The 57,671-nt window shown below is 53.5% G+C and carries 50 protein-coding genes, 1 tRNA gene and 1 pseudogene (2 of these 52 cut by a window edge); 16 read left to right on the top strand and 36 right to left on the bottom strand.

All coding sequences use genetic code 11. From position 1 onward, the window contains the following. The 7 genes from ACJJI4_RS22425 to ACJJI4_RS22395 all read right to left on the bottom strand — a co-directional run. Positions 1-19, bottom strand: the start of a protein-coding gene (locus ACJJI4_RS22425; protein ID WP_444926517.1) for a hydroxymethylglutaryl-CoA lyase. 881 nt of this gene lie to the left of the window's left edge; only the first 19 of its 900 coding nucleotides appear in the window; the start codon lies at positions 17-19; the stop codon falls past the left edge of the window. Next, on the bottom strand, positions 19-2,019 hold the full coding sequence (locus tag ACJJI4_RS22420; RefSeq protein WP_444926516.1) for an acetyl/propionyl/methylcrotonyl-CoA carboxylase subunit alpha: 2,001 nt from the start codon (positions 2,017-2,019) through the stop codon (positions 19-21). Before ACJJI4_RS22420 ends, ACJJI4_RS22425 begins: the two co-directional genes overlap by 1 nt. A gap of 5 nt (positions 2,020-2,024) precedes the next feature. After that, positions 2,025-2,822, bottom strand: a complete 798-nt coding sequence (locus ACJJI4_RS22415) for an enoyl-CoA hydratase/isomerase family protein (RefSeq protein WP_282934596.1) — start codon at positions 2,820-2,822, stop codon at positions 2,025-2,027. Between the two features lie 72 nt (positions 2,823-2,894). Beyond that, positions 2,895-4,502, bottom strand: a complete 1,608-nt coding sequence (locus ACJJI4_RS22410) for a carboxyl transferase domain-containing protein (RefSeq protein WP_444918863.1) — start codon at positions 4,500-4,502, stop codon at positions 2,895-2,897. Positions 4,503-4,620: 118 nt separating this feature from the next. Beyond that, positions 4,621-5,790 (bottom strand): isovaleryl-CoA dehydrogenase, encoded by a 1,170-nt coding sequence (locus ACJJI4_RS22405; RefSeq protein ID WP_444926515.1) that lies wholly within the window; start codon positions 5,788-5,790, stop codon positions 4,621-4,623. A 110-nt stretch (positions 5,791-5,900) separates the two neighbouring features. Next, a complete protein-coding gene (locus tag ACJJI4_RS22400) occupies positions 5,901-6,317 on the bottom strand; it encodes a MerR family transcriptional regulator (RefSeq protein WP_444911985.1) in 417 nt (138 codons plus the stop codon). Between the two features lie 98 nt (positions 6,318-6,415). Continuing rightward, positions 6,416-7,528 (bottom strand): hypothetical protein, encoded by a 1,113-nt coding sequence (locus tag ACJJI4_RS22395; RefSeq protein WP_444926514.1) that lies wholly within the window; start codon positions 7,526-7,528, stop codon positions 6,416-6,418. Between the two features lie 310 nt (positions 7,529-7,838). Here ACJJI4_RS22395 and serB point away from each other — a divergent pair, with 310 nt between their 5' ends. Continuing rightward, positions 7,839-8,948, top strand: a complete 1,110-nt coding sequence (serB, locus tag ACJJI4_RS22390) for a phosphoserine phosphatase SerB (RefSeq protein ID WP_444926513.1) — start codon at positions 7,839-7,841, stop codon at positions 8,946-8,948. 427 nt (positions 8,949-9,375) lie between these two features. Here the strand turns inward: serB and ACJJI4_RS22385 are convergent, their stop codons facing one another. Next, positions 9,376-11,319 (bottom strand): M1 family metallopeptidase, encoded by a 1,944-nt coding sequence (locus ACJJI4_RS22385; RefSeq protein ID WP_444926512.1) that lies wholly within the window; start codon positions 11,317-11,319, stop codon positions 9,376-9,378. Positions 11,320-11,630: 311 nt separating this feature from the next. On the opposite strand from ACJJI4_RS22385, the gene ACJJI4_RS22380 reads away from it, so the two are divergent. Continuing rightward, positions 11,631-13,292: an alkaline phosphatase D family protein gene (locus ACJJI4_RS22380; protein WP_444926511.1), complete on the top strand. Its 1,662-nt coding sequence runs from the start codon at positions 11,631-11,633 to the stop codon at positions 13,290-13,292. 69 nt (positions 13,293-13,361) lie between these two features. Here ACJJI4_RS22380 and ACJJI4_RS22375 read toward each other — a convergent pair whose 3' ends face one another. Continuing rightward, entirely contained in the window at positions 13,362-15,449 is a 2,088-nt protein-coding gene (locus tag ACJJI4_RS22375) for a GGDEF/EAL domain-containing response regulator (RefSeq protein WP_444926510.1), read from the bottom strand. Positions 15,450-15,823: 374 nt separating this feature from the next. Beyond that, entirely contained in the window at positions 15,824-16,864 is a 1,041-nt protein-coding gene (epmB, locus tag ACJJI4_RS22370; protein WP_444926509.1) for an EF-P beta-lysylation protein EpmB, read from the bottom strand. 749 nt (positions 16,865-17,613) lie between these two features. Here epmB and ACJJI4_RS22365 point away from each other — a divergent pair. The 4 genes from ACJJI4_RS22365 to epmA all read left to right on the top strand — a co-directional run bounded on the left by ACJJI4_RS22365 (position 17,614) and on the right by epmA (position 21,213). Next, complete coding sequence (locus ACJJI4_RS22365; RefSeq protein ID WP_444926508.1) at positions 17,614-18,324, top strand: iron-containing redox enzyme family protein; 711 nt, start codon at positions 17,614-17,616, stop codon at positions 18,322-18,324. A 202-nt stretch (positions 18,325-18,526) separates the two neighbouring features. After that, positions 18,527-19,321, top strand: coding sequence for an aldolase (locus ACJJI4_RS22360; RefSeq protein WP_444911975.1), 795 nt, complete (start codon positions 18,527-18,529; stop codon positions 19,319-19,321). Positions 19,322-19,633: 312 nt separating this feature from the next. Further along, positions 19,634-20,206 carry an elongation factor P gene (efp, locus tag ACJJI4_RS22355; protein WP_108731510.1) on the top strand — a complete coding sequence of 191 codons (573 nt, stop codon included), beginning with the start codon at positions 19,634-19,636 and terminating at the stop codon, positions 20,204-20,206. 53 nt (positions 20,207-20,259) lie between these two features. Beyond that, positions 20,260-21,213: an EF-P lysine aminoacylase EpmA gene (gene epmA, locus ACJJI4_RS22350; RefSeq protein WP_444926507.1), complete on the top strand. Its 954-nt coding sequence runs from the start codon at positions 20,260-20,262 to the stop codon at positions 21,211-21,213. On the opposite strand, the gene ACJJI4_RS22345 is transcribed toward epmA, so the two are convergent. From ACJJI4_RS22345 to ACJJI4_RS22275, 15 genes and pseudogenes are all read right to left on the bottom strand, one after another. Next, entirely contained in the window at positions 21,200-22,012 is an 813-nt protein-coding gene (locus ACJJI4_RS22345; protein ID WP_444926506.1) for a GNAT family N-acetyltransferase, read from the bottom strand. The two genes, epmA and ACJJI4_RS22345, sit on opposite strands and share 14 nt — an antisense overlap. A gap of 92 nt (positions 22,013-22,104) precedes the next feature. Next, positions 22,105-22,932, bottom strand: coding sequence for a serine O-acetyltransferase (gene cysE / locus ACJJI4_RS22340; RefSeq protein ID WP_413664156.1), 828 nt, complete (start codon positions 22,930-22,932; stop codon positions 22,105-22,107). A gap of 1 nt (position 22,933) precedes the next feature. Then, positions 22,934-23,920: an SrkA family protein kinase gene (locus ACJJI4_RS22335; RefSeq protein WP_444892629.1), complete on the bottom strand. Its 987-nt coding sequence runs from the start codon at positions 23,918-23,920 to the stop codon at positions 22,934-22,936. A 159-nt stretch (positions 23,921-24,079) separates the two neighbouring features. Continuing rightward, positions 24,080-24,550 (bottom strand): ankyrin repeat domain-containing protein, encoded by a 471-nt coding sequence (locus ACJJI4_RS22330; RefSeq protein WP_413664155.1) that lies wholly within the window; start codon positions 24,548-24,550, stop codon positions 24,080-24,082. Positions 24,551-24,606: 56 nt separating this feature from the next. After that, positions 24,607-26,106, bottom strand: coding sequence for a catalase (locus ACJJI4_RS22325; protein ID WP_413664154.1), 1,500 nt, complete (start codon positions 26,104-26,106; stop codon positions 24,607-24,609). Positions 26,107-26,271: 165 nt separating this feature from the next. Beyond that, the gene (locus ACJJI4_RS22320; protein ID WP_444926505.1) at positions 26,272-26,658 is read right to left on the bottom strand and encodes a DUF6632 domain-containing protein; all 387 of its coding nucleotides are present in this window, start codon (positions 26,656-26,658) and stop codon (positions 26,272-26,274) included. A 25-nt stretch (positions 26,659-26,683) separates the two neighbouring features. After that, complete coding sequence (locus ACJJI4_RS22315; protein ID WP_444926504.1) at positions 26,684-27,061, bottom strand: VOC family protein; 378 nt, start codon at positions 27,059-27,061, stop codon at positions 26,684-26,686. A gap of 146 nt (positions 27,062-27,207) precedes the next feature. Further along, a complete protein-coding gene (locus ACJJI4_RS22310; protein WP_282930221.1) occupies positions 27,208-27,624 on the bottom strand; it encodes a hypothetical protein in 417 nt (138 codons plus the stop codon). Between the two features lie 197 nt (positions 27,625-27,821). Further along, positions 27,822-29,759 carry an acetate--CoA ligase gene (gene acs, locus ACJJI4_RS22305; protein ID WP_413664151.1) on the bottom strand — a complete coding sequence of 646 codons (1,938 nt, stop codon included), beginning with the start codon at positions 29,757-29,759 and terminating at the stop codon, positions 27,822-27,824. Between the two features lie 214 nt (positions 29,760-29,973). Then, the gene (locus ACJJI4_RS22300; RefSeq protein WP_413664150.1) at positions 29,974-30,339 is read right to left on the bottom strand and encodes a cupin domain-containing protein; all 366 of its coding nucleotides are present in this window, start codon (positions 30,337-30,339) and stop codon (positions 29,974-29,976) included. Positions 30,340-30,379: 40 nt separating this feature from the next. Continuing rightward, positions 30,380-30,610 carry a 2-thiouracil desulfurase family protein gene (locus ACJJI4_RS22295; RefSeq protein WP_444926503.1) on the bottom strand — a complete coding sequence of 77 codons (231 nt, stop codon included), beginning with the start codon at positions 30,608-30,610 and terminating at the stop codon, positions 30,380-30,382. 56 nt (positions 30,611-30,666) lie between these two features. Further along, the gene (locus tag ACJJI4_RS22290) at positions 30,667-32,475 is read right to left on the bottom strand and encodes an Ig-like domain-containing protein (protein ID WP_444926502.1); all 1,809 of its coding nucleotides are present in this window, start codon (positions 32,473-32,475) and stop codon (positions 30,667-30,669) included. Positions 32,476-32,690: 215 nt separating this feature from the next. Next, positions 32,691-32,816: pseudogene (locus tag ACJJI4_RS22285) on the bottom strand (aspartate 1-decarboxylase); the annotation flags it as partial. Between the two features lie 389 nt (positions 32,817-33,205). Further along, positions 33,206-35,035: an Ig-like domain-containing protein gene (locus ACJJI4_RS22280; RefSeq protein ID WP_444926501.1), complete on the bottom strand. Its 1,830-nt coding sequence runs from the start codon at positions 35,033-35,035 to the stop codon at positions 33,206-33,208. Positions 35,036-35,301: 266 nt separating this feature from the next. Continuing rightward, a complete protein-coding gene (locus tag ACJJI4_RS22275; protein WP_444926500.1) occupies positions 35,302-35,796 on the bottom strand; it encodes a 2-thiouracil desulfurase family protein in 495 nt (164 codons plus the stop codon). Between the two features lie 178 nt (positions 35,797-35,974). Between ACJJI4_RS22275 and ACJJI4_RS22270 the strand changes: the two genes are divergently transcribed. Continuing rightward, on the top strand, positions 35,975-36,892 hold the full coding sequence (locus tag ACJJI4_RS22270; RefSeq protein WP_444926499.1) for a polysaccharide deacetylase family protein: 918 nt from the start codon (positions 35,975-35,977) through the stop codon (positions 36,890-36,892). A 44-nt stretch (positions 36,893-36,936) separates the two neighbouring features. Here ACJJI4_RS22270 and panD read toward each other — a convergent pair whose 3' ends face one another. Both panD and panC read right to left on the bottom strand, forming a co-directional pair. Then, positions 36,937-37,323 (bottom strand): aspartate 1-decarboxylase, encoded by a 387-nt coding sequence (panD, locus tag ACJJI4_RS22265; protein WP_413664143.1) that lies wholly within the window; start codon positions 37,321-37,323, stop codon positions 36,937-36,939. Positions 37,324-37,336: 13 nt separating this feature from the next. Further along, positions 37,337-38,185 carry a pantoate--beta-alanine ligase gene (gene panC / locus ACJJI4_RS22260; protein ID WP_444895400.1) on the bottom strand — a complete coding sequence of 283 codons (849 nt, stop codon included), beginning with the start codon at positions 38,183-38,185 and terminating at the stop codon, positions 37,337-37,339. 293 nt (positions 38,186-38,478) lie between these two features. On the opposite strand from panC, the gene ACJJI4_RS22255 reads away from it, so the two are divergent. The 6 genes from ACJJI4_RS22255 to ACJJI4_RS22230 all read left to right on the top strand — a co-directional run bounded on the left by ACJJI4_RS22255 (position 38,479) and on the right by ACJJI4_RS22230 (position 45,598). Continuing rightward, the gene (locus tag ACJJI4_RS22255; protein ID WP_413664141.1) at positions 38,479-39,177 is read left to right on the top strand and encodes a DUF6515 family protein; all 699 of its coding nucleotides are present in this window, start codon (positions 38,479-38,481) and stop codon (positions 39,175-39,177) included. Between the two features lie 232 nt (positions 39,178-39,409). Beyond that, positions 39,410-41,332: a biosynthetic arginine decarboxylase gene (gene speA, locus ACJJI4_RS22250; protein WP_444926498.1), complete on the top strand. Its 1,923-nt coding sequence runs from the start codon at positions 39,410-39,412 to the stop codon at positions 41,330-41,332. Positions 41,333-41,404: 72 nt separating this feature from the next. After that, entirely contained in the window at positions 41,405-42,598 is a 1,194-nt protein-coding gene (locus tag ACJJI4_RS22245; RefSeq protein WP_444906588.1) for a saccharopine dehydrogenase family protein, read from the top strand. Positions 42,599-42,667: 69 nt separating this feature from the next. Further along, complete coding sequence (gene nspC / locus ACJJI4_RS22240; protein ID WP_444926497.1) at positions 42,668-43,861, top strand: carboxynorspermidine decarboxylase; 1,194 nt, start codon at positions 42,668-42,670, stop codon at positions 43,859-43,861. A 63-nt stretch (positions 43,862-43,924) separates the two neighbouring features. Next, complete coding sequence (gene speB, locus ACJJI4_RS22235; protein WP_413664138.1) at positions 43,925-44,797, top strand: agmatinase; 873 nt, start codon at positions 43,925-43,927, stop codon at positions 44,795-44,797. A gap of 111 nt (positions 44,798-44,908) precedes the next feature. After that, the gene (locus ACJJI4_RS22230; RefSeq protein WP_444914941.1) at positions 44,909-45,598 is read left to right on the top strand and encodes a DUF6515 family protein; all 690 of its coding nucleotides are present in this window, start codon (positions 44,909-44,911) and stop codon (positions 45,596-45,598) included. Here the strand turns inward: ACJJI4_RS22230 and ACJJI4_RS22225 are convergent. From ACJJI4_RS22225 to rpsF, 6 genes are all read right to left on the bottom strand, one after another. Then, positions 45,588-46,679, bottom strand: a complete 1,092-nt coding sequence (locus tag ACJJI4_RS22225; RefSeq protein WP_444926496.1) for a winged helix-turn-helix domain-containing protein — start codon at positions 46,677-46,679, stop codon at positions 45,588-45,590. The genes ACJJI4_RS22230 and ACJJI4_RS22225 overlap by 11 nt on opposite strands. 54 nt (positions 46,680-46,733) lie before the next feature. Continuing rightward, positions 46,734-48,176, bottom strand: a complete 1,443-nt coding sequence (dnaB, locus tag ACJJI4_RS22220) for a replicative DNA helicase (RefSeq protein ID WP_444926495.1) — start codon at positions 48,174-48,176, stop codon at positions 46,734-46,736. Positions 48,177-48,285: 109 nt separating this feature from the next. Further along, positions 48,286-48,732 (bottom strand): 50S ribosomal protein L9, encoded by a 447-nt coding sequence (gene rplI, locus ACJJI4_RS22215; RefSeq protein ID WP_282930238.1) that lies wholly within the window; start codon positions 48,730-48,732, stop codon positions 48,286-48,288. Positions 48,733-48,768: 36 nt separating this feature from the next. Next, on the bottom strand, positions 48,769-49,611 hold the full coding sequence (locus tag ACJJI4_RS22210; protein ID WP_413664135.1) for a YybS family protein: 843 nt from the start codon (positions 49,609-49,611) through the stop codon (positions 48,769-48,771). Between the two features lie 43 nt (positions 49,612-49,654). Then, positions 49,655-49,885 carry a 30S ribosomal protein S18 gene (gene rpsR / locus ACJJI4_RS22205; protein ID WP_108731487.1) on the bottom strand — a complete coding sequence of 77 codons (231 nt, stop codon included), beginning with the start codon at positions 49,883-49,885 and terminating at the stop codon, positions 49,655-49,657. A 12-nt stretch (positions 49,886-49,897) separates the two neighbouring features. Further along, the gene (gene rpsF / locus ACJJI4_RS22200) at positions 49,898-50,341 is read right to left on the bottom strand and encodes a 30S ribosomal protein S6 (protein WP_282930240.1); all 444 of its coding nucleotides are present in this window, start codon (positions 50,339-50,341) and stop codon (positions 49,898-49,900) included. A 353-nt stretch (positions 50,342-50,694) separates the two neighbouring features. Here rpsF and ACJJI4_RS22195 point away from each other — a divergent pair, with 353 nt between their 5' ends. Together ACJJI4_RS22195 and ACJJI4_RS22190 are read left to right on the top strand one after the other, a co-directional pair. Continuing rightward, entirely contained in the window at positions 50,695-51,522 is an 828-nt protein-coding gene (locus ACJJI4_RS22195) for an alpha/beta fold hydrolase (protein WP_444926494.1), read from the top strand. A gap of 223 nt (positions 51,523-51,745) precedes the next feature. Beyond that, entirely contained in the window at positions 51,746-52,543 is a 798-nt protein-coding gene (locus ACJJI4_RS22190) for an isocitrate lyase/PEP mutase family protein (RefSeq protein ID WP_444926493.1), read from the top strand. A gap of 649 nt (positions 52,544-53,192) precedes the next feature. Here the strand turns inward: ACJJI4_RS22190 and rlmB are convergent. Together rlmB and rnr are read right to left on the bottom strand one after the other, a co-directional pair. Continuing rightward, the gene (gene rlmB, locus ACJJI4_RS22185) at positions 53,193-53,948 is read right to left on the bottom strand and encodes a 23S rRNA (guanosine(2251)-2'-O)-methyltransferase RlmB (protein ID WP_413664132.1); all 756 of its coding nucleotides are present in this window, start codon (positions 53,946-53,948) and stop codon (positions 53,193-53,195) included. A 12-nt stretch (positions 53,949-53,960) separates the two neighbouring features. Further along, entirely contained in the window at positions 53,961-56,699 is a 2,739-nt protein-coding gene (gene rnr / locus ACJJI4_RS22180) for a ribonuclease R (protein ID WP_444926492.1), read from the bottom strand. 243 nt (positions 56,700-56,942) lie between these two features. Between rnr and ACJJI4_RS22175 the strand changes: the two genes are divergently transcribed. Continuing rightward, positions 56,943-57,029: transfer RNA gene (locus tag ACJJI4_RS22175), tRNA-Leu, on the top strand. A 170-nt stretch (positions 57,030-57,199) separates the two neighbouring features. On the opposite strand, the gene ACJJI4_RS22170 is transcribed toward ACJJI4_RS22175, so the two are convergent. Continuing rightward, positions 57,200-57,671 carry the 3' portion of a filamentous hemagglutinin N-terminal domain-containing protein gene (locus tag ACJJI4_RS22170; protein ID WP_444926491.1) on the bottom strand. Its footprint extends 20,762 nt past the window's final position, so 472 of the gene's 21,234 nt are visible here — the last part of the coding sequence; the start codon falls outside the window, past its right edge; its stop codon occupies positions 57,200-57,202.

Below are 57,671 nucleotides of genomic sequence, written 5' to 3'. Positions count from 1 at the left end.
CCTGTTTGGGCAAAGTCATTATTGCTCCTCCCCGGCAAAATCCACCAGCAGACTACCGCCATCCACTAATTCACCTTCGGCACAGAAGAACTGCTGCACGGTGCCGGCGGCTGGAGCCCGCAGGGTGTGTTCCATTTTCATGGCTTCCATTACCAGTAGCGGCTGGTCTTTTTCCACCGTAGAGCCGGGCTCAACCAGCAGCGAAATTATGGTGCCGTTCATGGGGGCATCGAGGCCGTGGGCCTGGTCATTGCTCTCACCGATATCCGGTGGCAACAGCTTGAATTCCACCTGGGTGCCATCGATAAATACAGCACCGCCATCGCGGGTATCCACGGCGGAGAAACTCATGCGGCGGCCATCCACCAACATCAAGTCACGTCCCGGCAGCAGGCGAATCTCACCGCTGTTTTGTTCCTCAGGCAAGGCATCGCAAGTCCAGCGCAGGCTATCACCCTCCGCAACAATGCGAATTTGAGCGTGCTGGCCACGGTAGTCCACCGTCTGGGTGCGACTGCCAGCCAGAGCATTGCGCCAGTTATCACCATTGTGCCAAGGAGAGAAAGGATCCCGCTGCGGTGCGCTATTGCGAAGATCGCGCTCTTCACGCTGCTGCAAATAACCGGCAATAGCAGCACATTTCAGCCGCGTCAGTGTCTGCTCCTGGTGCAGTACTTCCGCCTCGTAGTCCTCGATAAAGTGCGTCGAAATACAACCGCTGGCAAATGCCTGGTGATTGATCACTCGGCGCAGGAATTCGATATTGTGGCGCACACCAGCAATCTGGTAATCACGCAGTGCGCGATCCAATTTGGCCAGGGCTTCTTTGCGGGTGCGGCCGTGGCAGATTAATTTGGCGATCATCGGATCGTAATGCACGCTGATTTCATCGCCGGTCTGCACACCGGTATCCACTCGCACACCCTCGCCTTCCGCCGGGGGCTGGTGGCGCACCAACACGCCCGTTGCCGGCAGGAAATCATTGTCCGGGTCTTCGGCGTAGATCCGCACTTCCATGGCGTGGCCGTTGATCTGCAGCTCATCCTGGCTCATGGGCAGGGTATCGCCAGCGGCAACTGACAGCTGCCAGGCCACCAGGTCCTGGTCGGTGATCATTTCCGTCACCGGGTGCTCCACCTGCAGGCGGGTATTCATTTCCATAAAGTAGAAGGCACCGCTGGCATCCAGCAGGAACTCCACCGTGCCGGCCCCCACGTAACCAATCGCGTGGGCCGCGCGCAGGGCCGCTTCACCCATGCGGGCGCGCAGCTCCGGAGTCATGCCCGGTGCGGGAGCTTCTTCCACTACTTTTTGGTGGCGGCGCTGCACCGAGCAATCCCGTTCAAACAGGTAGACGCCATTGCCCTGCTGATCACAGAACACCTGGATTTCCACGTGGCGGGGACTCACCACATAGCGCTCTAGCAACATAATGTCGTCGCCAAAGGCATTCATGGCCTCACGCTTGGCAGCGGCCAGAGCTTCGTGGAATTCATCGGCACTGTCGACACGGCGCATGCCCTTACCACCGCCGCCGGCAGCAGCTTTCAGCAATACCGGGTAACCGATGCGATTGGCATGGCCTTCCAACAGCTCTTCATTTTGATTGGTGCCATGGTAACCGGGCACCAGGGGCACATTGGCCTCTTCCATAATACGCTTGGCTGCGGACTTGGAGCCCATCGCCTCAATCGCGCCGGTGGGTGGGCCGACAAAAATAATGCCGTTGCTATCGCAGGCGCGGCAAAACTCCGCGTTTTCCGACAGGAAGCCATAACCCGGATGGATGGCATCGGCACCAGTCTGCTTGGCAGCACCCAATACTTTGTCGATATCCAGATACGAATCCCTGGCCGGGGCCGGACCCAGGTGCACCGCTTCGTCCGCCATCTGCACATGCAGAGCGTCAGCATCCGCATCGGAATAAACGGCGACAGTGGCCACCCCCAGGCGGCGCGCGGTCTTGATAATGCGACAGGCAATTTCGCCGCGATTAGCTATTAACAGTTTGCGAATCATAAAAATTACCCTTCGCTACCATTCATCCAACTGGGTGCACGCTTTTCCAAAAACGCACTCAACCCTTCCTGTCCTTCCGGCGACACACGCACGGCAGCGATCAGCGCGCTGGTCTGGCCCTGCAATTCATCGTTGATAACCCGGTTGGACATGGACATAGCCAGTTGCTTGGCCATGGCGACTGCCTTGGGGCCATTGTCGGCAATGGCATTCACTAATTTCTGCACATGCAGGTCCAGATCAGCCTCGGCACAGACTTCGGATACCAAACCGATCTGTTCCGCGCGTTCAGCGGGGAAACGTTCCGCTGTGACAAAGTAACGACGCGCATGGCGAGTGCCAATAGCATTGATGACATAGGGACTGATGGTGGCGGGCAGCAAACCGATTTTGACTTCGGATAAACAGAAGCTGGCGCGCTCAGAGGCCACGGCCATATCGCAGCAGCTCACCAGGCCCACGGCCCCGCCAAAAGCGGCGCCCTGTACTCGCGCAATGGTGGGCGCAGGAAAAGTGTCGAGCTTGTACAGCATGGCGGCGAGCGCAGCTGCGTCGCGGCGGTTTTCCTCTTCTGAATAAGTCGCCATGCGCTTCATCCAGTTGAGGTCGGCTCCGGCAGAAAAGCTCTTGCCATTGGAGGCCAGTACCAACACACGTACAGCGGGGTTTTGCGCCAGGGTGTCAAAGGTGGTGGCCAGCTCGTGGATCAGTTCATCATCAAAAGCGTTGTGGATTTCCGGCCGGTTCAGGGTGACCGTGGCCACGCCCTCGCTATCCACTTCGCACAGCAATTTATCGCTCATTGTAATTCCTCGATTGGGGCGTCTATCAAAAGCGGCACCGGAACATTTCGCTGGCGCCGCAACCACGGTTCCTTACATGCGGAACACGCCGAACTTGGTCTCTTCCGGTTCCTTGTGGCTGGCCGCCGCCAGGCACAGACCGAGCACGCGGCGGGTATCCGCCGGATCGATAACGCCGTCATCCCACAAGCGCGCGGAGGCGTAGTATGGGTGCCCCTGGTGTTCGTAGTTATCCACAATCGGCTGCTTAAACTGGCGCTCTTCCTCTTCGCTCCAGGATTCACCCCGGGCGGCCATCTGGTCGCGCTTCACCTGGGCCAATACGCCAGCAGCTTGTTCACCCCCCATAACCGAAATGCGCGCATTGGGCCACATAAACAGGAAGTTGGGATCGTAGGCGCGGCCACACATACCGTAGTTACCGGCGCCGAAAGAGCCGCCGATAAGGATGGTAATTTTGGGCACCTTGGCGGTAGCGACAGCGGTCACCATCTTGGCGCCGTGTTTGGCGATACCGCCCGCCTCGTACTGTTTGCCCACCATAAAGCCGGTGATATTTTGCAGGAACACCAGCGGGATCTTGCGCTGCGCGCACAACTCAATAAAGTGCGCGCCCTTCTGCGCACTCTCCGCAAACAGGATGCCGTTGTTGGCAACAATTCCCACCGGGTAGCCCTGGATACGGGCGAAACCGGTTACCAGGGTGGTGCCGTACAACGCTTTAAATTCATCGAACTCAGATCCGTCCACAACCCGCGCGATAATCTCGCGCACGTCAAACGGTTGGCGCGAATCTTTGGGCACTACGCCGTAAATGTCTTCCGGTGGATAAATCGGCTCCACTGGCTTTTGGATATCCAGGCCGGGATTTTTGATGCGGTTCAGGCGCGCTACAGAGCGGCGCGCTAACTGCAGGGCGTGTACATCATTATTGGCGTAGTGATCGGAAACCCCGGAAGTGCGACAGTGCACCTCGGCACCGCCAAGTTCCTCCGCGGAAACTTCTTCACCGGTGGCCGCTTTCACCAGGGGCGGGCCCGCCAGGAAGATGGTGGCCTGCTCTTTCACCATAATGGATTCGTCTGCCATGGCCGGCACATAGGCTCCACCGGCGGTGCAGCTACCCATAACCACCGCGATCTGCGGAATATTCTGTGCAGAGAGATTGGCTTGGTTAAAGAAGATGCGACCGAAGTGCTCACGGTCAGGGAAAACGTCGTCCTGGCGCGGCAAATTAGCACCACCGGAATCCACCAGGTAAATGCACGGCAGATTGTTCTGCTCGGCGATGGTCTGCGCGCGCAGGTGTTTTTTTACTGTGAGGGGATAATAGGTTCCGCCTTTTACAGTGGCATCGTTAGCTACTATCACACAGGGCTGACCGGAGACGGTGCCGATGCCGGTAATAATACCCGCAGCCGGAACATCCTCACCGTAAACCTCGTGAGCGGCCAGCTGGGAAAATTCCATAAAAGGGCTACCCGGATCGAGCAGCGCATCGATACGGTCCCGTGGCAATAATTTTCCTCGCGCCAGGTGTTTTTCCCTTGCGCGCTCGCCGCCGCCCTGGGCGATGGCTTCCACTTTCTCGCGCAGGTCTGCCACCAGCGCCTGCATCTGCTCGCGGTTTTCGCCAAAGGCGGTATCGCGCGTGTTTATTTTGCTCTGCAACTGATTCATAAAGTCCGATTCACTTTCCCGGAGAAAAGACCTCCACAGGGCGCAGCTTATTGCCGCAGTGCCCGGCTGGAGACAGCTGCCGCCGGCAGGCGCCGGCGGCGAGAAGAAATGCCCAGCCTTAGCGGGTCTCTTTAAACAGCTCGCGACCAATCAGCATACGGCGCACTTCAGAAGTGCCCGCGCCGATTTCGTAGAGCTTGGCATCGCGCAGCAGACGACCAGTGGCGTACTCGTTGATGTAGCCATTGCCGCCCAGTGTCTGGATAGCCTGCAGGGCCGTCTGTGTTGCGCGCTCCGCAGTAAACAGGATTACAGCGGCGGCGTCCTTGCGCGAGTCCTCACCGCGATCACAAGCCCGGGCCACAGCGTACAGGTAAGAGCGGCTGGCATTCAGGTCAGCGTACATATCGGCGATCTTGCCCTGCATCAGCTGGAACTCACCGATGGCCTTGCCGAACTGCTTGCGCTCGTGAATATAGGGAACCACCACATCCAGGCAGGCCTGCATAATTCCGACAGGGCCTCCAGAGAGAATCGTGCGCTCGTAGTCGAGACCGCTCATCAATACGCGTACACCGCCGTTCAATTCACCGAGGATATTTTCTTCCGGCACTTCACAGTCTTCGAACACCAGCTCACAGGTGTTGGAACCGCGCATGCCCAGCTTGTCGAGCTTTTGTGCCTGGGAGAAGCCGGCAAAGCCGCGCTCAACGATAAATGCAGTGATACCACCGGAGCTGATGCCCGGCTCAGTGCGGGCGTAGATCACGTAGGTATCGGCATCGGGACCGTTGGTGATCCACATTTTATTGCCGTTCAAAATAAAGCGATCACCGCGCTTCTCGGCGCGCAGTTGCAGACTTACCACGTCGGAACCGGAGTTGGGTTCACTCATGGCCAAGGCGCCTACATGTTCACCGGAACACAGCTTGGGCAGGTACTTGAGCTTCTGCTCGCGGGTACCATTTTTACGGATCTGGTTTACGCACAGGTTGGAGTGGGCACCGTAGGACAAGCCCACAGAAGCAGAGGCGCGGGAAATCTCTTCCATGGCCACAGCGTGTGCCAGGTAACCCATATTGGAACCGCCGAACTCCTCTTCCACGGTCATGCCCAGCAGACCCAGCTCGCCAAACTTTTTCCACATGTCCGCTGGAAACAGGTTGTCTTCATCGATCTGCGCCGCGCGCGGGGCCAGCTCCGCCTGGCAGAACTTGTAAACCATGTCACGGAGCATATCGATGTCTTCACCGAGACCGAAATTCAGGGTTGGGTAGGAGGTGTTCATAACGGCTCCACTGATATTTAAAAATGTCTTTAATTCAAATAACCGCCTTGGCGGCTGTTCAATACCACATGAGGCAACTGCGCCACTCTTGGCACAGTGCCGAAATCTGTTTAGGAAACGCTGCTGTCATCGCTTTGCGCCAGGGACTCACGGGCCCTGGATTCAGCTTCATCCAACTCTTCCATCAGGCTTTCGATATCCCGCAGTTGCTGTTGTAACTGCAGACGCTTTTGCGCGATGCGCTCCAATAGACGGTGCAACTGCTCCACATTGCCGTGGGCCGGGTCGTACATATCGATAATTTCGCGGCTCTCATCCAGGGAGAATCCCAGCCGCTTTCCGCGCAGGATCAGCTTCAGGCGCACACGCTCTTCGGGACTATAGACGCGAGTCTGGCCGCGACGCTCCGGATTGAGCAGGCCCTTGTCCTCATAGAAGCGGATGGCGCGAGTAGTGATATCGAACTCCCGCGCCAGCTCGGAAATGCTGTAACTATGGGGCTCCATTTGGCTTGCTTCTGCTTTCATAACGACTTCCTCAAGATGCCATCAAGCCTAGCAAGAGTTTACGTTAACGTAAACGTAAAGCACGCGCCAAAAAAGAACCCTGAGGCACTTCCAGTCACTTAGCCTACAGGGGTCCTGTGGGGAGTAGCCTCAGCGCCGAGCAGCTGTTGTAGCTGATTGTTGAGAAGTTTTTGATAGGAAGGGGTTAGGCCAGTCACCTCCAGTGCCCAACCGGCACCGTGGTGCTCAATTCGCCCCACCAGGGAACTGTCCTCAAGAAGCTCCGGGTGCAAAAACAAGCCGCGGGACTGGTTGAGTAGCTGATCGGCACAGAAATCCGGACTCTGTGGCTGGGATGGGACTACCGCCAAAGCCAGCTTCAAACCGGTAGCACGGCTAACGCTCTGCATCTCCCGCAACAATAAACCACAGCAGACTGCGCGGAAGGCCGCATCGGTGCCAGAGAAATCCAGGCCGATCTGTGGCCCGGCGCAACTCAGGGGGGTGGCACCGTATATGCGCTGCAGCAAACGCATGCGTCCATCTAGCTCCCGCTGCAAACCCTCCAGGGCGCTGCGACTTAACTGGTTGCCCAACTGCGCCCAGTTGAGGGGGCGAAGATAAAGCCCAACGCTGGGCTCGGTAACTTCAGCTACAGCTTGAGCAGACTCAGTGACTTGTGCGGGCAATTTGCGCTCCCGGGACAAGCTACCGGTAAGCAGGGCCGCAGCTGCACTAAATGGCAGGGCAAAAACGAGGGTCAGCAACAAGCTGGCCCAAGGGAAGGTAACGGAATTACCGGGCTCAAACGCTACGGTAATATTGCCGGCAATACTATCGTGCAGGACCACTGGCTCGGTGATCGTCTCCCCCTCTTTCAGGTCCCCCACTTCGGCCAGGGAATTCGATTCCACATCCTCAATTAAAATGCCGGAAACCATTGGAAGCTCCAGCAGCTGGCGAGCGATCAGCTGCAAACTGATACGATCCCCGGCCACAATACTCTCCAGGCTCTGCCCCGCGAGAATAGTCGCTGCCGCCTTCGCAGTAACTCTGTCTCGCTCTATCTGGCCGGTGCGCTGCTGACCATAAAAATGCCCCAGTGCCGCCGCACAAAATATTGCCAGTGTTAGCCAGATAACCAGTGCCAATAAACGCTGGCGGGCGCGTTTGGACAACTGTGCTAATTGAGCCGGTATTTTGCGAAGAATAGATACAATGGAAACTGACATAAACGGCGGCAGACATCTTGCGTATTGTTTTTTTACTGTTGCCCCAGCTGTTTTGGAGCAGCGAGCATTTTAACGGTAGGCACCAAAATTGTGCATACCCAATTAATTCCTGAGCGATTGGTAAAGCAGGCGGCGAAATAGTTCAACTCAACTCGCACAATTCGAAAAGAAATTTTACTCCCCATTCGAAATGAGCCCATTAAAATCCCTGCTGACCGGCAATCAATGAAATTAAAGCCCGGCAATTTTAGCGAAGAATCTCATAAGAGCTATAATGCGCCGGACATTTAATTCAATCGGGACAGAGCTTATGGGTGATCAAATAAATTCACAGGAATTCCACCTCTCCCTGAAACAGATTTCCCAGGCTCCAGGAAGTGGCACCCTGCGCTACCTGAGCTATCGAGATCAAGTCGCCAAGCTCGGCCTGGAGTATTCCAGTGCAGCCCCTTTTCCCGGTGAGGCTACGGACTTTACCCCGTCCCCCGAAGAACCGGGTGCACTTGAAGCCATTTGGTGTGTCACCCTGCTAAGCCCCTCTGTCTCCCTGGCCCAACTCCAATACCTTCTGCGATTTTTTGATGAACAACAGTGGAGCCTATTCGCCGCTGATACTTTGGCACAAAGACGCGATCGCACCGTTATCCGCTTCCAAATTGATGGCGATCTAGATTTTGACAGCGCGCGCCTGGCCTGCCTTGGAGTGGCCGATGAGTTGGGAGTAGACCTAACAATCCAGGCTTCTGTTACCCAGAGAGTGCCAAAGCTGGCGGGCTTTGATATGGATTCAACCCTGATTGATGCTGAAGTCATTGACGAGCTGGCAAAAATTACTGGTATCGGTGATCAGGTTGCCGCCATCACCCAATCTGCCATGGCCGGGGACATAGATTTCTGCGAGAGCTTTAAACGGCGTATGGCCCTGCTAAAAGGTTTTTCCGAGCAGCGTTTGGCAGAAATTGCCCGGGAATTGCCGTTAAAAGAAGGGGCCTATGAGTTACTGGCAGCCTTGCACGCACTGGGCTGCAAAACGGCACTGCTTTCCGGCGGCTTTACCTACTTCGCGAAATTCCTGCAGCGAGAGCGCCTGCCCCTGGATTACATCCATGCCAATGAACTGACATTTGCCGAAGGGGCCCTCACCGGCGAAGTAGTGGAACCCATTATTGATGGCGATCGCAAACGCAAGTTACTGCAGGAAATTGCCGGAAGCTTAGATTTGGCACTGGAAAGTGTGGTCGCTATGGGTGACGGCGCCAACGATATTCCCATGTTGAATTTAGGGGAAATGGGTATCGCCATTCACCCCAAGCCCAAGGTGAGGCTACAGGCCCCCCAGGCCATCAATCTGTTTGGCCTGGACGCCGCCCTCTACTTATTTGGTCTCAATGACCAACAAATTGCCAAGCTCGGGGTATAACCCGGCTTAGCTCTTAAAGCATCGCGTGAGGGAAAGGGAAACTCGGCCGCTTGTTGTGATCCGTGCAAGCACTGGGCCCGGGTTTCTGCCCACAACTGGCAAGAAAAAGCCCCAGGACGACTATTAGTAAAGCCCGTTTATACATAGGTGCCTCCCTTCCTGAGTAAAATCTCTGGGCAGCAGAGTACGCAAAGGCAATCCATTTGAACAGCCGTTTAATGATTTTTATGCCAGAAATCTGGCGTATTAATCACGCTATCGTACCAGTTCACTTAGCTATAAAAACAAACTGAAAGAATGCCCATAAAAAATATTTTGTGAAGCAAACTTTAGCATTAGCCAAAGTGGAAGGGAAAAAGAAAGGGGAGAGTTGCCGCAACTCTCATATTGACCTATGGGAATTGCGACAACTGGGAAAAGAGAGCGATTAACTCTCTTTTTTACCGTAAATAACCAGGCTATTTACTTTTACCGTCAGCGGGTGATAACCCACCTTGGCGCGCTCAAAAATGCGTGCAGCCACGTCTTTTTTACCCGTCTCAACCATATTGCGATATAGCGGGCGCAGGAACTTGTTGCGGCCGATACTGGTGAGGAAATTCTCAAGGCGCTCGAAGGCCGGCTCGTAGTCGTTGCGCACTGCGATCATCAGCCAGCTGAAAGCCACCTCGTTATTGCGGGATTCGGTCAGGCCAAAGGCGCCGTCCAATTCCTTCAACTGCGCTTCCGTCAGTTTCTCCGGCATACCATCGAGGAAGTACTTCCACTGGTGGAAAGTCCAGCCTTTGGTATCAATATCCTTCGCCACCAGTTTGCCGTCCAGCCACTGTTGACGTACTGGATCCAATTTAGTGAAGGCATCGGACTTCGGATGCGGCGCACCTTCGGGAATACCCGGATCGAAGATCCACTGAAGGATACGATCGCGGTCCAGCTTGTCGGCGTGCTCAACCAACAGGGTTTTGTCGAGATACTTGACGAAGTCCTCGGTGGTGATGCTCTGGAAGGAGAAGTGGTTGAAGTACTCCATCAGGAAGCGGTCAAACGCTTCGCGACCTACTTTCTGCTCCAGCTCATACAGGAATAGGGAGCCTTTCTCGTAGGGAATATTGGAGAAGACTTCATCGGGGTCACGTCCGCGTAGGTCGATCGCCATAATCTCATCGCGGGGCTCTTTATCAGCCAGATCCGCTTGCAGGTCGTCATAGCCCAGGGCCATTTCCATCTGGTAGCGCTCATCACCGTAGACGAACTGCATAATGCGGTTAGTCAGGTAGGTAGTGAAACCTTCATTCAGCCAAAGGTCGCGCCAGCTGGCATTGGTCACCAGGTTGCCGGACCAGGAGTGGGCCAGTTCGTGGGCAATCAGGGCTACCAGGCTCTTATCGCCGGCGATCACCGTCGGAGTGATAAAGCTAAGGCGCGGGTTTTCCATACCACCGAAGGGGAAGCTGGGAGGCAGAATTAGCAGGTCATAACGATCCCAGTGGTAGGGGCCATAAGCCTTTTCAGTCACTTCCAGCATGGATTCGGTATCGGCAAACTCCGCCGCTGCAGATTCCAGCATGGAGGGCTCAGCGTAGACACCTGTGCGCTCGCCCATGGGCTTGAACTTCAGGTCACCAACCGCCAGGGCAATCAGGTAGGAGGGAATGCGCTGGGGCATTTCAAACTCGTAGACGCCATCTTTGGCCGCCTGCGGGTCATTGTTCGCACTCATGACTGCGCGCAGTTCTTTCGGAGTGCGTACAGTGGCGTTGTAAGTGATGCGAACTTTCGGGGAGTCCTGCAGTGGAATAAAGCTGCGCGCGTGAATCGCCTGGGCCTGGGTAAACAGGAACGGATGCTTTTTACCCGCAGTCTGCTGGGGCTCCAGCCACTGAACGCCGGAGGCGCCCGGCGCTGTACGGTAGCGGATAGTAATGCTATCGGCATCTTCCGGCAGCTCAATGTTCAGCGGAGTACCCAGGTGACTGTCTTTCTCGCCCATGGAGAATTTTACTGGCGCGCCATTAGCGGATACAGAAACCACTTCCAGTTCGCGGGTATCCAGTACCATCGGCAGGTTCTTGTCGTTGAGACGCTTGAAGTCCAACTTGGCTTCACCTTCAAGAACCTTGCGGGAGAAGTCGACAGTCAGGTCCAGATCCAGGTGTTGCACCTGGTAATCATTGCTGTTGGCAAAAGAGTGGTAATCCACTCCGGACTGGGGCGCTTTTTCAACACCCGGCTTCTTCTCGATCACAGCGGACGCCTTCATCGGCGCGCTCGCACTGTCTACTTCGGCCTTGGAAGGCTCCGACTTGGAACAGCCACCGGCAACGGCAAGGCCGCCAACGATCAGACTGGTACACAGTAAACGGGGCAACATGGGTCTACTCCCTGAGTTCAGCTTTTCAATTTGCGCCACAGGATACCTGACAGAGCGCAGATGAGAAACGACAGGGGACTCTGCACCCGCCGTAAGGGGGCTCACTGATCACCCGCTCGAGCCACGGGTACCGACGGTCATGCCGCGTTTTGCCAATAAACCAGATTAATGTCTCAGTTTCGTCGCCTTAGGACGAATTTCATGACTAATAGCAGCGAGGGAAGAAAAATACTGACCGGGAATTAATACATCGTTCACTTTCCAGATTCAGACTGCGGCTCTTTTATAACAAGCACTATAAGGAGAACCCCATGTCTCTGTCCCGGAGGCGGTTTCTACAATTTTCCGGCGCAAGCCTGGCGGCCCTGCCCCTACTGAAAGCCTACGGTTCCGGCCAGGAGCCCTTCCAGCACGGCGTAGCCAGCGGTGACCCCCTGGCAGATCGCGTAATTCTCTGGACCCGTATCACTCCGTCTGCAGATCCAGAATTCCAGTCCATGGTGCCCTACACCTGGCAGGTCGCTCTGGACCCGGAAATGGCCATGGTGGTCAATAGCGGCAGCGGTATTACCGGGCCTAATGTGGACTACACCATCAAAGTGGATGCCAGCGGTCTGCAACCCGGCACCAGTTACTACTACCGCTTCTACTCTAACGGTATCGACTCGCCCATAGGCCGCACTCGCACACTGCCCATCGGCCATGTGGATAAGCTGCGCTTCGCGGTGACCAGCTGCTCCAACTATCCCATGGGTTATTTCAATGTTTACCGGGAAATTGCCCTGCGTGCAGACCTGGATGTGGTACTGCACCTGGGAGATTACATTTACGAGTACGGACCCGGTGGCTACGGTACCGGCACGGGCCTGGGGCGAGAGCCAATCCCCGCCAAGGAAATGGTGGATATCCAGGATTACCGCCTGCGCTACGCCCAGTACCGCTCCGACCCGGATTTACAGGAGGTACACCGCCAACACCCATTTATCTGTGTCTGGGACGACCATGAAACCACTAACAACGCATGGGCTGGCGGTGCTGAGAACCACAATGTCCAAGATGGCGAGGGCGACTGGTTTGTACGCCGCTCGGTAGCCAACCAGGCCTACTTCGAGTGGATGCCCATCCGCGATAACGGCATCTTTGATCTATTTGGTGACAGGGCCATCTACCGCAGCTTCCGTTTCGGCAACCTGATGGACCTGATGATGCTGGATACCCGCATCGCCGCGCGCTCCGAGCAGGCCAACTGGTTCGATCAGCAGACCGCCGACGACCCGGAGCGCAGCATCCTTGGTACCCAGCAGGAACAATGGCTGCACAACAGCCTGACCCAGTCCCAGTCGGATGGCGTGCGCTGGCGGGTATTGGGGCAACAGGTAATGATGGCGCAACTCACCCTGGCCAGGGATTTGTCTGTGAATATGGACCAGTGGGATGGATACACTGCTTCCCGCGAGCGCCTGTTCGACCATATTGCCGACAATAATATCGACAATTTTGTCGTCCTCACCGGAGATATCCACAGCTCCTGGGCCTGGGATCTGGCCAGCAATCCTTTCAGTATTTTGAAATACGGGCGCCTGACCGGACGCGGTGCTCTCGGCGGAGAATTTGTCACCCCCGGAGTAACCTCCAGCTTCCTGGACAAATCCCACCTGACGGATGTTGCAGCGATTGCTATGGACGGGTTGATACCATACCTCAAGTGGGTGGAGATAACCCGGCGCGGTTACCTGCTGATGGATGTTTCCCACTCCCGCGCCAAGGCCCACTGGTATCACGTGGATACAGTCACCAGTCAGAATTACAACGCCAGCCTGGCAAGGATCTATAAGCAGAAAGCGGGGCAAAACCATATTCAGCGCGCCTGGAGTGAAAGCACAACTGATGAGTTGGTACCGGCACCGGCACCGCAGTACGGCGCCCTGGCGCGCAATACCATCGCCGCCCTACGCAGCCGCTACAACGTCTAATTTGCAGGCAATAAAAAACCGCACCCCTGTTAAGGCGGTGCGGTTTTTTAAAAAGCTTACAGAAAGAGATTATTCGAGACTGAAATCGAAGTTCATATCCTCCGCCGGTGCCTGCACATAGTACCCCTGAATATAATCAGTACCGGTCTGCCACAAAGTCGGCAGCATACTGGCCTGCTCAATATGGGGCACTATCACCTTGGTATCCGCCTCACCCAAGCGCTGTACCAATCCTGCCAGGGAGTCACTGCTCTCGCCTTCATCCTGGACCTCGCGCACGAAGGAGGGATCGATCTTGGCGATATCCACTTTCACATGCTCAAGAGCCTTGAACGGATTGAGTCCGGTGCCGAAATGACAGACCGAAACGCGACAACCCAATTGCTGGACCTGAGTGGTAAAGTCCCGGGCCGCGTGCAGGTTGCTGTTGATATCCTCCTGACGCAACTGGAAGATCACCGTTCCCGGCGCCACCTTGGCAGCTTTGAAGGCAACCCCCAGCCAGCCGGGTAAGCTGCTGTCCACCAGTGAAGCAGTGGTGATATGCAGCATCAAAGAAATATTCTTGCCCTCAGCCCTGGCGGCTGCGGCGGCCTTGATCGCGGTAATAATTACCCAGCGATCCATTTTCGCCGACAGGCCCGCATCGCCGAGTTCCTGCAGGAAGGCCAGCGGCGCCAGCTCTTCCTTGTCATCGAGCATACGCACCAATACTTCGTACAGTTGCTCGCCAGTTCCCTGCAAACTGAGAATTGGCTGATAAAGCAGCTTCAGGCTGCCGGCCTCCAGGGCCTGAACCACCCGTGCACGATGATAGGTATCGGCGTCGGCACCACCTTCAGTATCCGGCTCGTAGAGCGCAAAATTCCCACCTTTCTTTTCTTCACCCAGAGCCTGCTTGTGAGCAGATAGCGCTTGGTCCAGCACTTGTTGCGCACCGCTGGAGGCCTCACTCATCAGGGAAATACCGATAGAGGCAGTAATTTGCAGGGTTTTGCCATCTGCATCGAAGATGGTGTCGGAAATCTTCTTTAATATATCCTGCGCGCGTTGCTCGATGCTGTCCGGAGTTGTATTCGGGCTGAGCAGGCAAAAGGCATCTTCACTGTACCGGGCCAGGGTATCGCCACTGCGTTGACAGGACTTGAGTAATTCCGCCATGCCTTTTTGCAGAGCATCGGCACCTGCCACTCCAACAACTTTCAACACTTCATCTTCAAAGCGATCCACTTCTATCAGCATCAGACCGCCAGTATTGTGGGAGTCCGCTGCAGATTTGATGCTGGAATCCAGTACCTGCAGGAAGTGCTGACGGTTGAAAAGCCCGGTCAGCGGATCGCGATTCTTGATATCGCTGAGCTGCGCTTCCAATTGCTCCGTATCACCCCGGCGCGAGGCAATACGCACCTGCAGACAGCGCTCATCGTCGTAGGTAGTGCTGAGTACTTCTGCGCGGGTAGGCAGGGAATCGCCAGAGGCGGTCTTAGCGGTAAATTTCCACTCTTTCGCCTCAAGCTCATTGTTGTCGATAGCGCAGCTTTTGAGGAATTCACGCCCCTCTTCCTGCTCATTTTCAGCCAGCATATCAATCAATGGCTGGTACTCGATGTCCTCGCCAGAGTCGTAACCAAAGCGCTCTGCAAGGGAGTCATTGGCGTAGACAATCAAGCCATCAGATATATAAGCGATGGCATCTTTGGAGCTATCAAGCAGCTCCTTGGCACGGTTAAGGGTCGCGTGATAGCGGCGGTCGTGTAGGCGAGCCTGACGGCGATTGGCGAGTGCCCCCAGCTCACGCTGTATCACAAAGAGAAGGTGTTGGTCTTCATCCACCACTACGACATCGCGGGCTCCGAGCTTCAAACCTTCCACCACGGGTTGGGCACCGGTGCGCTCGGTCAGCATAATTACCGGGACATCTTTTTGCAGCTTGCTGATGGTGCGCAACGCCACCGAGGGGGGCACCTGAGTACTGCTTTCAGCCGCGATCACTAAATCCCAGGTTTTATCCTGGAGCAGGCGGTTAAACACAGCCTCGCTGGCCACATGCTGTGCTCGGTTGGGACGGCCTGCGTTGTGCAGCATACTCACAAGGCGCTGGGCTTCCGACGGGGTATCGTGAATCAGGAGAAGTCGTATTGTGTCGTTGCTACTCATTATTTGCTCTATTTTTTTAATGGCGGCACACAGCTACCGCTGGCGGTAATTTTAGGGGGCGTAGAGGATCGCGCACAAGAGCAGATAAAACTGGTACTTGTGACCTAAATCACACAACACTCTCCACTAAAAGCTTCCACCTTTTTTTATTTGCGAAGCCAAAGCCACCAATCAAACTATCCAAACCTAAAGAGTCCCTAATTTCAACGCTATAAAGTGAAACAGCGCTGCTGAATGGGGCGATCCGCCAACTATATCTGCCACCGATATCACACAATTAGCCTAGATCAATTTGGCGATATTTACCCACCCGACAATCCCCTCGTAAAGGCCTCTACCAAATAGGTAAATGGAGCTAGTAATTTTGCACTGTTTCAACAACTCTCAGCAAAGATCGGGGATTTTGATGGGACGCCGGGGATTTCACGCACCAGTTTTGGCACCAGATAACCGGGTAACTGCTGGCGGAGATGTTCGATTAGCTCCAGCGCTTTCGCATCAGAGACTTCAAAATGTGCGGCACCATTTACCCGATCCAGCTGATGCAAATAGTACGGAAGTACTCCTGCTGTAAAGAGGGATTCGCTCAACGCACCCAGCGCCTCGCGACTATCATTGACGCCTTTTAATAGCACCGCTTGGTTGAGCAGGGTGACCCCTGCGCTTCGCAACTTTTGCAGAGACTCCCGCACCTCACTATCAATTTCATTGGCGTGGTTGCAGTGCAACACCAGCACGGGCTTCAAGCGGGAACCGGTAAACCAATCCAACATTTTCTGGTTTACCCGGCTGGGAGCAACTATCGGGAGGCGGCTGTGAATTCGCAGCTTATCCACATGGGGAATCTCGGCCAGCTCTTCGGTGAGCCAGGCCAGTTGACGGTCACTCATTACCAAAGGATCACCGCCGCTCAAAATCACTTCGCGCAGCTCAGTGCGCGCGCGAATGTAGTCTAGAGCTGCCAGGCTCTGTCTGCGAGTTAGGTGGTTGTCGCCGTAGGGGAATTCACGTCGGAAACAGTAACGACAATTAACCGCACACTGGCCCGCAGTGATCAGCAGTAGACGCCCGTGGTATTTGTGAACGACTCCAGGCAGAGGGTTAGCTTCTGCCTCTTCAAGGGGGTCTGCACTAAATCCCGGCACTTTCTTCAACTCATCCGCACCGGGTAAAACCTGTAACAACAATGGGTCTTCGGGATCGCCGCAACGCATGCGCCGGACAAAGGGGCGCGGCACGCGCAGGGAAAAGCCAGAAGCTGCTTGCAAGGCCTTGGGGAGCTTACGCGGGTCTAGCTGTAGTAATTGAATCAACTCTGCCGGATCAGTGACCAGATCAGACAACTCATCCCGCCAGCAGCGGGATTCCTGTGTGTCGATAAGCTCTATACCGGGGGCCGATGATGACGCCATCATGGAGATACACTACAAAATAAGAGATTGTATCAGATCTCCCACTGCAATCTCCCGCCACCACTGACAGTGATGCCCCACAAAGGGTGCCGTGACCAGGTAGACATGGGAATTCGCACAAACCCATTAGAGAAATGGCATCTGTTTCAGATCCTATCTAGTGAGTTAGTTGAACCCTCAAATCGATTCCCTAGGGTAATTACATAAACTGAATTTATTTTTGCAGAAACCCATATACATAATCAAAAAATATTCACCAATCTTCTGTGGAAAAATATCGGATAGTTGGACTGTATCTTTAAGCAGCCAGAGCCTTAACTCTTCTTTACCTGAATTTAGGAGTAGACTCATTATCGGCGAAGCAAGTATTCACTCTACCTACCAATAAAAACCCCTACCCTACAAAACACTCTACTGCAATAAAGAAAACCTACACAGTCGACATTTCCACAGTGAATTCAGGAAGCAAAAAACATTTTCCTTGAAAAATTCGGCAAGGATAAAGCAAAGCAAAAATTATTTATTAATAAAATTTTTATCACTAGAAAAAACATCTTCCAAAAACCATCAACAAATATCAAAAAATTCATAATTCCCTTATTCACAATAGGGATAATTCGGTGTTAATTTAAACGCCGGCAAAGAAAAACCATTTTGCCGACCCCGCCAAAGGCGGACACTATCAAGAAATAAATAAAACACCTAAAAGGTGTTCAAACAGTACGTTTAGAATTACAAAAAGGAATTACCCAATGGAAATGCAGCTTGAATTGCTTGAAGCCAATAAAGACCTACTGATTGAGCAAACTCGCGCACATCCTTTCTTGAAGCGTTGCCGTGAAGGCTCCATTACGCTGGACGAATTAAAAATATTTTTGGTTCAACAAGGTATTTACAGTGGATTTTTTGTTAGATATCTCTGTGCAATGATGGCAAACCTCCCGAGTAACCACGAAGTCCTGGAGCTTGCCGAAAATCTAATGGAAGAGCTGGGCCTGGAACCAGACAGCCCCAAACCCCACGCAGAAATCTATCGCGAAACCCTCGAGCATTTTGGTTTGACCCTGGAAAACGCAGAAGTTTTACCAGGCACTCAGCACCTGATCGATACCATGTTCAAAAACTGCCGGGACCTCAGGGCCAGTGCAGGATTGGGCGCCCTATGCCTGGGAGCCGAAGCCCTGGTACCCGATTTATATACAGATATTGTTGCCGGATTCCGCTCTTGCGGTGTAACCGATACAGAAATGCAATTTTTCCTGCTGCATATTGAATGTGATGACGGCCATGCAGAAACCATTCGCGATATTATGGTAGATATCGGCTCCAAGGATCCCAGCCAACTGGACATAATGCTCGAAGCCGGGCGCCACCTTGTAGAGGCTCGCTTACAATTCTTCGATTCTATTGAAACCGCCTACCACTCCACTAAACATAAAAAAGCTGAAGCTGTTACAGCTTAATGAGCAAGCACTTATCAACCCACTCACAGGTGTTGTTGGAGAAAGCACGGGCATAGGGAAATGCCACCAACATAAATTCGACAGAGATCGAATCATTTTGAGTTAGGTTTTTAAAAATTATTCTGCGATAAGAAAATAAAAAAGGAAAATTTATTAAATATCGCAGAATTAATATGACTTGCTGTGAGAATTGGAGATAACAATGGCTGAAACACTATCACTGGCAAAAAACGAACTGGTTGAACGAGCCAGTGAAGCAATGAAACAGCACCTCAGCACCCCCGAGTGGTCTCTGAGAGAAAAGCTTGCGCTGACTTGCCGAATTTTATTTAACGATGGTCACGACTCCGGCCTGGCTGGGCAAATTACCGCCCGCGCGGAAAAACCCGGTACTTATTACACCCAACGCCTGGGCCTCGGCTTCGATGAAATTACCTCATCCAACTTATTGGAGGTCAACGAAGACCTCGAAGTACTGTCCGGAGAGGGCATGGCCAATCCGGCCAACCGCTTTCACTCCTGGATCTACCGGGCGCGCCCCGATGTGAACTGCATCGTGCATACCCACCCCATGCACGTATGTGCGCTTTCCATGCTGGAGCGCCCGCTAAAGATTTCCCATATGGACGCCTGCATGTTGTATGAGGATATTGCCTTCCTCAAAGACTGGCCGGGTGTACCCGTGGGTAACAGCGAGGGCGAGCTGATTTCCGCCGCTATTGGGGACAAGCGTGCAATCCTACTGGGACACCACGGCCTGATTATGGCCTGTCGCTCTGTAGAGGAAGCCTGTGTAATGGCGGTTCAGTGCGAGCGCGCTGCCAAACTGCAAATATTGGCTGAATCAGCCGGCACCATCCAGGATATTGATCCCGAACTGGGCCGCGAAGCCCACGACTGGATTCTCCAGGAAAAACGCACGCAAGCGACTTTTGCTTACTTTGTGCGCCGCATGCAGAGAAAAGGTTATGGCGGCGGGGACGACCCATTAAGTTAAGTGCTTTTGTGCAATGGGCTAAAGCCCATTGCACTGCCGGCTGCCGCAATAATTGCAGCTTGGCTTTAACAACCGGAACGCCTCCCCTCCATTTCTCTCTGGTATTCGTTCAAGCTCCCACCCTCCTGTATAATCCCGCTCCATCATGCAGGGCTGGCGGTGAAGTCTCTTTTCCCCAGCCAGACGAGTTACCTGCGGCTACCATTTGTGGCGGAAGCGGAGGGCGTTAGCCCAGCCTTGGCCGGAATCGGCTAGAAACAAAAAACTCGTTAAAAATCATATAGATAAATGACTTAAAGGGCTCTATTTGCTATGGCTAGTTACTCCACTAACGAATTCAAGGGCGGCCTCAAGGTGATGCTGGACGGCGACCCCTGCTCAATCGTGGAAAACGAATTCGTCAAACCTGGTAAGGGCCAGGCGTTCAACCGCGTGAAGCTTCGCAACCTGAAAACCGGTCGCGTATGGGAACGCACCTTCCGCTCCGGTGAAAGCCTGGAAGCGGCGGACGTGATGGATCGCGAAATGGAATACTTGTACAACGATGGCGAGTTTTACCATTTCATGGAGCCCGAGACTTTTGAACAGCACCAAGCCAGCAGCGATGCTGTGGGCGATGCTTCAAAATGGCTCAAAGAACAGGATATCTGCACTGTAACCCTGTACAACGGCTCTCCGCTGGCAGTTACTCCACCCAACCACGTAATCCTGGAAATTACCGATACCGATCCGGGCCTGCGCGGAGACACCGCCCAGGGCGGCACCAAGCCGGCCACTTTGGCTACCGGCGCCGTTGTGAAGGTTCCTCTGTTCCTGGAAATCGGTGAAACCATCAAGGTAGACACCCGCACCGCCGAATACCTGGGCCGTGCCAAGGAAGACTAAGTACCTCCTCCCCTCGAGCGGCCTACGGCCGCTCATCTCCAGAGCTACCTCCCATGAGCACAGATACCTGGCGCCCCACCGCCACTATTGCAGCCCTGCGCCAACGCGCTGCGCTACTCGCTGAAATACGCATATTTTTTGCTGAACGAAACGTTGTGGAAGCCGAAGTTCCGGTGCTATCCCAGCGCGCCACCAGCGACCCCCATATCGAGTCCATCGCCACCGAATGCCGGGGCGAAAACGCCTACCTGGCCACCAGCCCGGAATTTGGTTTAAAGCGTTTACTCGCCGCAGGACTCGGAGATTGCTACTACTTGGGTAAGGCTTTTCGCCAGGGCGAATCCGGCAGTCGACACAACCCCGAGTTCACCATGTTGGAGTGGTACCGCTGCGGTTGGGACGATCACCAACTGATGGAGGAGGTCGCCAAGCTGCTCTGCAGTATTTTGGCGACGGACCAGGTTCAGTCCCTCAGTTACCGGGAATTGTTTTTAAGGGAGCTGCAACTGGACCCCCACAGTGCCAGCGAAGCCGAGCTGATTTCCTGCGTTAAGCGGGAAATGGAGTTGTCTTTTGTACCCCGTGAACGCAGTGAGTGCCTGGACCTGCTGATGAGCCACCGCCTGGAACCCACCATGAGTGAGGGCATCACCCTGCTCTACGACTTCCCCGCAGAGCAAGCGGCACTGGCAAAAGTGGTAGCGGACGAACAGGGGACCCCCGTAGCCAGGCGCTTCGAAGCCTATGTCGGTGGATTGGAACTGGCCAATGGCTATTGGGAGCTAACCGACAGCGCGGAACAGCAGCGCCGCTTTGAAAAGGATCTGGAATACCGCCGTGCTAACCAGCGCCCTGTACACCCCTTTGAAGAGCGCCTGGTTGCGGCCCTGGATCAAGGCATGCCCGAGTGCGCAGGGGTCGCGCTGGGAGTCGACCGACTGCTGATGTTAAAAGCCGGTTACCAATCGATTGATGAAGTTATCGCCTTCCCTTTCAGTCGGGCTTAGCGGCCGCCGGCGCCGGAGTGTATTGATAGCGGGCAACCTCGCCAACTGCAAAAAAGCCACTATCGAGCAATAGCTGCTGACGATCCGCCGGCACTAAAGCCACCAGATTTTTATGGTGGCTACCCTGGGCAGCGGTTAGCAGATGCTTAAACAGGGCCCGACCAATCCCGCGACCCCGGTAATCCGGAAGTGTCACCAAGTCATAGAGCCCCAGTGCATCCGCTGCCGCAAACAGGCAACCGGCGGCCACCGGCACACCATCCAGCTTAGCGAGAAATAATTTCAGTCGCCCGCGTCGCTGCTCGGGGATTTCCTGCAGGCCCTGATAGAAGTGCGCCAACTGTGCCCCCTCCAGCTCCCCTGCCGCCGCTGCCTGCACTGCGCCGTAATCAGGCAAGGCCTCCTTTTTCACCGCACTAATAGTCAGCTGTTCCACTACCGGAACCTCGGCAACGCTGAGTCGGGGTATCTCGGCGGCCATAGCTACCAGGGACTGGCGCCGCTTTAGCCCAAGCTCATCCAAAGCGTCATTGCCCAGGGGTTTGGTGGCACTGTGCCAAAGGGTGAAGGGGCTGTGCCGCTCGGCAAAATAATCCAGCGCAAAACGCTGAATAATGCGCGGCGGCATTACCATATTGGAAATCACCTGATTGAGCCCAATGGAAGGCAGGCCGCTATCACTGCGGACAATACCTGTAATTTCCTTGGTGCAATCTGGAGTTACCAGGCTCGCGCGGTAATCCGCATAAGCCTCCAAATTTCGGCAGGTAAGATTTTTAGCGCTGAGACTATATTTCATGGGTCAAAGGATAGTGCCAAGAACAGTGCCGTTGCATCATTTCCCCAGTGATCCCAGCCCCGCAGCCGGTGTTCGCTACGGGGCGACAAGCCTTACTTCTGTACTTGCGACAGGGCACACTGATCCATGGATAATGCCGGTTCAGCACAGGTGGCTGCCCCGACAACTTTTGCCGGCACTCCGGCCACTAACACCTTTGCCGGTACCGTTTTAAGAACCACACTTCCGGAAGCAATTTGGGCGCACTCGCCAATTTCAATATTGCCCAGCACCTTGCTGCCCGCACCGATTAAAACCCCGTGGCGGATTTTCGGGTGGCGGTCCCCGCTCTCTTTGCCAGTGCCGCCCAGTGTAACGGACTGCATGATGGAAACATTGTTTTCCACTACAGCCGTTTCACCTATAACGATACCGGTCGCGTGATCCAGCAATATACCGTCACCCATACGCGCAGCCGGGTGAATATCCACACTGAATACGACAGAGACGCGGTGCTGTAAGAACATAGCCAGGGAGCGGCGCTGCTGCTGCCACAGCCAGTGGGCTACACGGTGAACCTGCAAGGCGTGAAAGCCCTTAAAGTACAGGAAGGGCTCGTGCAGGGAGTGGCAGGCGGAATCCCGCAGGTAAATTGCGTTCAAATCCGCTCGCGCCGCATGCCCTATGGAAGGGTCAGCTTGTAGCGCCTCATCGATAACCTCGCGAATTAACAGCGCCGGTGCCACCGCATTGTCCAGCTTGTTGGCCAGGTGAAAGCTGAGCGCCGCCTCCAGGGAATTGTGGTTCAGGATGGTCGCGTGTAGAAAGCTGGCCAGGATCGGCTCCCGCTCTACCTGCTGCGCCACCTCTATACGAATCTTCTCCCAGATCAGATCCGCCTCAGCCTCGGTGCATGTCGCATCCATTATTGCTTTCTCCATGTTACACAGCCCCCAGGGTCAACGGGGGCTCCAGCAGCGCAGACTGCTGCTCGCGCAATGCCAGTATATGCTCTGCCCAGTAACGGGCAGTATTAAACCAGGGGAACGCCTGGGGAAAAGCCGGGTCCTGCCAGCGCCGCGCCAACCAGGCGGCATGATGCATCTGCCGCAGGCAGCGCAGAGGCTCCACCAGCTGCAACTGCTGGGGATCAAAACTATAGAAGGTTTCATAGCCTTCCAACACTGCATCCAGGTAGGCGGTTTGCTCTGCGCGATTGCCGGAAATCAACATCCAGATATCCTGGATCGCCGGCCCCATCAGGCAGTCGTCCAAGTCCACAAACCAGGGAGTTTCATCCCGCCACAGGAAGTTGCCACTGTGACAATCACCGTGCAAGCGCAGCATATCCCAGTCCCGCTCAAACAGCGGGGCTATTTGTTCGATAATGTGGCCCGTGACGGAAGCGTAGGCCTCGCGGTTCTCACGTGGCAGGAAATCTCCATTCAGGATAAATTCCCGGCTATCAATTGCGAATCGCTGCAAAGTGAGGGATGGGCGATAGCTGAAAGGTTTGGCGCTGCCGGCCGCATGAATGCGACCCAACATGGTCCCCACCTGCTCCAGGTGATCAAAGTTATCCAGCTCCAACTGGCGACCGCCCCGTCGGGGGAAAAGCGCAAAACGGAATCCAGCGGACTCCATCAGGGTGCGCCCATCAAACTGTATCGGTGCCACCACAGGAATTTCGGCCTCTGCCAACTCCAGGGTGAACTGGTGCTCCTCTAATATCTGCTCATCACTCCAGCGCCCCGGGCGATAGAACTTGGCAATCAACGGCTCGGCATCCTCAATACCCACCTGATAGACGCGGTTTTCATAACTGTTTAGAGGGAAAATACGCGCATCGGAAATCAGCCCGGTAGTCTCGACACAGTCGATCACCACGTCCGGCGTGAGGGCTTCATAGGGATGATGATTCGAGGTCATAGTGGGTACCAACTGGATTGCAGCTGGCTATGCTAACGCGGTCGCGGGGGCGGGGACAAACTGAGAAATGTGCCGCAAGCTAAAGCGGCCAACTCAAGGGGAGTTCACGCAGGACAGGAGCGGTGACACCACCCAATGCCAACCGCACAAAAAACTGGCTTAACCGCCATTTGCCCGCTGTTGCTGCAATAGCTGAACCATTTGGTCACGACCAAAGACTTCGGCAAAATCCTCTGCGGAGTGGCCGGCCTTATTCACCTGCTGTGAATCGCAATCCTGCTTTAGCAGGGTTCGTGCAAGGGCAAACTCACCGCGAAAAATCGCTGCCATCAGGGCAGTATTGCCACGGCGATCCTGGGCACAGGCATCTGCACCTCTCTGCAAAAGGTAATCCACAGCTTCCCCGTTGCCGTTGTAAGTGGCAATCATCAGTGCCGTATAACCTTTCGGGTTGCGTACATCCAGGGGGAAACCCGCTTGCGAAAATTCACGCAGCACCTCGGTATCACCAATCCTGGCTGCGGCAAAATAATACTGGGAGAGTTCGGTAAAATCAGATTCCGTTTTTTCCGGCTCCCCTGCTTGAACCCCCAGGGTAAGAAAGAGTAGTGCGAATAAAAATGATCTCATAATTTCACCTGTATAAATTTAGCGGGCGACAGAGGTCGCCCGCGCTTGGGTAAAAATTACCGGGCCAGTTTTTTCACGCGACTCAGATCGCCACCAACCGCTTTGGTTAAGCGCTGTCCGTAGTCCTTGTCCGCTTGGTAGAAGTGGCTCAGCATAATGTGCTTAGTGTTTTCATCACTCACTTTACCCAGATCACCAGCGAGGTTTTCAATCAGGTTCTGGCGCTCTTCAGGACTCAGGCTGCGGTAGAAAGCACCCGCCTGGGCAAAAGGCAGTTTCTTTTCAATGGCCTTTTGCTGGGTGCTGCCATTCAACGCCTTGTTGCTATAAAGACCTTTGGGGTCCTCGGTGCGCGCATCGATACGGCTCGGCTGATAGTTCACATCTGAAGTCTGTTGGCCGTAATTACCCGCCCCATCCTGGTTCCAGTTATTTACGGCAACACGGGGACGGTTGATAGGCAATTGCTGGTGGTTAGCCCCCAGGCGATACATTTGCGTATCGGAGTATGAGAATACGCGGCCCTGTAACAAGCGGTCTTCCGAAGGCTCAATACCCGGCACAATATTAGCTGGCGCAAACGCGGATTGCTCAGTTTCCTGGAAGAAATTTGTGGGCACACGATTGAGTGTCATGGTGCCAACTTTGGTTTCCTTCACGTCCAACCACATTTTGGTGGCGTCCAGGGGGTTGTAATTGAAGCTGTTAAGCTGGGAGGGCTTCAATACTTTAATAAACAGATCCCACTCGGGGTACTCGCCTTTTTCAATCGCGGCATACATATCGCGAGTTGCGTGGCTGAAGTCCTTGCTCTGAATTTCTGCTGCCTCTTCCGCAGTCAGGTTCTTAATGCCCTGGCGAGTTTTCCAGTGGAATTTCACATAGTTTACTTCACCCTTGTCATTGATAAATTTATAGGCGTGAACACCCCAGCCATCCATCTGGCGCAAGTTAGCCGGTGTACCGTAATCGGAATAGACCCAGCTCAGCATATGGGTAGATTCCGGCACATGGCTAAAGAAATCAAAGAAACGGTTGGGGTCCTGTTGATTAGTCACCGGGGAGGGCTTTAGGGAGTGAACCATATCCGGGAATTTAATCGCGTCGCGGATAAAAAATACCGGCAGGTTGTTACCCACTAAATCCCAATTGCCTTCTTCCGTATAAAACTTGGTGGCAAATCCACGGGGATCGCGCAGGGTTTCCGGGGAACCTTTTGAGTGGATTACTGTTGAAAAACGCACAAACACTGGCGTTTTACTACCGCGCTCAAACACCGCTGCGCGGGTTAAATCACTGAGGTCAGCCGTCGCAACAAATTCACCGTGAACACCAGTACCGCGCGCATGTACTACACGCTCGGGAATACGTTCACGGGCAAAACGCTGTAATTTTTGAATCAATTGAACATCTTGCAGCAAATTACCACCATTTTCTCCGGCGGTTTGTGCGTTCTGGTTGTCTCCGACTGGGGCGCCATTATCGCGAGTCAATGTCTCTGCATTGGCACCGCCTATCAGACCGATAGTTAATGCAAATAAGGGTAAGTATTTCATGGGATTATTTATCTCTACTGCCATCTCTATTACAGGAGTAGAGCTTATAAGGGGGATCAATAAGCGGGAAATTAGACCTTGTTATCGCTCTTATAGCAGGGATCAATAACGTCGAGCCAGAAAGAGCAATTCAGATTTTTTAACAAGTCAAAATAAAGAAATTATTCAATCAGATTTTTTCCGTCTGGGCATAAGATACCAAAGCACAGCGGCGATCAAAAAAAGTGCGGGGATATCTCCCATCAAATTAATCCGTTCTGTTTTATCCACCAATGCCTGCACCAACATAATGACGGCATGTACAAGGCTGGACCATATGGTAAACCAAATTAAACTGGTATTTGCGGCGGGATTTTTTGCAGCGCGTATCAAGAACACCCCCAGGGTGACATAAATACCGATAATCATTTGCTCGTATTCTGGCTGCCGCGGAGTCCAGCCCCACCCTTCCGGCCAAATCCACATCATCATCGGGTAAATCGCCAGAATAAAAAGCACTCCTACAACGACCAGCGCTATTGGCAGGTATTTTGCTCGAGTTACCTCGTTCATAAATTACTCCCAAATCTCGATCGACTTATTCCTGTAAGTCCCCCGGTAAATGACACTCTACTTCCAGGTTGTGTCCATCGGGATCAAGTACGTAGGCGGCGTAATAACCAGGGTGATATTGTTCGTAGACAGCCGGTGCACCATTGTCCTTGCCTCCGGCCTCCAGGGCCAAGCGATAGAATTCCCTGACCACTTGCCGCTCTTCAGCGCGAAAGGCGATATGCAATTGTGGAGTGGTGCTGGTCCCCCCACGAATCCAGAGTTCCGCTTTATCTGCCCAACCAAAGCCCGCCCAATCGTCAAACTCCATCACCAACTGGTATCCCAGTGGCATCAGCGCCTGCTGATAGAAGTCCTTACTGCGTTCATAGCTGTGCACATAAAGGCGGATATGATCAAGCATCGTATAAACCTTGGGAGGGAAGCGGATACTTCTGCAAGATAGCCTAGCGAGGGGAGTCACGCCGACTTTTAGACGTGCGAGACAAAGAGGAGGTTGTGGCAGGTAGTTCACTTCATGCAGTCATACCCGCCACTGCAAGGTTGGGATTAAGGGGCGATATACCAGTGATAAATACCGTAAGAAGCGACGCCCAGACCAAAGAACAGCTGCCCCACCAACAAAACCCTGAAAGCGAAAGTGTATCGGGCCAAGTCACCTCGGCGAATGGCATCGTTGGAAAAAATTCTCGCTTCCTCAGGGAATCCCATTTCCAGGGTTTTCAGTGCCGGAACAGCAAGCTTGATAAGCTGGCGGCTGCGAATGTCCATCAGCCAAAATACGGTTACCAGTATGACCACAGACCCTCCCAGCAACGCCAGGATTAGAGGGTGGAAGTCTTTCTCCATGGCAGTGAAAATTCCGCCCTCAACAAACATGGTTAACACAACAAAAAAATTAAAAACCTTGAGGCGCTGATCGGCGGCGAAGCGGTAGTGATCGCAGAGGTACTGTCCCTGTTCCAAACGGAATCTCCTTAACTGTAAATACCCTTAAAACAATATCCGGAGTTAGAGGGTTACTAACTGCACAAACCAGCAGGCATTTACTTGTCTATTTAGCTGAAAATGGCGCAAAAATCGGGGAGGAATTTAACCTCTTGCCCCAATGAAAAGGCCGGGCTATGCCCGGCCAATAAAACCTTCACGCGCCACACCTATGGTCAGCGATTTTCGCGGTGATCAATCAATGCGTCAACCACAGTGGGATCGGCAAGAGTGGAAACGTCTCCCAGATTGTCCAACTCATTGCAGGCAATCTTCCTCAGGATACGCCGCATGATTTTGCCAGAACGGGTTTTTGGCAGTGCTGGCGCCCATTGGATAAAGTCAGGCTTGGCAATTGGCCCTATCTCCTTGCGACAGAGTTCAATTAATTCTGCCTTAAGCTCATCACTGGGCTCATGACCGGATTTAAGCATCACAAAGGCATAGATCCCCTGCCCCTTGATATCGTGAGGATAACCTACCACCGCTGCCTCCGCCGTATCATTGTGCAGTACCAGGGCGCTCTCAATCTCAGCTGTTCCCAGGCGGTGTCCAGAGACATTTAACACATCATCAATGCGCCCCGTGATCCAGTAATAACCGTCACTATCGCGGCGGGCACCATCGCCAGTAAAGTAATAGCCGGGGAATGCGGAAAAATAAGTATCCAGCATTCGCTGGCGATTGCCGTACACATCCCGAATCATCGAGGGCCAGCTCTTTTTAATCACCAGAGAGCCCTCGCCCTCCCCTTCAATCTCCCGCCCTTCACTATCCAGCAGCGCGGGCTGTACCCCAAAAAAGGGCCGGGTTGCCGACCCGGGTTTCAGAGCCATGGCACCGGGCAGTGGAGTGATCATCTGCGCACCGGTTTCAGTCTGCCACCAGGTGTCCACAATCGGGCAGCGCTCATCGCCCACTACGCTGTAATACCACTCCCAGGCCTCCGGGTTTATCGGCTCACCCACGGTGCCTAAGAGTCGCAGGGAGCTGCGCTCGGCGGCTTTTACAAACTCGTCACCCGCTCCCATCAACGCCCGAATCGCTGTCGGCGCGGTGTAGAAAATATTGACCTGGTGCTTATCCACAACCTGCCAAAAGCGTGAAGCATCCGGGTAAGTGGGCACTCCCTCAAACATCAGGCTGGTGGCCCCGGCACACAATGGTCCATAGACGATATAGCTGTGCCCAGTGATCCAGCCCACATCGGCAGTACACCAGAAAATCTCACCCTCGCGATAATCAAAGGTATATTTGAAAGTCATGGTGGCCATCAGCAGATAGCCGGCAGTGGTATGCAGGACCCCTTTGGGTTTACCGGTAGAGCCAGAGGTATAAAGGATAAACAGCGGGTCCTCCGCTCCCATCACTTCAGGCGCGCAGTCCGGCTCCATCTCACCTATGGATTCGCCATACCAGATATCCCGCTTGCTATCCCAGTCTACCGGTGTGCCCGTGTGTTTAACCACAATGGCCGTATGCACATTAGGGCAGTCCACCAGCGCTTTATCCACATTGGCTTTCAGCGGTACTCGCTTACCGCCGCGAACCGCTTCATCAGCAGTGATCACCAGGCGACAATCGGAATCGAGAATACGGTCTTTCAGGGACACCGGGGAGAAACCACCAAATACTACCGAGTGCACAGCGCCGATACGGGCACAGGCGAGCATGGCGTAGGCCGCCTCCGGGATCATCGGCATATAAATACACACCCGATCTCCCTTTTTAACCCCCCGGGATTTCAGCAGGTTGGCCAAGCGACACACATTTTCGTACAGGCTCTGATAGCTGATTGCCTTACTATCAGCGGGATCATCTCCCTCCCACAGAATTGCGGTCTGCTCGCCACGGCTGGCCAGGTGCCGATCGATGCAGTTTACGGTTACGTTCAACTGGCCATCGGAGAACCAGGCGGTATGGCCTTTGTGCAGATCCTCCTCAAGAACCTGGGTGAACGGCTTGTCCCATTGCAAAAAGTCCTTGGCCTGTTGTGCCCAAAACGCCTCTGGGCTCTCTACCGACTGGCGGTACATTGTCTCGTAGTCTTCGGCGCTAATAAGCGCATTGGCAGCAAAACCGGGGGAGACTGGGCGGGTATGCACTTCAGACATCATCTTCTCCTTTATTATTAGCGTGGCATGGCTAGCCTAGAGAAATCTGAGTTTATTAGAGCTTTATTCTTGTCACTTTATAACATAGCCGCTGCGAAACAATCCCTCATCTCGAAATTTGGCATGGGGCGAGGACAATCCAACGCAGGCCTGAAAGGTGCAAGTTAATCAGACAAGCAAACAGTAAAAGATAGTTGATTAACAGCTCAATCACTTAGATCCAGACATCATTTTTCGCAGTTAGATCTCCACCGGCATCGCCCGTATTAACGACCCCTTTAGGCTCAATCAATAGTACTTCACATTCCTGTTCAGCTCTGGGTTTATGCTCCACACCCTTTGGTACTACCGTCATCTCACCAGGTCCAAGGGATATGACACTATCGCGAAACTCGATCTGCATATGCCCGGAAACTACAACAAACACCTCATCGGTATCGGGATGATCATGCCAGGTAAATTCACCCTGGATCTTAACCAATTTAAACTGGTAATCGTTCATCTCGGCAATCACTTTAGGGGACCAGTGCTCCGAGAACAGGTTCAATTTTTCTTTAAAATTGATAACTTTAGAATTCACTTTTATACCTACCTTTAATATGACTATATATCTGGAAAGCTTAGTTATCTCTGGATACTTCCAAAAGTTTCCTAAGCCTGCCCACAATATTCTGGTTAAATACCTGTATACCCTCCCTCCTCAGTAGTGCAGACACAACGCCAGAACCAACTATTTTCGCACCAGAAAAACTACCATCGTAAATATAATCACTACCACATGATGGGCTATTTTCCGTAAGTACTGCGCATTTAATATTGTGCTGGGGCCAGACCGCAACAATAGAAAACAAATCAACTTAAGTTTGCCTGTACCGGGTTACCAGCCCGGTACATTTAGCAGAAAAAACTAGCGAGATTGGAAAATAAGAAAGCGGTTATTACCCGAGTCGTTGATAATCAACTTATCTTCATAAGCGGTAATACCGTCGGGCCATTTCAGCGTAGCAGCACTTGGCAACTCCCCCTCGTCAGTAACCCCATTTTGGTTGCTGTCGTTGAAGGCACTGCGATCAAAATCTCCCTGCCCCAAGACAATATCTGCCGGAGCGAAGTTTTCCTGTGGCCACTGGTCCCAGATCAACACTCGGTTATTACCACTGTCCGCCACAAATAACTGAATGCCATTCGACCAGATACCCCGTTCGAATAAACTCAGGGTTTTTCGACTTGTGGGCTGGCTTTCATTGCTGACAAAATCTGCTTGCCCCAAAACTATATCCGCCGGAGCAAAGCTACTAGTAGGCATTGAGTTCCACAGAAGTACCCGGTTATTTTCTGAGTCGGTGATGGCTAACTTTTCTCCATCGCTCCACACATCTCCGGGCGCAGCCAATGTGCGAGCACTGACCTGCTCAATCGAGCCATCTTGCTCAGGGTCGTTAGGGGTGCAATTATCCAGTGTGGACTGGCCCAGCAGCCAATCCGGTGCCGCATCTTCCATTGAGGGCAAGTCATCCCATACCACCACTCGAGCCTTAGACCACGAGGCCGCGAATACGCGCCCCTCCGCAATTATCGCACTGGTATATATGGAGTGGTTACCCTGGCAGTTGTCCTTCGATAGTTTGGCACTAGGCAGTGCCCGACCATCTTCGGGAATAGTATCGTAAACATAAATACTGTGGTACTCGGGGCCCAAAAAATAATTTATTAAAAGTTTTCCGCTATCAAAACTGATATTTGTGGGCCCGCGACCAAAATCTCCCACGCTGCTTTCGTCGAGACTATCTTCATTGAGCGCTGCATTGGCCGGTGCTCCATTACTTGCGGGGATCGAATTAAAAATCAACACCCGATCATTTGTAAAATCGGGTACGAACAACTTCCCCTCATCAGTAACGGCAGCGGAACCCAGGGGGCCCTCGCCAAGATTCTTTGCATTGATGGCGGTCAAAGCACTGGAAAAATCATCCTGGCCTATCACGACCTGCGCGCTGTCAAAATTCTCAAAGTACAATGGCACAGTAAAATTGTGCTGTTCAGCGGGGAGATCCAGGCCAGCGGGGTCTTTGGCTTCAAGGTGCAGGCTGCGATCCTGCCCGGACAGCCAGCGGCTCTTGGGAGCTATCACCAAGGTGTCGTCATTAAAGCGCGACTGGGACCAGGTCAGAATGTATTCATCATCCAGCAAGGAACCGCTAATTTGCAGGCTGTCGCGATCTATCGACTCGGAAAACTGTATCGTGATTGCGCCATCCTTCTCCAAACGCTCCTGTGCTGGAGATACACTGACTACGGAAGGGGCAATTTCATCCACGGTATAGTGAGCATCAACCTCTGCCATCTGGTTACCGGCTGCATCCTGCGCGGCAATTGTCAGGGAGAGTTCTAGCCCCTTTGCCCACTCCGCTATCGGGGTTAAGATCAGGGTGTCCTGATCGACTTGAGAGAGCTCTCCCATTTCCTGCATGGCGCCACTTAGGGACACATCCTCCAATGCCACCGCTTCGCTAAAATCCAGCAGTAGGGTGTCGGTTGCTGCAATAGAGGCCCCGCTGGCGGGAGTCAGTGTCAGGCTCGGCGGAGTGGTATCCACAGGCGCAGGATCTTCACCACCACCGCTGCCACCGCTGCAGCCATAAAACGCGGAACTGATCGCCAGTACCAATGCCGCTTTGATAAACTTGCTATCGGCTTTAAAAAACTTGCCTTCCACCACTGCCTCCTGCAGCCATTTAAATAGCCGACAGGGTATTCAGTCTTACCTGTTTATTGCCACAGCAGTCACTGCCAATCTGGACCCTAAAAATGACAAAATCTGGCGGGTTGGGTGCTGTGTCACAAAATGAAAATTTTCAGGGACACTGCGCTAATCGTACTGACATAGGTGTGGAAGCGCTCATCATTGCTCACATTGTAAATATTGATTTATTCGAATTCGCGCAGACCAGCCAGTTCTGCCAGGCCCTCATCAATTGCACAGGAACCGTCATACCAGAGTTCGGCCTGAGTCACTGCGGCCATGTGCAACTTGCACTTCAACATTTCAATTTGCATAGTTGGATACCCCTCAGAGTTCCAGGAAAACATTGTCGATCAAGTGCGCTGCACTGGTGTAAATAGCTCCCAGAATCGTGATTTTTTTATCGTCATCTGCCGCTGGCTGTAAATCCTTGCTGTAACAGATGGAGAAGTAGTCAACTCACCACCACTTCAGACATCATCTTCTCCTTTATTATTAATATGGCGCTTATCGCCACAACGCGACAGAGCGCATAGCGGCTTTACATCCACTGCTATGTAGCGGGGGGAGAAAGCAGACATCTAACAAGAACTGATGAAAAAATGAGAAGCATTGCGATGGGGCCAAACCGCAACAATAGAAGGAAGATCGCCCTAAGTTTGCCTGTACCGGGTTACCAGCCCGGTACATTTAGCAGAAGAAACTAGCGAGATTGGAAAATAAGAAAGCGGTTATTACCCGAGTCGTTGATAATCAGCTTATCTTCATAAGCGGTAATTCCGTCGGGCCATTTCAGCGTAGCAGCACTTGGCAATTCCCCCTCGTCAGTAACCCCATTTTGGTTGCTGTCGTTGAAGGCACTGCGATCAAAATCTTCCTGCCCCAAGACAATATCTGCCGGAGCGAAATTTTCCTGTGGCCACTGGTTCCAGATCAACACTCGGTTATTAGCACTGTCCGCCAAAAATAGCTGAATACCGTTCGACCAAATATCCCCGTCTGTTATATCCAAGGTTTGTCGACTCGGGGACTGGCTTTCATTGCTGGCAAAATCTACTTGCCCCAGGACTATATCCGCCGGAGCAAAGCTACTAGTAGGCATTGAGTTCCACAGGAGTACCCGGTTATTACCCGGGTCGGTGATGGCTAACTTTTCCCCATCGCTCCACACATCTCCGGGGCCAGCCAATGTGCGAGCACTGGGCTGAATAACCGAACCATCCTGCTCACGGTCGTTAGCGGTGCAATTTTCCAGTGTGGACTGACCCAACAGCCAATCCGGCTCCGCATATTGCATTAGGGGCAAGTCATCCCACACCGCCACTCGAGCCATATACGACGAGGCCGCGAATACGCGCCCCTTGGCAATCATCGCACTGGTATACGGAACTGCTACACCTGAGCAGGGGTCCATTGGCAACCGAGAACTCGGCTGCGCACGACCGTCTTCAGGAATAGTGTCGTAAACGAAAATACTAGCACCACCTGATTGCTCAGAATAATTTATTAAAAGTTTTCCGCTATCAAAACTGATGGTTGATGGCCTGCTACCATAATCATCCTCAGCACTTTCGTCGAGACTATCTGCATTGAGCGCCGCATTCGCCGACGCTCCATTGCTTGTGGGGATCGAATTAAAAATTAACACTCGGTCATTTCTGTAATCGGGTACAAATAGTTTTCCCTCATCAGTAACGGCCGCGGAACCCAGGGGACCCTCGCCAAGTCTTTTTGCATTGATGGCGGTCAAAGAACTGGAAAAATCATCCTGGCCGATCACGACCTGCGCACTGTCAAAATTCTCAAAATAAAGTGGCACGGTATAACTGTGCTGTTCAGCGGGGATATCCAGGCCAGCGGGGTCTTTCGCTTCAAGGTGCAGGCTGCGATTCTGCCCAGGCAGCCAGCGGCTCTCGGGAGCTATCACCAAGGTGTCGTCATTAAAGCGCGACTGGGACCAGGTCAGAGTGTATTCATCATCCAGCAGGGAACCGCTAATTTGCAGGCTGTCGCGATCCATCGACTCGGAAAACTGTATCGTGATTGCGTCATACTTCTCCAAGCGTTCTAGCGTCGGGGATACACTGACTACAGCGGGGGAAACTCCTTGCACGGTATAGTGGGCGTCAACCTCTGCCATCTGGTTGCCGGCCGCATCCTGCGCGGCAATTGTCAGGGAGAGTTCTAGCCCCTCTGCCCACTCCGCTATCGGGGTTAAAATCAGGGTGTCCTGATCGACTTGAGAGAGTTCTCCCATTTCCTGCATGGCGCCACTTAGGGACACATCCTCCAATGCCACCGCTTCGCTAAAATCCAGCAATAGGGTGTCGGTTGCTGCAATAGAGGCTCCGCTGGCGGGAGTCAGTGTCATGCTCGGCGGAGTGGTATCCACAGGGGCAGGGACTTCGCCGCCACCGCCACCGCCACCGCCACCGCCACCGCCACCACTGCAACCATAAAACGCGGAACTGATCGCCAGCACCAACGCGGCTTTGATAAACTTGCTATCGCCTTTAAAAAACTTGCCTTCCACCACTGCCTCCCGCAGCCAACTAAACAGCTGACAGGGTATTCAGTCTTACCTGTTTATTGCCACAGCAGTCACTGCCAATCTGAACCCCAAAAGTGACAAAGCCCAGCAGGTTGAGTGCTGCATCACACAATGATTATTCTCAGGGGCACTGCGCTATTCGTACTGACATCAGGGAGCCATCGGCTTCGCCGGCAGTAATCAACCTATAGGGCATAACTGTGACCAATGCCCTTTTTTACCGATCTAATTTAATGAATACTAACAACTTAATTCACGTTGGATACACTTATCAATTCTCTAAGTTCCCCAACAGTATGCTGACCAAAAACTATTATTCCCATCCTTTGAAGAAGCGCAGACACAACACCAGATCCCATTATTTTTGTCCCTGAAAAACTGCCATCGTAAATATAGTTACTTCCGCAAGAGGGACTATTTTCCGTAAGCACTGCATACTGGATATTATGTTTCCTGCATAATTCCAGAGCCAGTTTGGCCCCCAGCATAAATTGCTCAGTTAGATCTGTTCTATCACTACCTATAACCCCGGCAGTTCCATCTAACACCTCTGTTCCATTTGCGCCACAGATCTCAGCCGGCACCCTCGGAATAGGCAATCCCGCTGCCACTTCCGGACACAAGGAAACAATTTCCTGAGTATCCACAAGCCACTCAAAATCATCGCTATTGGCCTCAACACTACTACCGTCATAGCGCACGGCGCAGTTCAAAAGGCAGGAGCTTACAAGTATTTTGGCCATATACATCTGAAGCTATAGTGGACACAATAGGAAGCCGTACTCTACCGCAACTGAGTCTAGGCTACTGGACAACGCAGGCTTTCTGACAAGTAAATTAAGACAGAAAACCTGAATAGAAGGACAACTAAATCCTAGCCTGGCGAACAGCTCGTAAATAAACTCATTAGAGTAATAAACCATGCAGCGTTCAGTCATATTATTGATAATTTACTTATTGGCAATCCCAGTCGCTAACGCCAAACAACTGGCAATTACTTTCGATGATGCCCCCCGTAAAGCCGATGGTTATTTTGATGGACCAACCCGGGCCAAAACATTAATTGAAAACATAGAAGAATATAAAGTTGGCAAAGTAGCCTTCTTTTCCAATACTCAATCCTTCGATAAGGAAGGGTTGGAGCGGATGAACCGCTACGATAAGGCTGGGCATATTATTGGCAATCACACCCATAGCCATCCCAATTTTCTGGAAACAGGGCTATCCACTTATCAAGCGGATTTTTTGCAGGCCCACCAGCTGCTTCAACAATTTGACAACTTTAAACCCTATTTTCGCTTTCCCTATCTGCGCGAGGGAGAAACTGTCGAAAAACGCGATGGTATCCGGGATCTACTACAGAAAAATAACTATCAAAACGCCTATATCACCTTAAATAACTACGACTGGTATATCGAAGAACTTTTCCAAACAGCAGTGAAAGACGGAAAACCAGTTGATATGGAAAGACTCTCCAACTTTTATGTCGACGTTCTTATGGCGAGCATTAAGTACTACGACGATATGGCAATTAAATATCTCGGGCGCTCCCCAAAGCACGTCATACTGTTGCATGAAATGGATATTTCAGCCCTGTTTATTGGTGATCTGGCTGAAAGACTGAGGAAGGAAGGCTGGGAGATAATTCCTTTAGAGGAGGCCTATCGGGACCCCATCGCCAAATACCAACTCGCCCAACCGATTAAATATAACCCTGGCAGAATCGGCGAAATCGCTTTAGCTAAAGGACAAAAGAAAAATCTCTGGCACTACACCCTGGACGAGTCCTACCTGGAAAAGAGGTTTAATCAGGAAGTGTTATTAATGTCTGGTCAATAAGCAGCGGGGATGCTACAGGGCACAACGCCCTGTAGCGAAAAGAGTCAGGCTTCGGCTAGCTGAACCGGAATCGTATTAGTGCTGCGCTCTACCTTGTTGTTCTCATCCAGGTAGACCAGCTTGGGCTTGTGGTTATCGGCTTCGCCCTCTGTCATCTGCGCATAGGAAGCGATAATAATGCGGTCACCCACCTGTACTCTGCGTGCAGCGGCGCCGTTCATGGAGATAATACCGGAACCGCGCTCGGCGAGGATCACATAGGTGTGGAAGCGCTCACCATTGCTCACATTGTAAATATCGATTTTCTCGAATTCGCGCAGGCCAGCCAGTTCTACCAGGTCCTCATCAATTGCACAGGAACCGTCATACCAGAGTTCGGCCTGAGTCACTGCGGCCATGTGCAACTTGCACTTCAACATTTCAATTTGCATAGTTGGATGCCCCTCAGAGTTCCAGGGAAACATTGTCGATCAGGCGCGCTGCACTGGTGTACATAGCTCCCAGGATCGTGATTTCTTTATCGTCATCTGCCGCTGGCTGTAAATCCTTGCTGTAACAGATGGAGAAGTAGTCAACTCGAAAGCCACTCTCTTCAATTCGCTTGCGCGCCTCTGTCTCGAGGTCGGCGAAATCCCGGCGTCCAGCCACAATTTCATCCTTAGCCCAGTTAAGTAACTGGTTGAGTACAGCAACCTTCGGTCGCTCTTCCGCAGTGATATAACCATTGCGAGAGCTCATTGCCAAGCCATCTTCCTCACGGTGCACCGGCGCCGCCACAATTTCCACCGGCATACACAGGTCTTCCACCATACGGCGGATCACTGCTAACTGCTGGAAATCCTTAATCCCGAAAATAGCCTTATCCGGCTGCACAATGTTGAAAAGCTTCGAAACTACGGTGGTGACCCCTTCAAAGTGACCCGGTCGGCTGGCGCCGCACAGGACATCGGTCATCGCCGGACAAACCACGCGGGTCTGCTGGTCCATGCCGTTGGGGTAAATCTCACTCTCATCCGGGTGGAACAGGAAGTCACAGTCCGCTTCCCGCAGGCTGGCCATATCCCGCTCCATAGTGCGCGGATACTTATCCCAATCCTCATTCAAACCGAATTGCAGTCGGTTGACGAAGATGGATACCACAACCAGATCGCAGTGTTGCTGGGCGATTTTGACCAGCTCTATATGGGCATCGTGCAGATTGCCCATGGTTGGCACAAAGCCGACGGTCTTGCCATCTTTGCGGGCCTGGGCCAGCGCCTCGCGCAGACTTGCTACGTGGTGGAAGACTTGCATCTTGCTACCGCTCACTATGAATCAGCGCGGCATCATACTCGCTGAGACCAGGTGTCTCAACATAGCAAAATTGCCGCTCTCAATAAGATTTCGCCGCAGAATCCAGCCTGTGGCCCCGCCAGACAATCTCTGCCCATACCTGAACTGCTAGTCACTATCGACGCCGTCGATTGCCGCCGAATTTTACCCCATTCAGTTCAGGAAGTGTTCAGACCCGCCAGGGCAAACTTCACGCCAAGATACACAAAAGACCTGATCTGAAAGAAAAGAGCCCCACGCTCGGGAGAGATGTTATGAAACACCTCACTACTGCCATCGCCACCCTAAGCCTGCTGCTGATCGCAGCACCCGCCCTGTCCGAGTCACATCGCGGGCACCAGCGCGCCATGGACGACCACCACAAATATGGAAGAGCCGAACGCGAGCAGCGCCACTTAAAGAAACAGCACGACAAGCATCACGACCGCCAGCAGGAAAAGAAACGCCGCAGACAAGAGCGCAAGAAAGAAGAGCGCAGACGTGAACGCAGAGAGGAGCGCCAGCACCGCCGCGAAGTTCGCCACGCCTATAAAGAGGGCTACAACAAAGGCTATAACAAAGGGCATAGAAAAGGCCACAAGCAGGGCCACCGCCACGAATATCGCGCGGCACACAGACCGGTTTACCGCCACGGTTATCGCGGCCACCGCCCCCACTACCGTCCCTCGCACTACGGTTATGGCTACCGCTGGCGCCACCTGCCGCGTAATTTCGTCAGTATCAGTATCGGAACAGCGGGCTTCTACTATAGCGATGGAATTTTTTATCGCCCGGCTTCTCACGGCTACGTAGTAGCCCAGGCCCCCCACGGCGCTATCGTGCACAGCCTGCCAGCATCAGCACTGACCGTGGTAGCCGGTGGACACAATTACTACGTGGCTTATGACACCTACTACCTGTGGGACCATAGCCACCGCGGCTACCGGGTTGTCCCCAAGCCGACCTATTACTGATTACCCAATCCCCCCCTCCCTGCGGCCCTCGGGCCGCCTTTTTTTACTCAAATTTGCGCAGATCAATCACCTTCTTAAGCCCCCTGTCGCAGAGTGCAAAAGAGCTGGGCATCCACTCGCTCCCCATTTACTTTTCAGTGCGCAAAAATTAGCGTTTTTTTATCTATAGTTATTGCTTTCCGGCCCTGCTGGGCCCAAGATTCGCGCCCGCCAATATCAACAGAAAGGCGCCATGAAAAAGCAACAAGTAAAAGACTGGACTTGCGAAGATTCGGCCGAGCTCTACGGCATCCGCAATTGGGGCGCCGGATATTTCGATTTGAACGAAAATGGTGAAATTTCACTGCAAGCCGACGGCCCCAACGGGGTAACACACAGTGTTTCGCTGATGGACATTGCCCGAGGCGCCACCGAGCGCGGCCTGGGTATGCCTCTGCTATTGCGTATTGAGAATTTACTCGAAGCGCAGATCGCCCGGATTAACGAATCCTTTGCCCGCGCTATCGACGATTGCGGCTACGGCAACGTTTTTCGCGGCGTATTCCCCATTAAGGTGAACCAGCAGTGTCAGGTCATTGAAGAAATTGCCAATGCCGGCCGCCGCTTTAACCACGGCCTGGAGGCAGGCAGTAAAGCAGAACTTATCGCTGCCCTGTCCATTCTGGATAACACCGAATCCCTGATCGTTTGCAACGGCTATAAGGACGAGGAATTTATTAACCTCGGACTGCAAGCCCAACGCCTGGGCGTACAGGTTTTCTTCGTCGTGGAAACGCCCTCGGAAGTGGAGACCATTATCCGCTGCGCCGAGCGTGAGCAGGTGCGCCCCAATATCGGCGCACGAGTAAAGCTCGCTTCCAAGGTGGGCGGCTACTGGAATGCGACCAGTGGCGACCGCAGTATTTTCGGTCTGGGCAGTAACGACCTGATCGCCATGGTCGATCAACTGCGCAACCACGATATGCTCGACTGTCTCAAGTTATTGCACTATCACCTGGGCTCACAGGTACCGAATATCCGCGACATCCGCACCGGAGTTTTGGAAGCCTGCCGCTACTACGCCGATCTGGTGGAAGAAGGCGCACCCATGGGCTACCTGGATCTGGGCGGTGGCCTGGCGGTGGATTACGATGGCAGCAAGACCAATTACACTCACTCAAAGAATTACTCCCTGGACGAGTACTGTGTCGATGTAGTGGAAGCCATTATGGGCACCCTCGATAGCGAGGGAGTCGAACATCCGGTGATTATCACCGAATCCGGCCGCGCCACTGTAGCCTACTCCTCTGTACTGCTATTCGATATTCTCGACACTACCCGTTTCGAGCCGGTGGAGCTGGAGCACACCAAGATCAGCGAAGGCGACCACCAGATGCTGCTCAACCTGCAGGACGCAGTGCGCAGTATCACCCCCAAAAACCTGCAAGAGAGTTACAACGACGCGCTCTACTACCGCGATGAAGTGCGCTCTCTCTATCTGCACGGCCAGGTGAGCCTGCGCGAACGCGCCAATGCGGAAAACCTGTTCCTGCAGAGCGCCCAGGATATTCGCAAATTACTCGATGAGGCCGAAGAGATTCCCGCAGACCTGCAAGCCCTGCCGGAGGTGCTGTCAGATATCTACTACGCCAATGTGAGCGTATTCCAATCGATACCGGACATCTGGGCTATCGATCAGGTATTCCCTCTGTTGCCGATCCACCGCCTGGACGAAGCTCCCACGCGCTCCGCCATCATCGCCGACATCACCTGTGACTGCGACGGCAAGATCGACCGCTTTATTGGCCGGGAAAAAGAGCAGAAAACCCTGCCTTTACACGAGCTAAAGGATGGTGAGGACTATATTCTCGGCACCTTCTTAATTGGCGCCTACCAGGAAACCCTGGGTGACCTGCACAACCTGTTTGGGGACACTAATGTAGTGAGCGTACGCATCCAGGAAGACGGCAGCATAGACTTCAGCCACGAGATTCACGGTGACAGTATTTCTGACGTGTTAAGCTACGTGGAATACCAGCCCAAGGCGCTGTTTGAGCGCTTCCGCCGCCTGGCGGAACGCGCCGTCAAGCAGGGGTTGATTACCGCCGCCCAACGCAAACAGATTTTGCAAACCTATACCGCCAGCATGAGCGGTTACACCTACTTTGAAAAATAAATTTTAAAAATGAGGCGCCAACGCCTTTGAGAATATAGCGGTAACATTAGCCGCAGATTTAAGGAGATCTTTATGGCCAACGTACTGATCATCGGCGCCGGCGGTGTCGGCCAGGTGGTTGCGCACAAGTGCGCACAGGTTGCTGAGGTATTTGAAAATATCACCCTGGCAAGCCGCACCAAAAGCAAGTGCGACAAGATTGCCGCTATGCTGCCGCGTAAAATCGACACCGCTGAAGTAGATGCGGACAATGTGCCTGAACTGGTAAAGCTGATCGAAAAAGTGAAGCCGGACCTGGTCATCAATGTGGCCCTGCCCTACCAGGATCTGCACATTATGGATGCCTGCCTGGAAACCGGCGTGCACTACCTAGATACCGCCAATTACGAGCCGCCGGAAGAGGCCAAGTTCGAGTACAAGTGGCAGTGGGCCTACCAGGAGAAATTTGAGAAAGCCGGCCTGATGGCACTGCTGGGCAGCGGCTTCGATCCCGGCGTCACCAGCGTATTTACCGCCTACGCCAAGAAGCACCACTTCGATCGTATCCACACCCTGGATATTCTCGACTGTAATGCCGGCGACCACGGCCTGCCGTTCGCCACCAACTTCAACCCGGAAATTAATATCCGCGAGATCACCGCCAACGGTCGCTACTGGGAAAATGGCCAGTGGGTTACCACCAAGCCGATGGAAGAGAAACGCGTATTCAACTTCCCCGAAGGCATTGGCGATAAGGATATCTACCTGCTCTACCACGAAGAGCTGGAATCCCTGTCCAAGCACTTCCCGGAAATTGAGCGCGCGCGTTTCTGGATGACCTTTGGCGAGAGCTACCTGAAACACCTGGAAGTTCTGCAGAACGTCGGAATGACTGGCATTGAGCCGGTGGAATTCCAGGGCCAGCAAATTGTACCTATCCAGTTCCTTAAAGAGCTGCTGCCAGATCCCGCCAGCCTAGGCCCGCTGACCAAGGGCAAGACCTGCATCGGCAACATTATTCGGGGCACCAAAGACGGCGAAGAGAAAATCTACTACGTCTACAACACCTGCGACCATCAGGACTGCTACCAGGAGGTTCAATCCCAGGCGATCTCCTACACCACCGGTGTCCCGGCCATGATCGGTGCCAAGATGATGCTGGAAGGCAAGTGGATGAAGCCCGGCGTGTGGAATATGGAGCAGATGGATCCAGACCCCTTTATGGATGACCTGAACAAGTACGGCCTGCCCTGGCAGGAAACCTGGCTGGATAAGCCCTTCCAGTAAATCGCTTCTTTCCCGACCTAGCGGGGCGGACTCCAGTGCCCGCCCCGCCGCACCAGGATATAACGCACCATGGACCTCACTCCCCCCGTTGACTATTTCGGCAGCTTCGATCCCTACCGCGTTCCCTCTCCCTGTTTTGTGATCGATGAAATTGCCCTGCGCAATAATTTGGCATTGCTCGCCGATGTACAGGAACGCAGCGGTGCCAAGGTACTGGCAGCGCTCAAGGCCTTTTCCATGTTCAGCACTGGGCCCATCGTGGCTGAATATCTATCCGGGACCTGTGCCAGTGGCCTGCACGAAGCCAAACTGGGGTTCGAGGAGTACGGCGGTCGCGACAAAGGCAAGGAAGTTCATGTCTTCAGTGCCGCTTACAAGGATGAGGAACTGCGGGAAATACTGCAATTTGCCCATCATGTAATTTTCAATTCCTTCTCCCAGTGGCAGCGTTTTCGGGAGTTGTGCCTGGATATGCAACAGCAGCGGCCAGAGCTGCGTTTTGGCCTGCGTATCAACCCTGAGCACTCCGAGGGACACACCGATCTCTACGACCCCTGCGCCCCTTGTTCGCGCCTGGGCATCGTGCGCTCGCTGTTTGAAGGGGAATCCCTCGAAGGCATCAGCGGCCTGCACTTCCACACGTTATGTGAACAGGATTTCAAACCTCTGCAGCGCACAATCGCTGCCGTGGAGGAGAAGTTTGGCGATCTGATACCACAAATGGAGTGGATTAATTTCGGCGGCGGCCACCATATTACTCGCCGGGATTACCAGGTGGATGAGCTGGTCGAAGCGGTGCGCAGCTTTTCCGACAAGCACAATGTACAGGTCTACCTGGAACCCGGTGAGGCCATCTCCCTGTTCGCAGGAGTCCTTGTAGCTGAGGTAGTGGATATCGCCTGGAATGGTGAAAACCAAGCCATCCTCGACGCTTCTGCCACCTGCCATATGCCCGATGTGCTGGAAATGCCCTACCGACCGGAAATTACCGGTGCCGCTCGCCCCGGTGACTTACCCCACACCTATCGCCTGGGCGGACAGAGTTGCCTGGCCGGCGACAGCATCGGCGAATACAGCTTCAGTCAACCACTGCGGATTGGCGAGCGACTGGTATTCGAGGAAATGGCCTACTACACCATGGTGAAAACCAATACTTTTAACGGTATCCCCCTACCGGCTATCGCCCTGTGGAATTCGGATACCGACGACCTGAAGATGATCAAAACTTTCGGCTACGAAGATTTTAAGGAACGCCTCTCCTAAACAGTGCCGATAGAGATAGATGCGGCAGGCAATGAGTTATTGCCTCCGCCAGAGGACCAGTAGATGTTGTCAGAAAACGAATACCCCATTTTTCTCGGCTCCGAAATCGAGCAGCCGAAACCGGAAGACGCCCTCTTTCACATTATCCCCATCCCCTATGAGGAAACCGTCTCCTACGGTGGCGGCACCGGCAAGGGCCCGGCCTCCATCCTAGAGGCATCCTGGCAACTGGAAACTTTTGACAATTTCTCCAACCCCTGTGACCTGGGCATCTACACCCGCTCGCCGGTCTCGGTTTCCGGCCCTGCAGAACAGGTGATGGAGAATATCGCCGCCGCCACCAAAGAAGTGTTGGCGCTTGGCAAGATGCCGGTGGGTATCGGCGGTGAGCATTCGGTGACCTGGGGTATTATCAAAGGGCTACTGGACGCCGGTGAAACCGATTTTGGCGTGGTGCAGATCGATGCCCACGCCGACCTTCGCGATCGCTATGAGGGCCACAAACACAGCCACGCCAGCGTAATGCGTCTAGTGGTAGAAGCCGGTGTTCCCCTGTTTCAGCTGGGTATCCGCGCCTATTGCGAAGAGGAAGTGCAGGCCCGCAAGGACCACAACGTAGGCTACCTGGATGCCCACCAACTGGTACCCAACAACGTGCAGGAATTCCAGTTACCGGAGAATTTCCCCAAGAAAGTCTTCTTTACCCTGGATGTGGACGGTATGGACCCATCGGTCTTCCCTTCCACCGGCACCCCGGTACCCGGCGGTCTCGGCTGGTACCAGACCCTCAACTTATTCGAATCTGTTGCGCGACAAAGAGAGATAATTGGCTTCGATCTGCTGGAATTTGCGCCGATCGAGGGCTTTCACGCCTATGACTTTGCCGCCGCACAGCTGATGTACAAGCTGATGGGAATCATCCAGCGCAACCGCTGACCACTGATCCAGCCTCCGGCACTTTGACAATTCTTAACCAATTAACCTGTCTTTAATGTCAGGATAAGGGTTAGTATGTCAAATGTGAGTAATCACTTCGATGGAGAGACTGTGAATAAACTGAATGTCGTAATTGGCGCCAGTGCGTTCCTGGCGCTGGCCGCTTTTGCCTTTAGCCCACCGGCCGATGCGCGCGGTTATGAGCGCGGGGGAGATCATCGCCACCACCACCGTGGCGGTGTTTATCGCGGACCACGTGTTTCGATCGGATTTGTTGCGCCCGTACTACCCGTTGGCCATGTGCGTGTGGCAGTTGGCGGACGTCCTTTTTACTACCATGGCGGGCACTTCTACCGCCACGGTCCCCGTGGTTACGTCGTTGTCGCTGCCCCTCTGGGCGCCTCGGTAGTCACCCTGCCAACTAGTGCTGTCAGAGTCCATGTAGGCGGAATTACTTATTACCAGTACGCCGATGCCTACTATCAGTGGCACCCGGCTACCCGAACTTATGTCGTAGTAGCACCACCTGCAGTGGCTGTAGCTCCAGCACCCGTAGCCGTTGTTCCAGCGCCTGCGCCGGCTGTCGCCGTTCCTGTTGCAACGGCAGCAGCTCCTGCTACTGTGCCTGCAACCCCGAACCCGGGCCCTCAGGGTTTCCAGCCCGGACAAGTGGTGGAAACCCTACCCAATGGCTACGCCGCTGAAATTATCAACGGCATCCAGTACTACCGCTATGGCGGCAATTACTTTATGCCAACCCAGCGCGATGGCCAGGAAGTCTACGTAGTCGTCAAGCTGTAAGCGCGGCTTCGCTTTCCAGCCCGTGAAAGCGGGCAAACTGCCCCAGAGCCCGGTGGTAACTCGCCTCCAGCGAGACACCGGGTTTCTTGTTCCAGTGCAGGGCCTCTACCCGCAATACACCCGCATCCCGATCAGCCTTCAAATCCACCTGCCCCACGAATTGATCGCCGTATAAAATCGGCAGGCAAAAATAGCCATAGCGGCGCTTGGCCGCCGGTACATAGCACTCCAATTGATATTCAAAATCAAACAGCCGGCGCAGGCGTTTGCGTTGCAATATCACTGGGTCGAATGGGGATAACAGGCGCACTTTGCGCGATGGTCGTACTGGCTCCCAGTCCAGGTGCTCGGTGAGCATCAGCTCTTTCCCCCACTGAGTGAGCTCACCGGTTGCCAACATGCGCTTAATTGCCAGCTGGATAAGGGGTTTGTCGTCCCTGCGCAGGTAAGCAATTTCCTCCGCTCGGCCAATCCCCTGGCACCCCAGAAAAGTGCGCACCAGATGGCTACCATACTCAATTTCCAAGGCAGCGTGGGTCGAGATTCTTGCTGGCAGTATCCGCTCCGGGAGATCGAAGACTTTTTGAAAGCCCTCCCGGTGGCTGACCATCAGCTCACCTTCATGAAACAACTGCTCCAGGGCTTTCTTTTCATCAGACCACTCCCACCATCCACTCTTGGTGCGCACAAAATCACTGGCCCGCAGGGCACCCTCCTCTCGCACACGATCGAGAATATAGCGACACAGCTTGGCATTCTTTTCAAACCAGTGGCGCTGACCGGCGCGGATACGATCCATACGCACCCGCGCATAGGGGTAGTGGGCCATTGGCAGGTAGGCAGCGGCGTGGGACCAGTACTCGAAAATTTCGCGGCGCTCTTCAGCTTCAGCCAGGTGTGACTCGCGGTAACGGGGCAGGCGATTGTAGAGCTGGTGGTGGTGGGCCCGGGTAATTCGCTGGATAGCATCCAACTGTAGGGCGCCAAGATGTTGCAACAACTCCGACAATCCTTCAGTCCAGGAGCTGTGGATAAATTGGCGTTGCAGCACCAGTGCGCGGATCTTTTGTTCGGATAACAAGAGGTGGCTCCCCTAGGCTCGAATATTCGACAGCCGCGAACCTAGCAGAAAGGCTTATTCGCCCTGGTAGTATTCCGGCGCCAGATTATCGAAGCGAGTGTATTTGCCTACAAACGCTGCGCGGCAGGTGCCGATCTCACCGTTACGCTGCTTGCCGATAATCAACTCGGCCATCCCTTTATCCGGGCTGTCCTCGTTGTAGTATTCATCGCGGTAGATAAACAGGATCACGTCAGCATCCTGCTCGATCGCCCCGGATTCCCGCAGGTCCGAGTTCATCGGCCGTTTGTTGGGGCGCTGCTCTACTCCCCGGTTGAGCTGCGACAGGGCAATCACCGGGCACTCGTATTCTTTCGCCAGCGCCTTGAGAGAGCGGGAGATCTCGGAGATCTCCTGGGTGCGGCCCTCAGTAGACCCCTTCACCTGCATCAGCTGCAAATAGTCCACCATAATCATGGCGGGCATACTCTTGGCCTCGGCGTCTTCGCGGCTTAACTTGGAGTTCTCGCGCATCAATTTGTTGATGTGATCGCGCACTGTGCGCTTGGTACGCGCGCGCACCTCGCTGGGACTCAGTGCCGGCGTATCATCGATATACAGGGCCTTGCCCTTCATTTTCTGCACGGCACTGGACAGCTTGGGCCAATCCTCTTCCTGCAGCTTGCCATTCCTGATGCGCCCCTGGTCGATACGGCCAATAGAAGACAACATCCGCATCACCAGGCTGTCCGAGGGCATCTCCATACTGAAGACCAGTGTCGGGCTCTCCTGGCAGAGCATGGCGCTCTCGATAAAATTCAACGCCAGTGCGGTCTTACCCATGGAGGGACGCGCGGCGAGAATAACCAGTTCGCCCGGCTGCCAGCCGGAGGTGCGCTGGTCCAGTTCGGTCAGACCGGTGCTGATACCGGTGATATCACCCTCGGTCTTGAACAGCTCATCGATGCGCTCGACGGTCTTTTTCAGCAGGGTATCCACGCCGACAAAGCCGCCCTCTTTGGCGCGCCCCTCGGCGATTTCCGCCACGCGGCGCTCAGCCATCTGCAGCAGGTCGGCGGAGGCGAGGCCACCGGGATTAAAACTGGTGCGGCTGATCTCACCGGCAGCGGCGATCAGCTGGCGCAGCATGGAGCGCTCACGCACGATCTTGGCGTAGGCGACGATATTCGCTGCGGAGGGAGTGTTTTCGGCCAATTCCGCCAGGTAGGCAGGGCCACCCACTTCACCGAGCAAGTCGCGGCTGGCGAGGCCTTCGGCGAGGGTAACGATATCCAGGGGCTGTTCGCCATTACTCAGCTCGCCCATAACCGCAAAGATCTTGCGGTGACTGGCGCTGAAGAAATCCTCTTCACTCAGCTGTTCGGCAACGGCATCAATACGGCCCGGGTCCAGCATCAGGCCGCCGAGCACAGACTGCTCCGCCTCTACCGAATGCGGTAGGGGTGAACTCTCTTCGCTGTGGATCTCTTCTTCAGGGGCGGCGTATTCGTCGATCATGGGACTTTACTGGATAGTAAAAACAAAACAGGCGCTGGACCCGATAGGGTGCAGCGCCCGATTGTAGCGCGGCTGGCGCCCGAAGCACCAACCGTTCGTCAACAAAACCTTACTCGGCTTCGATAACGACTTTAACTGCAGCAATTACGTCGGAGTGCAGCTGTACGTCTACGTCGTACTCGCCCACTTCGCGCAGCGCACCTTCCGGCAGCTTAACTTCAGCTTTAGCTACTTCAACGCCACCAGCAGAGATCGCTTCAGCGATGTCGCGAGTGCCGATAGAACCGAACAGCTTGCCTTCGTCGCCAGCGTTAGCAGCGATGGTAACAACCAGATCGGCCAGCTTGGTAGCGCGGCTCTCAGCTTCAGCCAGCTTAGCGGCAGCAGCGGCTTCCAGTTCAGCGCGCTTAGCTTCGAACTCAGCAATGTTAGCGGCGGTAGCAGCAATTGCCTTACCAGTCGGCAGCAGGAAATTGCGGCCAAAACCGGCTTTAACATCAACGCGGTCACCCACGTTGCCCAGTTTGCCTACTTTATCGAGCAGAATAACTTCCATCTCGGTTTCCTCAATTTCTGTATTGTGCGGGCGCGCTTATTTGGAAGAGCGTCCGCGAATATCTATCCAGCTATCTACCAGGGCCAGGCCGCAGAGGAAGCCTGCCAGGGGCAGCCCTCCAATCACCAGCATGATGTACATCGCCACCAGGGGACCTACCCCCCAACCGCGACTGGCAACCAGCCAGTGGACCAGGGCAATACCAGCTACCACCATCGGGAACGCAATCACCGCTCCCCAAAATGCGTAGCCTGGGGTTACCAAGCTGACTACCCACAACAACATACTTGTCGCTGACAGCCACAGGGGCAGGCGCAGCTGGTGGAACTCCTGGCGGAAACCGCCGGGGTTGTACAGCAGGGCCTGCCAGTAACGCCCCAGTACCAGAGCCAATGTGGCGCTCATCGCCGATATCAGGCCCAGGTAACCGGTAATTTGCAATTCACCCGAAAATATCTGCTTCAGTTCATCCATTGGAACAGTATTGGGCTGTTCCGCTGCATTCTCGACTGCCTGCAAGAACCCTTGCATCAGTCCTCCACTGAAGAGAGAGGTCAGCAATATGCCTGCTGCTGATGCCGCCGTTACAGCCACCAGGCCAGCGGCCCAGGAGCGACTGCTGCGCAATGCCATGGCGCCGCAAAAAACTGCAACAAAATGGCCTGCGGATATACCAGTCACCAGTGGTGGTACATGACCACTCATACCCATAACGACAATCGGCAACAGAGCCCAGGCCAAAACCATCAGGCCGTCACTGCTGCCTCGGCGCAAACTCACCAGAGCGAGAATTGCCGGGCTTATCAGCGGAATCCCCAACATGGTGAGGATTACCGCCCTGACGCGTCCGCGCATAATAAATTCAGCTACGGCGCGCATATCTAGATAGCTTCTCTATTAATGAGTCTAAGCAAACTGCGGCTTAGGCTTCGTGGCTGTCCGTGTACGGCAGCAGGGCCAGGTAGCGAGCGCGCTTGACCGCAGAGGCCAGCTGACGCTGATACTTGGCTTTGGTACCGGTAATACGGCTAGGAACAATTTTGCCAGTCTCGGAGATGTAGGCTTTCAGGGTATCGAGATCTTTGTAGTCGATACGCTTAACACCTTCAGCGGTGAAACGGCAGAACTTGCGACGACGGAAAAAACGTGCCATCTGATAATCCCCTTACTCTTCGCTTTCAGCGTTATCGGAAGAAGCTTCTGCAGCGTCGGAAGAAGCTTTCTCTTCTCCGGCGCGCTCGCGACGCTCGGTGCGCTCTGCACGGGCAGCTTTGCGCTCACGGCTTTCTTTTTCCGCTTTCATGATCGGGCTCTCTTCAGTGATCGCCTCGTCTTCACGAATTACCAGATTACGGATAACCGCATCGTTGTAACGGAAGTTGGTAGTCAGTTCCTCAAGGGCTTCTTCAGAACATTCTACGTTCATCAGAATGTAGTGAGCCTTGTGGATCTTGTTGATCGGGTAAGCCAGACGGCGACGGCCCCAGTCTTCCAGACGGTGAACCTGTCCACCGCTCTCCTTGATGGACGCAGTGTAGCGCTCCACCATGCCAGGTACCTGCTCGCTCTGGTCCGGGTGAACCAGGAATACAATTTCGTAATGACGCATTTTAGCTCCTTACGGGTTAATCAGCCTCTCGGACAGTCCGATGAGGCAAGGAGTACAACGGGCACGGATAAACCGGGCCCATTGCGGGCGGCGTATTCTAGGCAGTTGTGGGGTTGGTTGCAAGTTGATCAATTGCATCAAGCCCAATGCCTTCGCCTGCCCGGTTGCAAGTTGATCAATTACCTCAAGCAAGTGCATTCGCATTCCAAGTTAGAGGTTGATCAAAATGACTACCCTGCCACTCGCCTTGTTTCTGGGATTTGGCGGATTGGGACACAGCACTGCGCGGTCTGGTCATGGGTTTGGCAAGCTGGCTTCGCCTATGATGCCGGACTGCTAACGGGAGAAGTACCATGCCCCAACAAACCCACCAATTAGAATTTGGCGCCTTCCAGGTACCAGTAACCACAGTACACAACGGCGAAGGCCCCCTGGTATTGGTACTTCCTGCGATGGGCGTACCGGCCAACCGCTACCGCCTGCTCTTAGAAGAACTGCAAAAGCTCGGTTACAACACCGCCATCAGCGAACTGCCCGGCACCGGGGAGAGCCTGCCGCGCCCCCACCGAAATGCCGACTACGGTTACAACGATCTGGTGTTTTCATTTATCCCACAGTTAATCCAACTGCTGGAACAGCACTTCCCCCAGGGGCCAGCGCTGATTCTCGGCCACAGTATCGGCGGCCAAACCAGTACCCTGGCGGCCCGCGCCGGCCTCACCGGTAACGCCAAGGTTGTCAGTATCGCCTCCGGCCATGTGGACCACCGCAGCTGGAGTGGCCTGCACAAGTACGCCATCCTGCTCTTCGCCTCAATTGCCAGCGTGACCTCAAGCCTGCTGGGTTATTTCCCCGGTGCGCGCATGGGATTCGGCTGGCGCGAAGCGCGCAGGCTGATGAAAGACTGGGCCCGATCCATATTTAGCGGCCGCTTTGCACCGGAGGATCGCTTTGGGCAAATGGAAAAGACAAGCCAGCCCACCCTGCATATTGCGCTGGACGGCGACCCCTTCGCCCCTATTCAGGCTGCCCGTAAATTAGCGGCGATCGTCGGCGGCGAAACCCGGGAGATGAAACCCACTTATCCCAAGGGCAACCCTCACCTTAGCTGGATCAAGAATCCCGCCCCCGTAGTTGAGGCAGTACAGCAGTGGCTACATAAAGATCCCGCTCTCAACTGATTTTCCTTTTTTCTATCTTTCCTGCATGGCCAAGAAAGCAATTCACAGCTTTCTTAGCCATGTATTAATAAAAACTGCCCGCTCCACCTCCCTCCCACATCGCAGCCAACAATCTTATTTGTCTTTCCGGTTTTCACGGTTCAGTTCCGTTTGTGGCCAGTGAATCAATCTCTTGAGCGGTAAATTCACCACTCAAACGACATCGCTCAAGTAGGTTATCCCCATGAACAACAGCCCATTCAATACCTTCACCAAGTTGCACCAAACTGACGCCCCACTGATCCTGCCAAATGCCTGGGATGCTGCCAGCGCTTTAATCTGCCAAAACACAGGCGCCCAAGCGGTAGGTACCAGCAGTGCCGCCGTCGCCTGGTCACTGGGTTATGCCGATGGCGGTGCCCTGCCAGTTGAGGAACACCTAAACGCTATCGCGCGGATTGCCCGGGTGACCTCATTACCTCTGAGTGTGGATATTGAAGATGGATATTCTCAAAACCCCGAACAGGTAGCTGAGCTGGCTTGTAAAATGATGGAGCTGGGCGTAGTGGGTATCAATATTGAAGATGGTAACGACACCCCCGAATCTCTCGGCGAAAAAATCAGCGCTATTCGTAAAGCACTGAACGGCCGCCCGCTTTTTATTAATGCCCGTACCGATGTTTATCTCAATGGACTCGCCAGCGGTGATAAAGCGGTAAATATGTGTATAGAGAGGCTAGAGCTTTATAAGAGTGCCGGTGCTGACTGCGGCTTTGTGCCTGGGCTCTCTTCAGTTGAGGAGGCAAGGAGTCTAGCAGCGGATATCAATCTGCCAATCAATATTATGCTGCTTCCGGGAATAGCCCCTATATCGGAGTTTTTTGCTGCAGGCATAAAGCGCTTTAGTACCGGACCAGCTTTATTCCAATCTGTTTATGGCAATTTAAGCGAATCATTAAAACAGCTGGCAGCGGTTAAAAGTGACACTAATTTGTTTAGTAAGGCGTTGGACTACGGCACTATGAACTCTGCATTTACTTAAAGGATGTGGAAAGAAGTTTTATGTCCGGGTATTTCTATACCCGGCTTGTAAGGACTTGCAGTAACCCCGTGGATCAAAGTTTCGAAAGAACTAAATAAATCTCCGCTCACGAACCTAATATGGGAACACCGCAAGTTTAAATATTGAGCAATTCTCTAAATCTTAAATTGGGAAAAATTAGCTGTAGATATTTATACGACCCAACTGATGAGTTTAAAGAAACCATTACTCTATTAGGTAAGAGCCAGTTACCATTATTTATTTCGATTGCCAACCTGCCCACTTAGCAACATCTACCAGGACAACAAATGGTACTACTATCAGCCACCCACAAATACTTTTCATTCTCAGAAATATATTATTTTCCTAGTATCATTCTATGCCTCTGATATAAGTGCCATGACACTTTAACTTTTAGAGCAGTGTCAGATTGCTGCTTTTTATCTCAGCAAATATTAATAAGAAAGCCCTAAGGGGCTCCGAATAACTAAGCGATTCGAGAATCCAATTAACAATAAAAGTCATGGTAGATACTTTCATCACCATCCAGAGGTTATTTGGAAAGCTTTATAGAGGCCAGATTTGTTATAACCACTAGATTGCACGGCCAGTGAAGATCATCCCTGGCACGCGCAGAATAGACCAACTATTAGCCGTTGCGCTGACGCACGGCCTCAAACAAGCAAACACCTGTGGCAACAGAAACATTTAAGCTACTCACCTCTCCCGCCATAGGAATTTTGATCAAATGATCGCAATGTTCCCTAGTCAGGCGCCGCAAGCCGCTGCCCTCGGCCCCCATAACCAGCGCCAGAGGGCCGGTTAATTGGCTTTGGTATACATCCTGTTTCGCCTCACCGGCTGCACCATAAATCCACACTCCCGCCTGTTGCAGCTGCTGTAATGCGCGAGCCAGGTTAGTTACGGTAACAAAGGGCAATACTTCGGCAGCGCCGCAAGCCACTTTGCGGGCTGTTGGCGTCAGCCCGGCAGATTTATCTTTCGGCGCAATCACCGCATGTACTCCGGCAGCCTCTGCCGAGCGCAGGCAGGCACCCAGGTTGTGGGGATCAGTCACTCCATCCAGCACTAATAAGAAAGGCGCTTCCCCGCGCTGATCCAGTTTTTTCAGCAGGTCGAACAGGAATTTCTCATCGTGGACTTTTGTTTTGCCAGAACAGATGGCAACGACACCCTGGTGATTAGCGCCATCCTCTACTTTCTCATCCAGCGCTCGCCGGTCGATAAAGCGCACGGCAATATCATTTTTTTCCGCCTGCTGGATTATTTTTTGCAGGCGCTGATCCTTGCGGCCACGCAGTAACAGAAGCTCCGATACATTCTGCGGAGAACCTTTTAAGAGGGCCTGCACCGCGTGCAGGCCATAGATAACTTCCTGACTCAATTTATTCCTCGATCACTTTTTCTTTTTACTGCTAGAAGAAATCTTTTTCTTCTTTTTTAGTTTACCCGAACGGGTTTTGGCGTTTTCAGCCTTTTGCGCGGCTTTACGGGCAGCCACTGCAGGCCGCTTTCCGCCCTTGCGTGTCGGGGTACGCTTTTTAATCTTGCGTTTGGGCTGGGCATCTTCACCTTGCCCGCCTTCACCTCGCCTATTGAGCGGCTCTTTTTCCGGTTTTGCTACAGGGGCTTCAACACTGGCCTCCACTGGCACAGCCTCATCTGATCCCACCTTGCGCTTGCGGAAAGGCGAGGACTTGGCTGTGGTCTCGGTATGCTTGGCCCAGGGGTTAGCACTGGTATTGCTGGGTTTTTCTTTTTTATCGCGGCCCCGGCGCTCGCGTTCCAACTGATGTTCTACTGCCATTTCCATAGCGCGGGCACTCACCCGCGTACTCTCTTTCTTTTTCTTCGACTCACGCTTTGCGCGTGGGACCAGTTCATTCAAGGTGAAATCCACCTTGCGCTCTTCGAGATCCACCCGTGCAACCTGCACGGTGACAGAGTCACCCAAATGATAACGCTTGCCACTGCGCTCCCCGATAAGACGCTGGTGCGCCTGCTCAAAGCGATAATAGTCTTTGGGTAGGGCAGTGACATGTATCAGGCCCTCCACGTAGAGTTCATCCAACTCCACAAATAATCCAAAGCCGGTTACCGCACTGATAACACCGGAATAGGTCTCGCCCACATGGTCTTGCAGATATTCACACTTAAGCCAGCTGAGCACATCCCGGGTCGCATCGTCGGCGCGCCGCTCGGTCAGCGAACACTGTTCCCCAAGTTGCAAAATGGCCGGCATGTCGTAGGGTAAAATCTGCTCTCGAGCAATCGGTTTGGCACCGGGCACAGAGTGAACTTTTTTTGCCACCGCAGCTTGGTTGGCGCTGCCGTTGCGTATCAACCAGCGCAGCGCCCGGTGCAGGAGCAAATCCGGATAGCGGCGAATCGGGGAGGTGAAATGGGCATAGGCCGGGTAATCCAAACCGAAGTGTCCTCGATTCTCCGGCTGGTAAACCGCCTGGTTCATAGAGCGCAGCAGCATCACCTGAATAATATGCGCATCTGCACGGCCCTCGATCTGCTCCATCAGGTCCTGGAAGTCTTTGGGCTGGGGCTCACCACCACCGGGAAGGCGCAATCCCAATTCACCCAGGTATTCGCGCAAATTACTGAGTTTTTCCTCTTTGGGCGCATCGTGCACCCGGTAGAGTGCGGGCAGTTCCGATAGCTCCATCAGACTCGCCGCGCTGACATTGGCCGCGAGCATACACTCTTCGATCAGCTTGTGAGCATCGTTGCGCACCACCGGAATAATCCGCTCAATTTTCCGTCGGGCGTCAAATATTATCCGGGTCTCGGTCGTCTCAAAATCAATAGCACCCCGGCGCTCCCGCGCTTGGCGCAACGCCAGGTAGAGGTCGTGAAGGTTGTCCAGGTGTGGGGTGAGGGTCGCAAATTGCTTGCGGGCACCACTGTCGCGGTTATCCCGCTCATCGAGTATTTGCCCTACCTGGGTATAAGTCAGGCGCGCGTGGCTGCGCATAACCGCCTCAAAGAAACGATAATCCTGAATTTCACCGCTTCGATTGATGTGCATTTCGCAAACCATACACAGCCGATCGACATCAGGGTTTAAGGAGCAAAGGCCGTTAGACAATTTTTCCGGCAACATGGGTACGACAAAGTCCGGAAAATAAACCGAGTTTCCACGGCCATGCGCCTCCTCATCCAACGCACTACCCGGGCGCACATAGTGAGAAACATCGGCAATGGCTACCAGTAATTTCCAGTTGCTGTCGGGTAAAAGTTCGCAGTAGACCGCATCATCAAAATCCCGCGCGTCTTCACCATCAATAGTAACCAGCGGCAGCTGGCGAAGATCCACCCGGGATTTTTTGTGATCCTCAAGCACTTCATCGGCGATTTCATTGACCTCCGCCGTCAGTGCACTGGGCCAGGTGTGGGGAATTCCGTAATTGCGAATAGCAACATCGATCTCCATACCCGGAGCAAGGTGATCACCGAGAATTTCGCTAACCTTACCTTGCGGCACTTTATCCCTGCCCGGTTGGGTAACTATTTTTACTACAACATACTGACCGTGATCGGCTCCGGCGGTGTCCTCAGAGGCCACCATAATATCCAGGTTAATGCGCGGATTATCCGGGCGCACAAAACAAATGCCGTTTTCCCGGTACAGACGCCCGGCCAGCTGCTCGGTATTGTGCTTAATCACCCTGACAACAGCGCCCTCGCGTTTACCGCGAAAACCTCCGGGGGTTTCCCGAACTAATACCTCGTCACCATCAAAAACTTTACGCATCTGTCGATGGGATAAAAATAGATCGGTGCCGCCATCACTGGGGATAACAAAACCAAAACCATCCCGGTGCCCCATAACCCGGCCGCGTATCAGGCTCATTTTATCCAGTACACCAAAATCACCGGCGCGGTTGCTGGCAATCTGCCCATCCCGGGACATGGCGATCAAACGGCGCCTGACTCCTTCGCGGCGATCCTCGTCGGCCAATTCGAGTAAATCAGCCACCGTTTCCCAGGGTACAGGCTCCGCTTGTTTTTCCAGAATTTGCAGCAAGTACTCCCGACTGGGCACGGGCTTTTCGTATTTCTCTGCCTCGCGCTGGGCATGAGGGTCAGCATTGAAAGGGTCTGAGGTATTTTTTTGAGTCAAAACAGCATCCGTTGTTGGGCAGTTGCCAGGATTGGCAACCTCCGGAGATTATCCGGCCATAAAGAAAGGCGGCGTTGGTAGTGGATTCCTGGTCAATAATTCGCCGCTATTGCACGCATTATAAGCGATTTCGCCAATTTTCCCGACCTAAGAAAAAAATGATGAAAAAAGCGCAACGCAGCCGTTGACACAGGGGGGGCAGATCTCTATAGTTCGCGTCCTCAACGGAGCACACGTTGATTTGCCCAGGTGGCGGAATTGGTAGACGCGCTAGCTTCAGGTGCTAGTGACCTAACGGTCGTGGAGGTTCAAGTCCTCTCCTGGGCACCAATTCCAAAAAGGCTGACTCGAAAGAGTCGGCCTTTTTTGTTTGTGGATTTTACAGTTGCCAAGATCACTCCGCTTCTTTTCGATTACTTCAAAAGATAAAACACCCAATGTAAAAAAGCCGGCCCCGTGGGCCGGCTTTTTCTAAATAAAGTTAAACTCAATTAACCTTATTACATGCCCGCATTGCCCGAAAGCCCTATGTGATCAGATTGATCTGCTGTTGAGTCTGAAGCTCCTTCATCTAGCACCGCATCAAAATCAGAGTTCGCTTCAGGTACACCCTCTACTGCTGCCGCCGCCGGTTGCAGCTCCCCAGATTTCAATCGCATCTCCGGGGAATTTACCGCATCCACGCCACTCGTATATGGGTTAACAGCACTGAAAATTGCAGGATCTAATTGCGTGAAGTCCTCCACACTATTTTGCACCGCAGACCTGAGGCCTTGAGCCGCTTGGGCGCCAGCGATAGATTGGAGTTCATCACCCTTACTCGTAAAGCTTGGCACCTGGCTTATAAATTCCGGTTCGTAATAAGAAATAGAAACGATTTCAACGTTCTGAGTTGCATCCATACGCAGAGGTATCAACTCACTACCAATCACACTCCAAAGTTCTGTATCCGTTCCCAGAGTGACATTGGCT

The sequence above is a fragment of the Microbulbifer maximicatervae (SeqCode) genome, assembly GCF_052467305.1.
The sequence above is the reverse complement of the archived record's forward strand: the minus strand, read 5'-3'. Positions and strand labels throughout refer to the sequence as shown.

Excerpts from the sequence above, each read along its gene's own strand:
- ACJJI4_RS22420 (WP_444926516.1), bottom strand. The coding sequence starts at position 2,019 with ATGATTCGCAAACTGTTAATAGCTAATCGCGGCGAAATTGCCTGTCGC.
- ACJJI4_RS22415 (WP_282934596.1), bottom strand. The coding sequence starts at position 2,822 with ATGAGCGATAAATTGCTGTGCGAAGTGGATAGCGAGGGCGTGGCCACG.
- ACJJI4_RS22410 (WP_444918863.1), bottom strand. The coding sequence starts at position 4,502 with ATGAATCAGTTGCAGAGCAAAATAAACACGCGCGATACCGCCTTTGGC.
- ACJJI4_RS22405 (WP_444926515.1), bottom strand. The coding sequence starts at position 5,790 with ATGAACACCTCCTACCCAACCCTGAATTTCGGTCTCGGTGAAGACATC.
- ACJJI4_RS22400 (WP_444911985.1), bottom strand. The coding sequence starts at position 6,317 with ATGAAAGCAGAAGCAAGCCAAATGGAGCCCCATAGTTACAGCATTTCC.
- ACJJI4_RS22395 (WP_444926514.1), bottom strand. The coding sequence starts at position 7,528 with ATGTCAGTTTCCATTGTATCTATTCTTCGCAAAATACCGGCTCAATTA.
- serB (WP_444926513.1), top strand. The coding sequence starts at position 7,839 with ATGGGTGATCAAATAAATTCACAGGAATTCCACCTCTCCCTGAAACAG.
- ACJJI4_RS22385 (WP_444926512.1), bottom strand. The coding sequence starts at position 11,319 with ATGTTGCCCCGTTTACTGTGTACCAGTCTGATCGTTGGCGGCCTTGCC.
- ACJJI4_RS22380 (WP_444926511.1), top strand. The coding sequence starts at position 11,631 with ATGTCTCTGTCCCGGAGGCGGTTTCTACAATTTTCCGGCGCAAGCCTG.
- ACJJI4_RS22375 (WP_444926510.1), bottom strand. The coding sequence starts at position 15,449 with ATGAGTAGCAACGACACAATACGACTTCTCCTGATTCACGATACCCCG.
- epmB (WP_444926509.1), bottom strand. The coding sequence starts at position 16,864 with ATGATGGCGTCATCATCGGCCCCCGGTATAGAGCTTATCGACACACAG.
- ACJJI4_RS22365 (WP_444926508.1), top strand. The coding sequence starts at position 17,614 with ATGGAAATGCAGCTTGAATTGCTTGAAGCCAATAAAGACCTACTGATT.
- ACJJI4_RS22360 (WP_444911975.1), top strand. The coding sequence starts at position 18,527 with ATGGCTGAAACACTATCACTGGCAAAAAACGAACTGGTTGAACGAGCC.
- efp (WP_108731510.1), top strand. The coding sequence starts at position 19,634 with ATGGCTAGTTACTCCACTAACGAATTCAAGGGCGGCCTCAAGGTGATG.
- epmA (WP_444926507.1), top strand. The coding sequence starts at position 20,260 with ATGAGCACAGATACCTGGCGCCCCACCGCCACTATTGCAGCCCTGCGC.
- ACJJI4_RS22345 (WP_444926506.1), bottom strand. The coding sequence starts at position 22,012 with ATGAAATATAGTCTCAGCGCTAAAAATCTTACCTGCCGAAATTTGGAG.
- cysE (WP_413664156.1), bottom strand. The coding sequence starts at position 22,932 with ATGGAGAAAGCAATAATGGATGCGACATGCACCGAGGCTGAGGCGGAT.
- ACJJI4_RS22335 (WP_444892629.1), bottom strand. The coding sequence starts at position 23,920 with ATGACCTCGAATCATCATCCCTATGAAGCCCTCACGCCGGACGTGGTG.
- ACJJI4_RS22330 (WP_413664155.1), bottom strand. The coding sequence starts at position 24,550 with ATGAGATCATTTTTATTCGCACTACTCTTTCTTACCCTGGGGGTTCAA.
- ACJJI4_RS22325 (WP_413664154.1), bottom strand. The coding sequence starts at position 26,106 with ATGAAATACTTACCCTTATTTGCATTAACTATCGGTCTGATAGGCGGT.
- ACJJI4_RS22320 (WP_444926505.1), bottom strand. The coding sequence starts at position 26,658 with ATGAACGAGGTAACTCGAGCAAAATACCTGCCAATAGCGCTGGTCGTT.
- ACJJI4_RS22315 (WP_444926504.1), bottom strand. The coding sequence starts at position 27,061 with ATGCTTGATCATATCCGCCTTTATGTGCACAGCTATGAACGCAGTAAG.
- acs (WP_413664151.1), bottom strand. The coding sequence starts at position 29,759 with ATGTCTGAAGTGCATACCCGCCCAGTCTCCCCCGGTTTTGCTGCCAAT.
- ACJJI4_RS22275 (WP_444926500.1), bottom strand. The coding sequence starts at position 35,796 with ATGGCCAAAATACTTGTAAGCTCCTGCCTTTTGAACTGCGCCGTGCGC.
- ACJJI4_RS22270 (WP_444926499.1), top strand. The coding sequence starts at position 35,975 with ATGCAGCGTTCAGTCATATTATTGATAATTTACTTATTGGCAATCCCA.
- panD (WP_413664143.1), bottom strand. The coding sequence starts at position 37,323 with ATGCAAATTGAAATGTTGAAGTGCAAGTTGCACATGGCCGCAGTGACT.
- panC (WP_444895400.1), bottom strand. The coding sequence starts at position 38,185 with ATGCAAGTCTTCCACCACGTAGCAAGTCTGCGCGAGGCGCTGGCCCAG.
- ACJJI4_RS22255 (WP_413664141.1), top strand. The coding sequence starts at position 38,479 with ATGAAACACCTCACTACTGCCATCGCCACCCTAAGCCTGCTGCTGATC.
- speA (WP_444926498.1), top strand. The coding sequence starts at position 39,410 with ATGAAAAAGCAACAAGTAAAAGACTGGACTTGCGAAGATTCGGCCGAG.
- ACJJI4_RS22245 (WP_444906588.1), top strand. The coding sequence starts at position 41,405 with ATGGCCAACGTACTGATCATCGGCGCCGGCGGTGTCGGCCAGGTGGTT.
- nspC (WP_444926497.1), top strand. The coding sequence starts at position 42,668 with ATGGACCTCACTCCCCCCGTTGACTATTTCGGCAGCTTCGATCCCTAC.
- speB (WP_413664138.1), top strand. The coding sequence starts at position 43,925 with ATGTTGTCAGAAAACGAATACCCCATTTTTCTCGGCTCCGAAATCGAG.
- dnaB (WP_444926495.1), bottom strand. The coding sequence starts at position 48,176 with ATGATCGACGAATACGCCGCCCCTGAAGAAGAGATCCACAGCGAAGAG.
- rplI (WP_282930238.1), bottom strand. The coding sequence starts at position 48,732 with ATGGAAGTTATTCTGCTCGATAAAGTAGGCAAACTGGGCAACGTGGGT.
- ACJJI4_RS22210 (WP_413664135.1), bottom strand. The coding sequence starts at position 49,611 with ATGCGCGCCGTAGCTGAATTTATTATGCGCGGACGCGTCAGGGCGGTA.
- rpsR (WP_108731487.1), bottom strand. The coding sequence starts at position 49,885 with ATGGCACGTTTTTTCCGTCGTCGCAAGTTCTGCCGTTTCACCGCTGAA.
- rpsF (WP_282930240.1), bottom strand. The coding sequence starts at position 50,341 with ATGCGTCATTACGAAATTGTATTCCTGGTTCACCCGGACCAGAGCGAG.
- ACJJI4_RS22195 (WP_444926494.1), top strand. The coding sequence starts at position 50,695 with ATGCCCCAACAAACCCACCAATTAGAATTTGGCGCCTTCCAGGTACCA.
- ACJJI4_RS22190 (WP_444926493.1), top strand. The coding sequence starts at position 51,746 with ATGAACAACAGCCCATTCAATACCTTCACCAAGTTGCACCAAACTGAC.